Origin of the sequence: Nonomuraea sp. NPDC050404, assembly GCF_040655495.1 — a bacterium.
In the GTDB taxonomy this organism is placed as follows: domain Bacteria; phylum Actinomycetota; class Actinomycetes; order Streptosporangiales; family Streptosporangiaceae; genus Nonomuraea.
In genome coordinates this window covers 1-57,671 of record NZ_JBFAKB010000049.1, presented here as the reverse complement: position 1 = coordinate 57,671, position 57,671 = coordinate 1, and the positions used below count along the sequence as shown (strand labels likewise).

General features: G+C 69.0%; 48 protein-coding genes and 2 pseudogenes. 24 read left to right on the top strand and 26 right to left on the bottom strand.

What is annotated here, in order from left to right:
* Positions 1-124: 124 nt before the first annotated feature.
* Both AB0I81_RS60960 and AB0I81_RS60955 read right to left on the bottom strand, forming a co-directional pair.
* A complete protein-coding gene (locus tag AB0I81_RS60960; protein WP_360679096.1) occupies positions 125-895 on the bottom strand; it encodes a hypothetical protein in 771 nt (256 codons plus the stop codon).
* 616 nt (positions 896-1,511) lie between these two features.
* Positions 1,512-2,639 carry a hypothetical protein gene (locus tag AB0I81_RS60955; protein ID WP_360679094.1) on the bottom strand — a complete coding sequence of 376 codons (1,128 nt, stop codon included), beginning with the start codon at positions 2,637-2,639 and terminating at the stop codon, positions 1,512-1,514.
* 286 nt (positions 2,640-2,925) lie between these two features.
* Between AB0I81_RS60955 and AB0I81_RS60950 the strand changes: the two genes are divergently transcribed.
* A complete protein-coding gene (locus AB0I81_RS60950; protein ID WP_360679092.1) occupies positions 2,926-3,480 on the top strand; it encodes a transglutaminase family protein in 555 nt (184 codons plus the stop codon).
* Positions 3,473-4,144: a 3'-5' exonuclease gene (locus tag AB0I81_RS60945; RefSeq protein ID WP_360679089.1), complete on the top strand. Its 672-nt coding sequence runs from the start codon at positions 3,473-3,475 to the stop codon at positions 4,142-4,144. Before AB0I81_RS60950 ends, AB0I81_RS60945 begins: the two co-directional genes overlap by 8 nt.
* Positions 4,145-4,363: 219 nt before the next feature.
* On the opposite strand, the gene AB0I81_RS60940 is transcribed toward AB0I81_RS60945, so the two are convergent.
* From AB0I81_RS60940 to AB0I81_RS60875, 14 genes and pseudogenes are all read right to left on the bottom strand, one after another.
* Positions 4,364-5,221: an aminoglycoside phosphotransferase family protein gene (locus tag AB0I81_RS60940; protein ID WP_360679086.1), complete on the bottom strand. Its 858-nt coding sequence runs from the start codon at positions 5,219-5,221 to the stop codon at positions 4,364-4,366.
* Positions 5,208-5,768 (bottom strand): AAA family ATPase, encoded by a 561-nt coding sequence (locus AB0I81_RS60935; protein ID WP_360679085.1) that lies wholly within the window; start codon positions 5,766-5,768, stop codon positions 5,208-5,210. The genes AB0I81_RS60940 and AB0I81_RS60935 overlap by 14 nt, the downstream gene beginning before the upstream one ends.
* Positions 5,769-5,796: 28 nt before the next feature.
* Positions 5,797-7,440 (bottom strand): hypothetical protein, encoded by a 1,644-nt coding sequence (locus tag AB0I81_RS60930; RefSeq protein ID WP_360679082.1) that lies wholly within the window; start codon positions 7,438-7,440, stop codon positions 5,797-5,799.
* 188 nt (positions 7,441-7,628) lie between these two features.
* Positions 7,629-9,800, bottom strand: a complete 2,172-nt coding sequence (locus AB0I81_RS60925) for an HAD-IA family hydrolase (RefSeq protein ID WP_360679080.1) — start codon at positions 9,798-9,800, stop codon at positions 7,629-7,631.
* Positions 9,797-10,054, bottom strand: coding sequence for an acyl carrier protein (locus AB0I81_RS60920; RefSeq protein WP_360679124.1), 258 nt, complete (start codon positions 10,052-10,054; stop codon positions 9,797-9,799). Before AB0I81_RS60920 ends, AB0I81_RS60925 begins: the two co-directional genes overlap by 4 nt.
* A 27-nt stretch (positions 10,055-10,081) precedes the next feature.
* Positions 10,082-10,270 (bottom strand): annotated as a pseudogene (locus tag AB0I81_RS60915) (hypothetical protein); the annotation flags it as partial.
* The gene (locus tag AB0I81_RS60910) at positions 10,204-11,490 is read right to left on the bottom strand and encodes an AMP-binding protein (protein WP_360679077.1); all 1,287 of its coding nucleotides are present in this window, start codon (positions 11,488-11,490) and stop codon (positions 10,204-10,206) included. The gene AB0I81_RS60910 and the pseudogene AB0I81_RS60915, both read right to left, overlap by 67 nt.
* The gene (locus tag AB0I81_RS60905; RefSeq protein ID WP_360679074.1) at positions 11,487-12,803 is read right to left on the bottom strand and encodes an aminotransferase class I/II-fold pyridoxal phosphate-dependent enzyme; all 1,317 of its coding nucleotides are present in this window, start codon (positions 12,801-12,803) and stop codon (positions 11,487-11,489) included. The genes AB0I81_RS60910 and AB0I81_RS60905 overlap by 4 nt, the downstream gene beginning before the upstream one ends.
* Positions 12,800-14,116: a thymidine phosphorylase gene (locus AB0I81_RS60900; RefSeq protein WP_360679072.1), complete on the bottom strand. Its 1,317-nt coding sequence runs from the start codon at positions 14,114-14,116 to the stop codon at positions 12,800-12,802. The genes AB0I81_RS60905 and AB0I81_RS60900 overlap by 4 nt, the downstream gene beginning before the upstream one ends.
* The gene (locus AB0I81_RS60895) at positions 14,113-15,432 is read right to left on the bottom strand and encodes a hypothetical protein (RefSeq protein ID WP_360679069.1); all 1,320 of its coding nucleotides are present in this window, start codon (positions 15,430-15,432) and stop codon (positions 14,113-14,115) included. Before AB0I81_RS60895 ends, AB0I81_RS60900 begins: the two co-directional genes overlap by 4 nt.
* Positions 15,429-16,307 (bottom strand): TauD/TfdA family dioxygenase, encoded by an 879-nt coding sequence (locus tag AB0I81_RS60890; protein WP_360679066.1) that lies wholly within the window; start codon positions 16,305-16,307, stop codon positions 15,429-15,431. The genes AB0I81_RS60895 and AB0I81_RS60890 overlap by 4 nt, the downstream gene beginning before the upstream one ends.
* Before the next feature lie 31 nt (positions 16,308-16,338).
* On the bottom strand, positions 16,339-17,589 hold the full coding sequence (locus AB0I81_RS60885; protein ID WP_360679063.1) for a hypothetical protein: 1,251 nt from the start codon (positions 17,587-17,589) through the stop codon (positions 16,339-16,341).
* Complete coding sequence (locus AB0I81_RS60880) at positions 17,580-18,299, bottom strand: hypothetical protein (RefSeq protein ID WP_360679060.1); 720 nt, start codon at positions 18,297-18,299, stop codon at positions 17,580-17,582. The genes AB0I81_RS60885 and AB0I81_RS60880 overlap by 10 nt, the downstream gene beginning before the upstream one ends.
* Positions 18,296-19,585 carry an aspartate aminotransferase family protein gene (locus tag AB0I81_RS60875; protein ID WP_360679057.1) on the bottom strand — a complete coding sequence of 430 codons (1,290 nt, stop codon included), beginning with the start codon at positions 19,583-19,585 and terminating at the stop codon, positions 18,296-18,298. Before AB0I81_RS60875 ends, AB0I81_RS60880 begins: the two co-directional genes overlap by 4 nt.
* Before the next feature lie 101 nt (positions 19,586-19,686).
* Between AB0I81_RS60875 and AB0I81_RS60870 the strand changes: the two genes are divergently transcribed.
* A complete protein-coding gene (locus AB0I81_RS60870; RefSeq protein WP_360679055.1) occupies positions 19,687-21,231 on the top strand; it encodes a peptide deformylase in 1,545 nt (514 codons plus the stop codon).
* Positions 21,232-21,375: 144 nt separating this feature from the next.
* Here AB0I81_RS60870 and AB0I81_RS60865 read toward each other — a convergent pair whose 3' ends face one another.
* From AB0I81_RS60865 to AB0I81_RS60845, 5 genes are all read right to left on the bottom strand, one after another.
* Positions 21,376-22,167 carry a hypothetical protein gene (locus AB0I81_RS60865; RefSeq protein ID WP_360679052.1) on the bottom strand — a complete coding sequence of 264 codons (792 nt, stop codon included), beginning with the start codon at positions 22,165-22,167 and terminating at the stop codon, positions 21,376-21,378.
* Positions 22,168-22,312: 145 nt separating this feature from the next.
* Positions 22,313-27,781 carry a LamG-like jellyroll fold domain-containing protein gene (locus AB0I81_RS60860; RefSeq protein WP_360679121.1) on the bottom strand — a complete coding sequence of 1,823 codons (5,469 nt, stop codon included), beginning with the start codon at positions 27,779-27,781 and terminating at the stop codon, positions 22,313-22,315.
* A gap of 1,066 nt (positions 27,782-28,847) precedes the next feature.
* Positions 28,848-29,285, bottom strand: a complete 438-nt coding sequence (locus AB0I81_RS60855; RefSeq protein ID WP_360679050.1) for an MFS transporter — start codon at positions 29,283-29,285, stop codon at positions 28,848-28,850.
* A gap of 45 nt (positions 29,286-29,330) precedes the next feature.
* The gene (locus AB0I81_RS60850; RefSeq protein WP_360679048.1) at positions 29,331-29,495 is read right to left on the bottom strand and encodes a hypothetical protein; all 165 of its coding nucleotides are present in this window, start codon (positions 29,493-29,495) and stop codon (positions 29,331-29,333) included.
* Between the two features lie 11 nt (positions 29,496-29,506).
* Positions 29,507-30,244: an MFS transporter gene (locus AB0I81_RS60845; protein WP_360679046.1), complete on the bottom strand. Its 738-nt coding sequence runs from the start codon at positions 30,242-30,244 to the stop codon at positions 29,507-29,509.
* A 164-nt stretch (positions 30,245-30,408) separates the two neighbouring features.
* Here AB0I81_RS60845 and AB0I81_RS60840 point away from each other — a divergent pair, with 164 nt between their 5' ends.
* The 7 genes and pseudogenes from AB0I81_RS60840 to AB0I81_RS60810 form a co-directional block, all read left to right on the top strand.
* Positions 30,409-30,936 (top strand): helix-turn-helix transcriptional regulator, encoded by a 528-nt coding sequence (locus tag AB0I81_RS60840; protein WP_360679043.1) that lies wholly within the window; start codon positions 30,409-30,411, stop codon positions 30,934-30,936.
* 46 nt (positions 30,937-30,982) lie between these two features.
* Positions 30,983-31,312, top strand: a complete 330-nt coding sequence (locus tag AB0I81_RS60835) for a hypothetical protein (protein ID WP_360679041.1) — start codon at positions 30,983-30,985, stop codon at positions 31,310-31,312.
* A gap of 454 nt (positions 31,313-31,766) precedes the next feature.
* A complete protein-coding gene (locus AB0I81_RS60830) occupies positions 31,767-32,219 on the top strand; it encodes a (2Fe-2S)-binding protein (protein ID WP_360679118.1) in 453 nt (150 codons plus the stop codon).
* Positions 32,220-32,225: 6 nt separating this feature from the next.
* Positions 32,226-33,206, top strand: a complete 981-nt coding sequence (locus AB0I81_RS60825) for a xanthine dehydrogenase family protein subunit M (protein WP_360679038.1) — start codon at positions 32,226-32,228, stop codon at positions 33,204-33,206.
* Positions 33,203-35,410 carry a xanthine dehydrogenase family protein molybdopterin-binding subunit gene (locus AB0I81_RS60820; protein WP_360679036.1) on the top strand — a complete coding sequence of 736 codons (2,208 nt, stop codon included), beginning with the start codon at positions 33,203-33,205 and terminating at the stop codon, positions 35,408-35,410. Before AB0I81_RS60825 ends, AB0I81_RS60820 begins: the two co-directional genes overlap by 4 nt.
* A 68-nt stretch (positions 35,411-35,478) precedes the next feature.
* On the top strand, positions 35,479-36,417 hold the full coding sequence (locus AB0I81_RS60815; RefSeq protein ID WP_360679033.1) for an NADP-dependent oxidoreductase: 939 nt from the start codon (positions 35,479-35,481) through the stop codon (positions 36,415-36,417).
* Between the two features lie 184 nt (positions 36,418-36,601).
* Positions 36,602-38,041 (top strand): annotated as a pseudogene (locus AB0I81_RS60810) (GMC family oxidoreductase N-terminal domain-containing protein); the annotation flags it as partial.
* Here AB0I81_RS60810 and AB0I81_RS60805 read toward each other — a convergent pair.
* Positions 37,951-38,625, bottom strand: coding sequence for a hypothetical protein (locus AB0I81_RS60805; RefSeq protein ID WP_360679031.1), 675 nt, complete (start codon positions 38,623-38,625; stop codon positions 37,951-37,953). The pseudogene AB0I81_RS60810 and the gene AB0I81_RS60805 overlap by 91 nt on opposite strands.
* 167 nt (positions 38,626-38,792) lie before the next feature.
* Here AB0I81_RS60805 and AB0I81_RS60800 point away from each other — a divergent pair, with 167 nt between their 5' ends.
* The 6 genes from AB0I81_RS60800 to AB0I81_RS60775 all read left to right on the top strand — a co-directional run bounded on the left by AB0I81_RS60800 (position 38,793) and on the right by AB0I81_RS60775 (position 44,364).
* Entirely contained in the window at positions 38,793-39,326 is a 534-nt protein-coding gene (locus tag AB0I81_RS60800; RefSeq protein ID WP_360679029.1) for a 2,4'-dihydroxyacetophenone dioxygenase family protein, read from the top strand.
* A gap of 36 nt (positions 39,327-39,362) precedes the next feature.
* Positions 39,363-40,595 (top strand): MFS transporter, encoded by a 1,233-nt coding sequence (locus AB0I81_RS60795; protein WP_360679026.1) that lies wholly within the window; start codon positions 39,363-39,365, stop codon positions 40,593-40,595.
* Entirely contained in the window at positions 40,592-41,629 is a 1,038-nt protein-coding gene (locus AB0I81_RS60790) for a 2,3-butanediol dehydrogenase (protein ID WP_360679024.1), read from the top strand. The genes AB0I81_RS60795 and AB0I81_RS60790 overlap by 4 nt, the downstream gene beginning before the upstream one ends.
* Positions 41,626-42,345 carry an SDR family NAD(P)-dependent oxidoreductase gene (locus AB0I81_RS60785; RefSeq protein WP_360679022.1) on the top strand — a complete coding sequence of 240 codons (720 nt, stop codon included), beginning with the start codon at positions 41,626-41,628 and terminating at the stop codon, positions 42,343-42,345. Before AB0I81_RS60790 ends, AB0I81_RS60785 begins: the two co-directional genes overlap by 4 nt.
* Before the next feature lie 52 nt (positions 42,346-42,397).
* Positions 42,398-43,369, top strand: coding sequence for a helix-turn-helix domain-containing protein (locus tag AB0I81_RS60780; RefSeq protein WP_360679019.1), 972 nt, complete (start codon positions 42,398-42,400; stop codon positions 43,367-43,369).
* Positions 43,370-43,998: 629 nt separating this feature from the next.
* The gene (locus AB0I81_RS60775; protein ID WP_360679016.1) at positions 43,999-44,364 is read left to right on the top strand and encodes an aldo/keto reductase; all 366 of its coding nucleotides are present in this window, start codon (positions 43,999-44,001) and stop codon (positions 44,362-44,364) included.
* Here AB0I81_RS60775 and AB0I81_RS60770 read toward each other — a convergent pair.
* The 3 genes from AB0I81_RS60770 to AB0I81_RS60760 are packed head-to-tail and all read right to left on the bottom strand — an operon-like array spanning position 44,306 to position 48,045.
* On the bottom strand, positions 44,306-45,328 hold the full coding sequence (locus AB0I81_RS60770; RefSeq protein WP_360679116.1) for a substrate-binding domain-containing protein: 1,023 nt from the start codon (positions 45,326-45,328) through the stop codon (positions 44,306-44,308). The genes AB0I81_RS60775 and AB0I81_RS60770 overlap by 59 nt on opposite strands.
* A gap of 27 nt (positions 45,329-45,355) precedes the next feature.
* On the bottom strand, positions 45,356-46,768 hold the full coding sequence (locus AB0I81_RS60765) for an amidase (RefSeq protein WP_360679013.1): 1,413 nt from the start codon (positions 46,766-46,768) through the stop codon (positions 45,356-45,358).
* The gene (locus tag AB0I81_RS60760) at positions 46,765-48,045 is read right to left on the bottom strand and encodes an MFS transporter (protein ID WP_360679011.1); all 1,281 of its coding nucleotides are present in this window, start codon (positions 48,043-48,045) and stop codon (positions 46,765-46,767) included. The genes AB0I81_RS60765 and AB0I81_RS60760 overlap by 4 nt, the downstream gene beginning before the upstream one ends.
* A gap of 384 nt (positions 48,046-48,429) precedes the next feature.
* Here AB0I81_RS60760 and AB0I81_RS60755 point away from each other — a divergent pair, with 384 nt between their 5' ends.
* Genes AB0I81_RS60755 through AB0I81_RS60720 form a run of 8 tightly spaced genes read left to right on the top strand, consistent with a single transcriptional unit; the run spans position 48,430 to position 57,156 of the window.
* Positions 48,430-49,188 carry an FCD domain-containing protein gene (locus AB0I81_RS60755; protein ID WP_360679008.1) on the top strand — a complete coding sequence of 253 codons (759 nt, stop codon included), beginning with the start codon at positions 48,430-48,432 and terminating at the stop codon, positions 49,186-49,188.
* Positions 49,185-50,648, top strand: a complete 1,464-nt coding sequence (locus tag AB0I81_RS60750) for an aldehyde dehydrogenase (RefSeq protein ID WP_360679005.1) — start codon at positions 49,185-49,187, stop codon at positions 50,646-50,648. The genes AB0I81_RS60755 and AB0I81_RS60750 overlap by 4 nt, the downstream gene beginning before the upstream one ends.
* Positions 50,649-50,699: 51 nt before the next feature.
* Entirely contained in the window at positions 50,700-52,010 is a 1,311-nt protein-coding gene (locus AB0I81_RS60745; protein WP_360679002.1) for an MFS transporter, read from the top strand.
* A 32-nt stretch (positions 52,011-52,042) separates the two neighbouring features.
* A complete protein-coding gene (tcuA, locus tag AB0I81_RS60740; RefSeq protein ID WP_360678999.1) occupies positions 52,043-53,542 on the top strand; it encodes an FAD-dependent tricarballylate dehydrogenase TcuA in 1,500 nt (499 codons plus the stop codon).
* Positions 53,539-54,402 carry an isocitrate lyase/PEP mutase family protein gene (locus AB0I81_RS60735; protein ID WP_360678996.1) on the top strand — a complete coding sequence of 288 codons (864 nt, stop codon included), beginning with the start codon at positions 53,539-53,541 and terminating at the stop codon, positions 54,400-54,402. Before tcuA ends, AB0I81_RS60735 begins: the two co-directional genes overlap by 4 nt.
* Positions 54,399-55,283 (top strand): NAD(P)-dependent oxidoreductase, encoded by an 885-nt coding sequence (locus tag AB0I81_RS60730; protein ID WP_360678994.1) that lies wholly within the window; start codon positions 54,399-54,401, stop codon positions 55,281-55,283. Before AB0I81_RS60735 ends, AB0I81_RS60730 begins: the two co-directional genes overlap by 4 nt.
* Positions 55,276-56,052 carry an N-acyl homoserine lactonase family protein gene (locus AB0I81_RS60725; protein ID WP_360679113.1) on the top strand — a complete coding sequence of 259 codons (777 nt, stop codon included), beginning with the start codon at positions 55,276-55,278 and terminating at the stop codon, positions 56,050-56,052. Before AB0I81_RS60730 ends, AB0I81_RS60725 begins: the two co-directional genes overlap by 8 nt.
* A 12-nt stretch (positions 56,053-56,064) precedes the next feature.
* A complete protein-coding gene (locus AB0I81_RS60720) occupies positions 56,065-57,156 on the top strand; it encodes a PrpF domain-containing protein (RefSeq protein ID WP_360678992.1) in 1,092 nt (363 codons plus the stop codon).
* A gap of 137 nt (positions 57,157-57,293) precedes the next feature.
* Here the strand turns inward: AB0I81_RS60720 and AB0I81_RS60715 are convergent, their stop codons facing one another.
* Complete coding sequence (locus AB0I81_RS60715) at positions 57,294-57,668, bottom strand: TetR-like C-terminal domain-containing protein (RefSeq protein WP_360679111.1); 375 nt, start codon at positions 57,666-57,668, stop codon at positions 57,294-57,296.
* Positions 57,669-57,671 lie beyond the last annotated feature (3 nt).

Genomic DNA, 57,671 nt, shown 5'->3' with positions numbered 1-57,671 from the left:
CTGTAAACGCCGCGGCAAGATAAGACTTGCGGCCTGCCTTACGCTCACAGGTGACGAGCTACCGCCGTGCCGAGACGCTCGTTCTCCCCGTCCGGGGTGATCGTCCGTGAAGCTGCGTGCTCGATCAACCAGAATCCTCGGGTCGAGAATCCTCCAGCGTGTACATGATATTGCCGAATTCATCATCGTCGTACTCGGCCGGTGCCAACTCTGGAGTCGGCCGATAGGTCTTAGAATCGAAGGGCTCGCTTACGGATAGCAGGCCCGTCAGGAATTCATAGGCTTCCCGAACCAGGACGCGATCTGTAGATAAAACGCCGAATTCTAGATGACCCCGGGAAGAGGCATCGGTCCAATTGGCACTGCCGAGCCACACCGACTGTGGCAAGAAGACGTCGCCTGTAAACTCCTCATCATCGTCCCAAAGAATCCCTAAGATGAGTATCTTGGCGTGAAGTAGCGGCCCCCGTCTGCGATGTCCTCTGTACCCGGCAAGTCGTACCGGGCCCACCATCACGCTCATGCTGTTGTAGGGACCGATAAGAGAGGGATGACCGTCTACCAGGGGCATGAGATCGCCAAGAGGGCTGAGGGCGCTGGTGGACAGGCTATCCCCGCGTGCCTGCAACTCCTGAATCGCCGTACTGAAGGACTCGTCAGGACCTGGCTTGTCCACTACTATGCAGCATGGCATCTCGGCCAGAAGTTCCGCGATGGCGGCGTTGTCGAACCAAGGCACACATCCTAGGGCCGCCGGGATCCTACGCCCGCCGTTGGCGTTGTAGTGCCTCTGTAATTCCTCCGCGAGGCCCTGCACCACACCGCGCCCGAACCAGGCTCGATCGATGGCGCTTGGTCCCCAGCGTTTAGCTTTTTGAATATTACAGGAATCCATAGAACCTCAATTCTTGATGTGCAACATTTTTACTTGGGAGTCAATTCCTGGTCGCTGGGTAGTTCAACTGGCGCATTGCGATCGGGCGCGCACAGAGCTCTCCGAAAGCATCCGCGACTAGAGGCTAACTGATGAACTTGTACGACCGAGAGCAAACCTCCATGTAATAGGTAGGGCAAATTGCCCACCCACTAAGATGCTAGTGCAGCGTGGTTGACCCCCTGCATGGCGTAGACCGCCAGTTGTCGATGCACGAGTCGGATTAGGGTCACCGCGGCATCCAGGCCCGCAAGCCCGCCGAGGGCTCCCTTCCATGAGGCCAGCGTTGCGTAATGCAGACATCGGAGTCGCCCACGAGTCGGATCGTCGGCTACTTTGGGCGGGAAGTCTTCGAGCCCCACACCTCAATTATCGCTAGGCGTATCACGGTGAGAGGCTGAAGGCCAGATGAAAGCTACCGGTGATGGTCTCACCCGGACCCTCGCGCATGTGCTCGACTTGAATGACTCTGGCTTGTAGGCCGCGTCTGCTGCCGAGGCTGTGACGTCTATCGGGCGCAGCGGAGATGAAGCGCCCACCTGGGCCAACTCTCTGGTGGCATTGCGGGTACGCATCGCTACAGCAGGCGCTCGCAATCGGCAGCCGCCGCTTCCCGGACTTCTGCGAAGAACGCCGCTGTCCGGCGCTTGTGCCATTCCTCATCATCGAGGTCTTCAGCTTCGTCGAACTCGGTCGCGTCTTCGGCGTACAGCAGCCAGCAGGCCCGGATGCCGCTGAGCAGGTCCTCTAGAAGATCGAGGGCCGGGCGGGCGGGGTCCAGCGGCGTGATCCGCAGGCCGAGCGCGTCCAGGTTCAGCTCGGACTGGTCCTCGCGCTGCTTGTCGAGCAGTTGCTGGGAGGTGGCGATGTGCTGCTGGAGTGCCGTGAGGTTGGGGATTTCGCCTTCTGCGACCCGGAGGGCGTCGCGGATCAGGGGCATCACCGCCTGGCGAGGTGAGGTGCCGTCGGCCATGAGTTCCAGGATGAGGGTGGGGGTTTCGTGGGGGAGTGCCTCGATGTGGTCGGCTTCGACCACGATCTGGGTGGCGGGGAGTCCGGCGGATTCGGCGGTGATGGTGGCGGCGGCGTCCAGCCAGTGTGCGGCGGCGATGGCGGCTGCGGCGGGGTCGATGTCGGTGAAGAGTGCTTCGGGGCCGAAGGGGTGGTCGTGCAGCAGGTTGTGGGCTTGGGCGACTTGGAGCGGGGAGGCGTCTTCGCGGGTGAGGGTGACGGCCTGTCGGGCGCGTTCGGTGAGGTTGCCCAGATCGGCTTGTTCGATGGCGGCCAGTTCGGCGCCGACGTCGATGGTGACGCGGGTGGTCAGTTCGGCGGCGTTGAGGGCGTGCAGGGCGCGGCCGACCTGATGTGCGGCTTCTTCGACCTGGATGTAGGACTGGATCATGTAGCCGTCGGAGGGCAGGTTGGGGTTCGTCAAGGCGGTGAGGACATTGGTGAAGGCGTCGCGTTCTTCCTGGCGGCGTTCGCCTTCGGAGTTGGGCTCGTGGCTGTCGGCGGCGCTGGCCGGGTGGGTGTAGCACCGCCAGCAAATCTCGGAGAGTTGGGTCAGGGCCTTGGCGAGATTGAGGGCATCGTGGCTGGGGATCCCGGCAGGAAGATCGGCGACGTCCACCGCGGTGTCGCCTGCCCCGATGCTCCAGGAGGCGATGAGGGCGTTGCGACGGTGATCGACGGCGTACCGGGTCAAGAGGGCTCCTCACAGATGAGCGACAACGATGCTGGGACACGCCCAGCATGAAGCATCGGGGTCGTGCGAGTACCGAACTCAAGGGCGAGTCCCTTCTTTGCTCGTCTCTGTCACTCGGTCAGTAAAGGGTGATGCGACGCGGGCGTGGATGGGATCGCCGTGTTCGGGCCCGACGCTCGGCTACAGCCCGGCGTCACGTAGCCCTCGATCCTGCCTTCGAACTAGCGTGACCTGCTGACATCAGTGCAGAGGTGCGTACGGGGGAGCCCCGGGATACCGTCGGCACGTGGATGAGCGCGCTGAGCGGATCGCCTTGTTCCTCGCCGTGCGGAACGTGCCGTATGCGACGGACGGCGCCCATGATGCCGACACGTTGATGACGCTCGGGCGGGGCGACTGCCTGGCCAAGTCCGCCTATCTGATCGAGGGCTTCCGGGCGCTCGGTTACCAGGCCCGGCGGGTCCGGTGGCTGTATCACCTGCCTGACCGGCCGGCCGAAGTACGGCTGCTGCCGTCACGGGAGGACGTTCATTCGGCTGTCGAGGTGCTGATCGAAGGCCGGTGGACACTGGTGGACGCCACCCATGATCCGCCCCTGGCCGCCGCCGGACTGACGGTCGCCGAATGGGACGGTATCACCGACACCATCCCGGCGTACGAGCCGCGCGGGCCGCTGTGGCGACCGGGGGACGGACCCGAACCGGTGCCGAACGCCGGCGTCGACGAAAACGCCGTTGTCGACCGCGGCAACCGCTATCAGAAGGCGTTCAATCGGTGGCTGCGCGAGGTTCGCGGTGAAGCCGCAACGAACGCACCGCGGCATGGGGCGGCTGATGTCTGACGCCTCGCCGCTCTATGGCGATGCCGCTTTTGCCCGTCACACCTACCTGGTCATCGATTTCGAGGCGCTTACCCCCGCCGGGCGGCCCGCCGTTCCGGTGGAGGTGGCGGTCCTCGCCCTCACCGTCGCCGGCGACAGGCTGTCGCAGCAGTGGAGCTTTGAATCGCTGGTCGCACCGCCCGCCGAGGTGCCCGTCACCGCCTTCGACGTGCGCATGACGGGCCTCACCGCGGCGATGTTGGCCACGGCTGCCGGCCCTGAGCGGGTCATGGTCGAGCTCGACCGTCGGCTCACGGCGCCGCCGTACCGGCTGGTTGCCCACCACGCGCCTACCGAGGTGGGGCTCATCGCCCACCAACGGTCGCACTGTCCCGTTCTGGCGGCTGTCCCGCTGCTGGACACCGTGCGACTGGCCCGCGCGCTGTACCCGGAACTGCCGTCGCACCGGCTGGACGATCTGGTGCGGTATCTGCGTATTGAGCCGCCTGCGCGTCGTCATCGGGCGATGCCGGACGTGCAGGCTACGGCGCGCATCTTCGAGCATCTGGTGGCTGAGGGCGGACGGGCGGGTCGCTGGCGCACGCTTTTCGATCTTGACCGGGTGGGTGGGCTGGCGCCCAAGCGGCTGCCATCATCAGCCGGAGTTCAGGCTGGCCTGTTCTGAGGCCACGAGGCTTGCGAGGGCGACCCTACACGGTATTGGCCAGAAGCGTTCATATCGTCGATGTCGATCTCTGACCAGGCTCACTGCTGCCAATGCCCAGCATGCTCGCTCGTGAGGAGCCACTGACGGAGCCTGCAGCAACGGCAGCATCACGTGGCCCAGCGAGCGGCGAGTGGGAGATCCTTGGGCGACCGGCTGGCGGACCTGGGACGAGGCTGCTCAGATGGCTTGTGACGGCGGTTCTTCGCGCATGAGACGTTGTAAGGCGGCATAGCCTTCGGCGGCGAAGCGGTCTTGGCCGTTGGCGGTGGCGGTCACGGCGATGGCTGCGGCGTCGACGGTGCCGCACAGGTGCATCAACTTCTGCTCGGTGTGTGTTGGTTGGCGTCCGTAGCCGGTGTAGAAGGCGTCGCGGAGGTCGGGGCGTGCGTGGAGGGTCCGCATGGTGATCCGGAGGAAGTCGCGGCCGGCGGCCTCGTAGCGGCTGGTTTCGAAGTCGATGACCGCTACGGCTCCGGCGTTGAGGAGGAGGTTGCGGCTGGTGAAGTCCAGATGGGAGGGCACGGCCGGCTGAGGCGGCAGATCCTCCAGGAGGGTCAGGCAGGTGTGGGCGAAGGCCAGCTCCTCTGCTGTGAGAGGGGTGGTGTTGCCGCTGAGCTGGGCGCGGATGTAGGCGGCCCGCCGTGGGCCGAAGTCGGGCAGGACCTGGGGAGGGGCGGCCTTGTGCAAGCGGCGCATCAGTCGGCCAGCCTGATGATAAGCGTGCTCTTCGGTGGCGGGGTCGAGGTGTTGGTCGCAGAGTGGTGTGCCGGGCAGGGCAGTCATGAGCAGCAGGCGCTGCTCGGTGTCGGCGGAGATGAGGCGGGGAGCGTGGGGCGCCAGGGCGGGGGCCCAGTGCTGCAGGGCGTGGTGTTCACGGGCGAACATGGCCGGCGTGGTGTTGTGCTTGGCAATGAGCTGCTCGCCGTTGGGCAGGCGAAGCCGCTGGATGCGGGTGGTGGCGTCGCCCCAGGAGTGATCCACGACGGCGGTGACCGGCGTGCCGAGCAGCTTGGTAGCCCGGTCAGCGAGGTCCATCAGTGCTCACGCTGGTGACGATCGTCGCGGCGCGGTCGGCGGCCTGGGCGGGGGCGAGGGTGGTCGTGTCGATGACGTGGGCCTCGGTGGACAGCCAGTCGGTGTAGGCCTGCTCGTAGCGCGGGAGGTTGCGGAGCCGGAAGTCGATCACTTTCTGGGAGCGGGCTGGATCGTCGGGGAACATCTGATGGCCGGTGATGCGCTCGCGTACGGTCGCGGGGTCGGCGTGGAGCAGGATGTGGTGGACGGTGATGCCGCGCTTGTCCAGGACCGAGAAGATCTCCGTTGCGTAGTCGCGGCGGAGCAGGCTCATGGGCGCGATCAGCGGGCCACCGGTGTAGGCGAGGACCTCGGCGGCGGTTGCGGCGACCAAAGGGCGCCATGGGGGCAGGTCCTGGAAGTCCTTCTCGCGGCCGGGGAGGATCGCCCGCACCATGAAACCGACTTCTTCGGGGTCGAACAGCAGACTGTCGGGGATACGGGTGAGGAGGTCTTGGGCGACAGAGGTCTTGCCGCCGCCGAACGGACCGTTCAGGAATATGATCATGTGCTTCCTCGGGTGATGGGGCCGGGTTTCAGGCCAGCATGTCAACGGCGGGCAGGGCAGGTATGCGATTTTGGGCCAGCGCCAGGTCGAAATGATGGGCCGCGACGGCCCATACGCGGTGCAACTCGGGCTCCACGTCGACTGGAGGCTGCAGGACCTGCCCGGCGGTGTGTCCGGGCGTCACCTTCATGGTGGTCGCGGCGTAGCTGCCCCGTGTGGTGGAACGGTTGCGCAGCTGCAGCGCCACCAGCACCGGATGTGACGTGGTGGCAGTGACCGTGACGTGCACGGTGATCGCTTGGCCGGGAACGAAGTGGCTGGGCGACTTCAAGGTCAGGCTGAGCCGGCTGCTGCCGACAGCGGAGGGGCCGCATCGGGGGCACGTGAGGGCGAAGTGCCCGTTCTTGCTGATCTCGGTGCGCGGGCATGCGCAGTAGGGGCAGGCGCTGGCCGGCTGAGGGGGTTGTGGCAGCAGAGGGGCGGACAGCGCGGTGAATAGGCGGCCGAAGGAGCCGCTGCGCGTGCGATGGAGGATGTCGAGCGCGGCCCGCGCCCATGCCTGCTCGTCCCGCGACGCGGAAGCTGACGCGCTGCTGAGTTGTCGTGCGGCGGCTCGGGCTCTTTGCATCTCGTCCAGGCACGCCTTGAGTTCTCGGTCGGGTCGCTGTTCGCACATGCTCCGGAGCGCCCTCTCCCACGTCGCGGACGTCTCCAGAAGGGGAGCGGGAGAAGGCGGCAGCGTAGCCGAGGTACGGGTCATGCAGTTGCGCGCGTTGTGCTGTCCGGTGTTCGCGGTCGGGCTGTTGGAGCCGGACATGCCTTGGTCGGGATCACCGAGGAGCAGGATCGAGGGATCGGTGCCGCGTCGCGCCACCAGCTGGTTGACGTGAAGGGCGATGTCTCCCAAGGGCAGATGTGCTCGAAGAAGCCGCGCCGCGTGGGCTGGCTCGGCGGAGCCGGTTGCCGCGTCGCCACGCAGCAGCCCGATCACCGCCGACGGGTAGCCCTCGCAGGCGTCCAGAGCGAGTGCGACGTCGGAGGGGTACTGCTCGGCTGGGGCCAGCGTGATGGCGTTGCACACGAAAAGCCCGAGCACGCTGGCGCGCAACTCGTGGGGCCGTAGCAGCTTCAGGGGCGCGTCGCGGGCGATCTTGCAGCGGGTACGCGTACAGCCTCCCGGTATGGGGCGGCCGTCGATTGTCCGCTCGGTGTCACCGGTGAGCCCGCACACCAGGTACGGGTCGAGGTGGGCGTGGGCGGCTGAGCCGTGAGCGTCGATCAGCAGGTGCCGGGCGCCCTGCTCGATGGCCTCGCTGAGGGGGATCGGCGTGTCGTCGGGCAAGGTGCGTGCGCAGCCGGTGGGGCCGTGCAGGAGGAGATCGGCTGAGCGCGCGGTGCCGGTAGGCGCGGCCAGGATCTTGGCCAGGCCGAACACCTGCGCGGCGTGATCGCGACCGGTCAGCAGACCGACGCGGACACCGCCTTGGGCGCGGGCGCGGAGGAGGGGGAACAGCCCCGCGAGTGTGCAATCCGCCGCGTCCGCCACAACCAGGAGGCTGGTGTCGCCGGCGGTCGCGGTGACCGCGGAGAGCGTGGCGGCGCTGGTGTGTGGGCGCCGCAACGCCTCGGCGGCGAGTTTCCCGATCGGTGCCGCCCCGGCGATGGACACCACCCGAGCCCCTGCGACAGGGACTCGCGTGGGTACGCCGGTGGGGGCGTACCAGGCCATCACTTCGGCCCAGCGTCGGGTGCGAGCGGGATCGGTCGGCCTGAGCAGCGGGATTCGGCCGGCGCGAAGGTGTCTGCCCGCCTCCTGTAGGTTGCTGCTCCACCAGCAAGAGGGAGGCAGGACGGCAGCCGTCACGATGAAGCTCCCTGAATGGTCGTGGCCAGGGCGTATAGCCGTAGGCGCCGGGTCAGTGGCGTGGCGAGCCGCGTTGCCACTCGTTTGGCGGCCTGGAGGCCACGCTGGTGCCGGACGTCGTCGATGAGGCGCGTGTAGGGCCACGCGCGATCTTCCAGGGCGGCCAGAGCACATTCGGCGGTCGGCATTTCGTCCCAGATCGCCAGGTCATGGTCATCGGTTGGATGGCCCCGGTCCGCCAGGTGCCGGGTGACGCGCTCGTCGGTGCCCTTGCCTACATAGAGCGGCGCCGGTACATCGGCGAAGGCCGCTCGCTGGTAGGCGCGCTCTATTGCGCTGACCGGGTCCGGGCCGAGGGGGTGGACCAGCAACCGGAGCAAAGTCCCGCCGGGCCGCAGTACTCGCAGCGTCTCATCCACGGCGCACAGGGGGTCGGGAGTGAACATCAGCGCCTCATGCTCCACGACGGCGTCGAGACTCTGGTCGGCTGCGGGGAGGCTGAGGGCATCACCTACCTGGACGTTCACATGCTCCGGAGAACGGGCCCGCAAGAGCTCGGCCATGGCGGGGGAGTACTCGAGGGCGAGGTAGGAACAGGAACCCGGAGCGAGGTGGCTGGTAATCCGGCCGGTTCCCGCCCCAATCTCCAGGACATCGACTTCCTTGAGCCACGTACGGGCGCACACGGCCAGGCCAGAGGCCATATCAGCAGGTACCGGCCGGTGGTGGTCGTAGACCTCGGCCAGTGCGGCATCGTAGAGCGCATCCCCTCGGAGCGGACAGGGACTCAGGTCGACGGTGCCGAGCACGGTGTTCAGGTGGGTGGCCAGGTGCTGCCAATCCCAGCTCAGCGGTGCCTTGAGGAGGTGGAGGTTTGCGTAGCGGGCGTGGCGGAGGACGGGGAGCAGCGCCCTGACAGCAGACGCCAGTCCGTGGGAGGTGAGGGCCTCGCAGCTCAGAGAGGTCGATAGGGCTTGGCGTGTGGCGGCTCCCAGGTAGCGGGAGAGGCATAGCCCCGGAACGGGGGCTGCTTGGTGGCGGGCCAGCACGGTGGCCAGGTCCGTAGCGGCGATGCGGGCGCGGTCCAGCGCGAGCGCGGCAGCGAGGGCGTCGCCGCGGTCGTGAGCGAGAGCGGTCTGGGTGAGAGCCCAGGCCATCTGGGAGCCGGCCGTCTGAACGGCTCGTGAGGCGGCGGTTCGGATGCTTGGCGTCCAGGGCGGGAGATGTTCCACCTCGCCGGTCGAAGACGTGGTCCAGGTTCGTGGATCGCCGGCGGATAGGCGGGCGTCAACGTCGGGAGGCAGAACCCGGACCTCCATGGCCGTGCCGTCGCGCATCTGCATGCCGATCGAGGCAGGGCCTTTCGTGATTCCGGAGATCTCGGGATGCTCAGCGAGTGCATGAGTGACCAGGGTCTCCGCCTTCGGCGACGTGGATAGATAGATGACCTGGTAGGTGTCAGTCTCGGCTTCTGCGCTACGGGGTGCGGGGAGTGCCACCGTGCCGTAGGTCTTCAGGACATCCGTGATCGTCCTGCTCTCGGGGGGACGCGGATCAAGGGGGTAGCCACAGTCGGCGAGGGCTTGGGCCAGGGTGAGGGCGTTGGTGAAGGTGACGGCGTGCATGCCGCACGAGCGCGCAGCTCGTACGTTCGCGGGGTTGTCGTCGGTGAAGAAGACCTCTGACGGGCGGAGTTCCATCAGGGCGGCTGCGGCCAAGTAGGCGGCGGGCGCCGGCTTGGTTGCGCCGATGTCCGCGGAGTTGACCACCACGTCGAACAGGTGGGTGATGCCGTGATGCTGCAGGTCGGCGGGGACGGCGTCGGTGTTGTTGGTCAAGGTGGCGATCTTCAGCCCGGCAGCCCGTGCTCGACCAAGGAGATCGACCATGTCGGGATCGACTTCACCTCGATCGCCGGACCAGATGTCGGCCGCGCCCCCGGCGTGGGGGCCGAACTCGGCGATCAGCCGGGTACGGACCTGCTCAACCCAGGCATTGTGCGTGAGTAGCCCGTGATGGGCCGTGTCGAAGTCGTCTCCGTAGGCCAGGCGGCGGATCGTGCCGTCGGGCAACCCGTGGACGGCTTCGGCACGGCGGCGGCCGTGCCCGCGCCACAGCCGTACGACTCCGTCGAGGTCGACCAGCAGCCCGCGCAGAGGCGTGGTCATCGAGCCTCCTCCCTAACCGTGGCGATGGCGCGCGCCAGGTGTGCCGGAGTCGGATCGGCGGTGAAGTCGGCGATGGTGATCCGGGTGCCGTGGTTCTCGTTGACGCCGTGGATCAGCGCGGGCACCGCGATGGAGTCGCCACCGTCGGCGAAGAAGTCAGTGCTGCTCGGTGGCGTCCCGGTCAGGCGCTGCCAGAGAAGGACGACATCGTCAGGCAGCGCGGCCGCCTGACGCTCCGGCGGGGGCTTGTCCAACGCTGCTCGGTCTATCTTTCCGCTGGCTGTACGGGGTAGCTCAGGGACCACGTGGATGCGCGACGGGACCGCGCTGGCGGGCAGGCAGGAGGCCAAGTGCCGGCGCAGTTGCGCGACCGTCACCCACTCGGACGCCGCCGCGTACAAGCTCAAGCCGGACCGCTCCGAGTCGGTGCGAGGCACACCGCGGCCCCATGAACGCCGGGCAACCGGCATGCGACCGCTTCGACCTCGCCTGGTTCCAGCCGTACGCCGCCTAGGTTCAGCTGCTGGTCGATGCGGCCGGCAAAGGCGAGCTGGCCGTCGTCGAGGACGCGGACGAGATCACCGGTCCGGTAGTAGCGACGTGGCCCGGCGCCGTCCGCGTTCAGGTGCACGAGTCGGGAGGCGGTCTCCCGGCTCATCCCCAGGTAGCCCTCGGCCAGGCCCGCTCCGGCCAGATACAGCTCACCGACTTCTCCTGAGCACGTGGCGCGGCCGTCCTCGGTGCGGACGTGCGCGATAACACCGGGCAGCGGTCGGCCGATGGGGACCGGATCCATGCCGGGGGTGATGGGAAAGGCCATCAAGGCTTCGACGGTGGCCTCGGTGGGGCCGTAGGCGTTGGCAACCTGATAGCGGCTCAGCCACCGGGCGAGCGGCGCGGTGTGAACTGTCTCGCCGCCCAGGACGATCAACCGCACGCTATCGAGCTCGGCGAAGGGCATGGCCGCGAGTGTCGTCGGCGTGCAGGTGAAGGCGGTGACGCGATGACTGTCCAGCCAAGTCACCAGCTCGGAACCCACCGCCCGCTGCCGGGGCCCGGGAATGAGGAGGTGTGCGCCCGCGGTGAGCGTGGGAAGCAGTTCCCAGAGCACGGCGTCGAAGGCCGGTGAGGTCAGCTGCGCGACCCGGTCGGCCGCGGAGAAAGCGTACAGCGTGCGAAGGGCTTCCGCCCGCGCCGCGAGGGCGTCCTCACCGATGAGGACCGGCTTCGGGATCCCCGTGCTGCCGGAGGTATGGAAGATGCACCCCGCTTGCCGTCCGGCGCCGGGTCCGTGGCGCACGGCGCTCGACCTCATGGTCGGCGCCACACTGATCCGATCCGGTGCCCAAAGCGGAGGACCTCCATCGGGTGTGATGGCCACCTCGGCCGAGCAGGCGTCCGCGACAGCGGCGAGCCGACCAGGGGGATGGTTCATGTCGAGGAACACGGCTCGGGCGCCCGCCTGCCAGATTCCCAGAACGGCAGCGCACCACTCCACGCTGGGCGGCAACGCCAGCAGCACCGGCGCCTCGGCCACGTCGAACGGGCGCAGCACATCGGCGATGCCGGCGGAGGCATCGCGGAGTTCGGCGTAGGAGAGAGTTCGGCCGAGGTGGGTGTCGGTGACGGCCGGAGCGTCGGGCTGCGTCGCCGCCTGGGCGGCGAAGGTCTCCAACAGCGGGCTTTTCATCGGGAACCTCGCTTACTGACCTCGGCGTGGGCGTAGCGCAGGAGTTTCAACGACGCGGTCAGATCCGCGTGCGGGACCGAGAGGTTCACCCGCAGGCGCGCTTGCCCTGGATACAGGCTCTCCCAGGCCGATACATCACCTCCGAACAGGAGCATCGGGTTGAGCTTGAGGTGATGGCGGCGACCGATGTCGTTGACCCAGGCAATGACCTTCTCCGCGTCACCCAGCGGCGCCAGCACACGAGGCAACAGCGAATAGCCGGCCATGGGGCGCAGAGTGTCGCCGGTTTCCAGCAGGGAGTTGGTGTGCTCGTTCAACAGGGTGAACGAGTGGGCGAAGTGCGTTGCCATCTCACTGAGGTGGCCGACGATCTCGAAACAGGTCTCCCACGTGGGCACGGGAACGACCTCGTGCTCCACGAAGCGATCACGGATCCAGGCATACGCCTGTTCGACGGCATGCATACCCCCGGCTCGCTCAGCGTCGGCCAGCAGCAGCACTGCCAGATACAACAGGACGACCTGACCGATCATGGGGTTGATGGAGGCGGTACGGTCGAACTGCTCTTCCCTGGCCGCCGCGATGAGAGGCGGGTATCCGCTGATCAGGATGCCGGTGCGCAGGCCCGGTACGCACATGTCCTTGGCCGGGGTCATCATGATCGCCGTGGTATCGAGGCCGCCGGCGACGAGATCCCGCGCCTGGTTCACCACCTTCGCGGCGGCTTGAGCCGAGCCGCCTGCTTGGAAGACGATATCGAGGACTTTGAAGTCCACATCGAGTTCGGGACGGGTGAACACGGTGCCGGTGACACCGTTGGGCAAGATCTCGACCAGCGCCCGGCGCTCGGTATCGACGCCCGTCGTCGCCAGGGCGCCGTCGTAGCGGTAACGGGCCGCAACCTCACCGCCAAGTCGCCGGGTCGTCTGTTCGAAGGCGTAGTAGCACGGCATGGGCAGGACCAAGCTCGTGTCGCAGCCGGCCAGGAAGCCGGTGACGATGTTGATGGCCTCGGTCGAGCCATGGGTGAACACCACCTGCTCGCCGCTCACCTGCACGCCGAGATAGGCGCCGGCCAGGCTGGCGGCGAGCTCGCGGTCGCCCGCGTCGGCGTGGGTGCCGTACTCGGCGATCCGGCCGGTCTGGACACAGGCGCGCAGGACGACGTCCAGGTGGTCGGTGACCGCTCTGGCGGGCGGGTAGAGGTTATAGCCGTAGCCGATCTGGGAGCTGGACCTCGGTACTCCGTCGCGTAGGCGGCGATAGACCGCCACACAGGCCGCGTCGGAGGGAATCGTGGGTGCCCCGATCACGTCGATTCTCCTGTGATGGCCTGGTGAATAAGAGGTGGCTCGGCGATGGGATAGCTGCCGAGGGTGAAGGCCGTGAGCGCGGTTGTGGAGAGCTGGCCGACGTCTGCACCGGAGGTGTGAAGCTCGGCGAGGCGAGTACCGGCCTCGACCTCATCTCCGACGCACACGTGCAGAAGAATGCCCGCAGCAGGATCGACGGCCGCGCCGGCCCGGACACGGGCCGCCCCCAGCCGGCCCGCCAAGCGGCCCAGAGCAGCGGCATCAATGGCTTGAACTACTCCGGCGACGGGCGCGACAACGCTGACCACGCGACCTGCCTGCGGCAGTTGCGCGAGATCCCCGCCATGCATGTCCACCCACGTACGGAAGATCTTCAGGGCCGATCCGTCAGCCAACGCCTTGCCCAGGCGCTCGCAGATCGTCTCGTCGGGAACGGAGGGCCACGCGGAAGCGGCTGCTTGGCCGGCCAGAGCCAGCACCAGGTCGTTCAGACGCGGCACATAGCCGCCCGCGAGGACATGCAGGGCTTCGATGACCTCCAGACTGTTGCCGATGGCCCGTCCCAAGGGCTGTTCCATGTCGCTGATCAGGGCGCGCGTGGGAATGCCGTTCCGGTAGCCGATGGCGACCATGAGCTCCGCCAGGGCGCGGGCGTCCTCCAAGCGGCGCATCATCGCTCCGCCACCGGTCTTGACGTCGAGCACGACCACGCTCGCGCCTGTGGCGAGTTTCTTGCTCATGACCGATGCCGCGATCAACGGCAGGGAGTCGACGGTGGCGGTGACGTCCCGCAACCGGTACAGCGCCGCGTCTCCCGGCGCGAACACCGGCGACTGCGTGGCAATCGCCATGCCCGTCGCCTCCAGGCTGGCCTTCATCTGATCAGGGGTGGTCGGAAGGACGAGTCCGGGAATCGCCTCGAGCTTGTCGACGGTGCCGCCGTGATACCCGAGGGCACGGCCGCTCATCTTGGCCACCGGAATGCCGACGGCTGCCAGCAGCGGCGCCAGAATCAGAGTGACGTTGTCTCCGACGCCCCCGGTGGAGTGCTTGTCGGCGACGAACGCCTCTCGTCCTACCTCCAGGTGCTGCCCGGTGTCGGCGAGGACCTGCGCGAGCTGGACGGTTTCGGTACGGGACAGGCCGCAGCAGGTGACAGCCATGAGCCAGGCGCTGATCTGGTAGTCGGGGATGCGTCCGGCGAGGTGGCCGTCGATGAGAGCAGCGATGTGGGCTGGGGTGAGCCGGGTGCCGGAGCGGGTCCGTTCGATCAGCTCCGGCACCGGTGGACACGGGGGAGAGGTGTCGTTCATGCGGCGTACTCCTGAGCGCTGAGCTGACGGAGCGCGGCGGCGATCTGCGGCTGGTCGGCCAGCCGCCAGCGCGGTACGCGCGCGGCTCGTAGCGCGGCCACATGCTCGGCGATCAGATCCGCCGGCCGGCGGGAGAACACGGCGGCGGTCAGTAGCTCGGCGACCAGCGGCATGTCGTCGGCGGTCAAGCCGACCGACAGCGGCTCGGCCACGCCCAGGCGCAGCGCCGGCCGTCCCTGCATGCCGGGCAGGTCGGTCAGGACGTTGACGCTGATGCCGGCTTCATCCAGCCGCCTGCCGGCGGTGACGGCATCTACGCCCACGATCGAGCTGTCCACCCACAGCTGGTGGCCGCCGCTGTAGCCGCGCTCTGCTGCCGCAGGCGGAAGGCCGCGCTCGGCAAGATGGCCACCCAGCAGCCGGGCGCTCGCGATGACCTGCTGGGCGTATTCCTGGGGGTCGGCGGCGAGGAACTCGGCCGCGGCCAGACCGAGCGCACAGGTGGCCGCGAGATGATGGTTGGAGATCATCTCCTGCTGGGCCAGCCCGATCTCAGCGGCGGCATGTGCATCGCGGGTGGCTATCAGGGCATGCTGCGGACCAGGGAACGTCTTGTGTGTGGACCCGCCCATGGAGTCGGCTCCCGCGTCCAGCGGGTGCGGGATGGCGCCGCCCAGGACGAGTCCCATCCAGTGTGAGATGTCGACGTGTACGAGCGTCGGGGTTCTGGCAGCGCGTACGGCCGTCACGACCGCCTCGGTGTCCAGCGGGAACAGGGCGTGTGATAGGTCCAGGTAGACCAGGCAAGGGCGATGCCGCGCCACGAGCGTGGTCAACGCATCAAGGTCCAGCGTGTGGGGGTCCGGACCGCGTGCGAGGACCGGTACCAGCCCCAGACGGCGGGCGAGGCCGGCGGTGGCGTAGTGCCCGCCCTGGTCAGTGTGGATGCTGATCACTGGTGTGCCGGGTCCGCCTCCCAAGGCGGAAAGCACCAGGGCCATGGCCTGCAGGCCGCTCAACGGCCGGACGTTGACATGGTCGGCGCGAGCCAGGTGGCGCAGCAGTGGCAGGGTCAGGTCGGTTTCTACCTGGGAAGCTTCGCGTGCTGCCGGGAAGTTCCACGAGTTCGGGTCGTTGCCGGTGTTGAAGAAGTACCGGTGCCCGCTGTCGAGCCCCAGCGCGATGCGGGCCAAGGGGGAGCTGTGGTTCTCGCTGGGGATCATGTTGAGCCGGCGCTGCGCCTCGCGCTCCTGCCGGGTGAGCGCGTGCAGGGCGGTCGTCACGCTGCTGATCAGGTCGTCGGTGAAGGTGCTCACGAGGCGTCCCGCAGGAAGAGGCCGCGCAGCATCGCGCGAGGCCGGTCGGGCACGTCCCGGTAGGGCGTACGGCCGTGGCAGATGCGGGAGTTGGCCATCAGCAAGCCCTGCCCGGCCTGCAAGGTGAACCGCAGCGCGTACGGAGAGCCGGGCTCGGCCAGCTCCGCAAGTGTTGCGAGCGCTCGTCCAAGGGCTCCCTCGTGACCGTGTTCTGGATCCCAGAGGTCGTTGCCGTCCCGGCTGTAGCGCGTGACGAGCGTGCCGTCGACGACGGCGAACGCGGGGCCCCAGGAGACGTCGGGCGAGCCGTTCACGGTGGCGCGACGTCCCAGGACACGGTCGGAGAGCAGGGTGGCGGCGGCGTCCGGGTCGGTCCTGGCCAGCTGCCGGAACGCTCCCACCGCGTTGAAGAGCGTGCTCTGCCCGCCTTCGGCAGCCGGGCGGACGCAGAGCAGGATCGAGGTGACCACCGTGCCGATCGGCTGGAGCAGACCATCGACGTGCAGTCCCTGGCCGGAGGCGGATACGGCCGGATGCGGCACGTGCGCCGCCGACGCGGTCAGCGTCGAGATCCCGCTCGCCGCCACCCCGACCGCGCCGGGGCGACGGTAGAGCGGGGGCACGAACGGCTCACCGAGATCCAACGCTTCCGCCAGCGCGATCAGCCCATCGTGGGTCGGGGGTTGGGAGCAGGAGGTGACGGCGAAGCCCGCGTAGCGGAGTTGCTCGATCACTGCGGCGAGGTCCTTGGCCTGCGGGGAGTCGTAGGAGGCCACCGGGATCGGGCTTACCGTTGCGGGGAAGGCTGGTAGCTGGTTCTCTTCGGTGGTCGCGATGACGTGGTGCAGACGTTGGGCCAGCACAAGAGCAGCCATGGGGGTACGCCTTTCAGGCTTGGGGCGTCGTTCAGATGAGATGGATCGGATCGGCGGCGGCGGGAACCTCGGCGAGGAGCCGCTCGACGGCAGCCTTCTGACGAGGCCCGCCCGCGTCAGGAGCGCGCCGGGCTTGGTGCAGGAAGTTCAGGAGCGGGGTCAGCGCGGGGTCGATCCGGTACGCGGGACGCACCTTGTCGATCGCTGCCACGCACGTCGCATAGAGCTCGGGGTCGTGGACGAGCGCGTCCAGCGCGGCGGCGACCTCGGCGACGTCGGTCGTATCGACGGCCAGGCCGACACCGTGGCGAGCGACCCACGAGCCGGAGGCGCCGTGGCTGTCGATGACGATCGGCATCCGATACAGCAGCACGTCGCGCAGCCGTAGGCGGTGACAGGTTTCGTTCTCCGCGCCGGGCCGTCCCAGGCAGACCAGCGCCCGGGATGCCGTCAGCACGCCGTCCCGGCCGCTGTGGGGGAGCGGGCCATCGTGCTGGACGACGTGTGCACCGAGGCCGAGTTCCGCCGTGAGGCGGCGGAGCCGATCCGCTTCCGCGATGCGCTGCCCGGCAGGAGGCGGGTAGCAGAACCGCACGTTCACCGCGCGCCCGCTGTTGCGCAGCGCGGCCAGTGCCTGGCACAGGACGCCCGCGTCAGTGAAGTCCCACACCCCGCCGGACCAGGCATAGTCGGCCGGAGGAACCGTGGGATCAGCGTGCGCAGCCGCGGCTTCCCGACTGAAGCCGATGGGCACCAGCGACACCAGATGGTGCAAGGTTCGCTCCGCGGCGTGCAGGCGTGGCGTCAACCGGCCGAGCGCGACGAGCGTCGCGTACATCCCGGCTCGCTCGACTTCCGAACGCGCCAGGAAATGGTCGCTCACCCAGGTCTGCAGCCGGAAGTGGGCCACGATCTGCTCGTAGAAGCGATCGGCGTTCGCCGAGTCGCGCAACTGGTCGTAGTCCAGGTGCTCGATCGGCGGCGCGTTCTCGCTGATGATGAGCCGACCGAGCCGGTGAGCGTGCAGTAGCACGCGTGGATCGGGCAGATCGGTGGTGACCACCGCCTGGGCGGCCTCCACCTCGGCCCGCCAGCCGTCCTCGGCGAACTCCGTCACCTCCAGCCCGTCCCGAGACCAGGAGATGTCACTGCCTGGCGCGGTGATCAAGCGGATGCGATGTCCGGCTGCGCGCAGCCCCAGAGCGATCTCCCACATGCGCAGGCCGATCCCGCCCATGCGTTCTCCCACCGGGTAGGGGCCGGTGAACAGGCTCACGCGCATGGCAGGTCCTTCCAGTACCTGAGCAGCGAGGGCCACGTCCCCAGGTCGGTGAACGGCGGTACCTCGATCACCGGGGCGCCTCCCAGCGGAGGCTCGGTGGCTTCGGCCAGTTGGTCGATCACTTGCTGGGCGGCTTCGCGGCGGAAGGCCAGCCCGAACCACACCGCGTTGAACCGGCCCTGCTCGGCGGCGTCCGTGCCGGGCTTGTCGACCAGGTGGCACACTCGCTGGCCGCGCATTGTGTCATCGACACACAGGGCCCCGTCCATGGCGATGCGCGCCGGATCGTCCTCATGAGCAGCGAGAACACAGGCCGGGGCCCGCTCCAGCGCTGCCAGGACGTCGTCGAGCAGGAAGTTGGGCGGGGGAGCCGACAGCACCTGATCGGGAAGCAGTACCAGGATTCGTTCGTTCGCCCACTCCAGCGCCGATTCCAGTGCGCCGGCCAGTTCGGGCGACTCCGCCCGCTGGCGTACGGCCGCAACGGGAACATCGCGATGACGGTGATGCACGTGCGCCAACGTCGCTACGCGGTGGTCATCCACGACGAGGACCACTCGCGTCGGCGTACGAGCGGCTCGGACCAGATCGAACACGCCGTCGATCGCCACGCGTCCTGCTCCGATGGGCAGCAGTTCCTTGGGCATCGGGAGGCCCAGGCGCGTACCTGCTCCGGCGCACGGCACGATCACCGTCAACGGGTTACTCATCGCGCCACCGCCTGCGGACGGAGGCTGCAGGACATGGCCTCACAAATCCGGTCGGCCAGCACCTCCGTACAGACCAACGGGGGAGCGAACGACACCACCGCCCCTTGCAATCGCGCCAGTACCCGGTGGGTCTCGCGCAGGCGAAGTGCCACCGCCGCGGCCCGCTCAGCGGTATCGAACTCCACCGCCACCAGCAGCCCACGCCCGCGTACCTGCCGAACGCCCTGTTCACCAATCAGAGTGCGCAGACCGGACAGCAGCCGTACCCCCACCCGAGCGGCGTTCTCCACCAAGCCCTCGGTCTCGATGGCATCCAGTACGGCGCACGCAGCCGCGCATGCTGTCGCGTGACCACCCGTCGTGAACCCGTGCCGCAGGCCGCCCAGAACGGGATCACGCGCGAAGACCTCATAGATGTGCTGGCGGCACGTCATCGTCGCCAGCGGCGCATATCCGGCGGTCAGCCCTTTGGAGGTGACCACGATGTCCGGCAGCACGAGCGGCTCGTGCTGATAGCCGAACCACCTGCCGGTCCGGCCGTACCCGGTCAGAACCTCGTCGACCACCATCAACGCGCCGATGCCATCACACAGGCGCCGCACCGCGGTCAGGTAGCCGAGCGGCAGCGGCCGTATCCCGCCCACCCCCAGCACCGGCTCGACCACCACAGCGGCCACCTGATCGGCCCCGGCACCGAGAGCACAGGCGGCCACCGCACTGGGATCCATGGCGGCTCGATCGCCTGGTACGAGCACGAACCCCTCAGGAAGCGGCCCCATCAGGGCACGAACCGCCAGCATGCCGGTCATCGCCGCGGTGGCCAACGTGCTGCCGTGGTAGCCCGGCGCCAAGGAGACGATCAACCGCCGATGTTCCGCCCCGGACAGGACGTGGAACATCCGCGCGACCTTGATCGCGCTCTCGATCGCCTCCGAACCCGAGTTACAGAAGAACGTGCGCGACAGCGGCTCACCGAACAACCCCGCCAACCGCGTAGCCAGCTCTGCCACAGGCGGGGTGATCGCCTCCTGCAGCGTGTACGTCATCAAGGTGACCGCCTGTGCGGCCATGACCGCCGCCACGTCCTGCCGCCCATAGCCGAGGGCGGCGTTGAACACTCCGGCTCGTGCGTCCAGGAACCGTCGCCCGTCTGCGGACACCACTTCACACCCCTGGCCTTCGACCAGAAGCAGGGCATCTGAGCCGGCATGAATCGATGTCCATGGACGCCACACATGGTCGGCCGCGTTCTTGAGGACCGCCTTGGTAGTGGAGAGCCTGTCCATGTGCTCCTCTTTCCGCTGGGCTGAGACGCCCCGAGCACACCGCAACGGCGGATGATGACGCTACGCTGAGAAGCGATCACTCACGGTTCATTCACGGCTTCATGTCGATTCCTGGGAAGGATTCAGGTGTGAACCCCACCGCAGGAACGCAGCCGCAAAGCGGGCCCGCATCAGGAGCCTCAGCACCGGGGCGGTCGTTCGCGGCCGAGCTCACGTACTGGCGCAGACGACGAGACCTGAGCAAGAAACAGCTCGCCATCACGATGGGCTTCGACCCCTCGTACGTCAGTCACGTCGAAGCCAGCCGCCATGCCGCCAGCGAAGACTTCGCCCGAAAGGCGGAGAGCGCACTCAACGCAGCCGGTGCGCTGTGGCAGGCGTGGCGGACCACCGCCCCTGCTCGCCCGCCCGCGACTACGGAGCACGAGGGCGAAGGCGTGATCGTGGAAGACGATTACGCACAACTGCACTACGACGGCTCCACCTACCAGGCCAGGCAGCGGCGACGCCTGTTCAACGGCGGTGCCGAGCCGGTCACCCGCTATCTGATGCGCATCAGCGTGGACCGCTACCCCGGCCAGCCCGAGCGGTCGAACGCCCTCTACCGCGCACGCCCGCTCACCTGGGATGAGCTCAACCTGACCGCTACCTGCGACGGCGAACCGATGACGTGGCGCTCCAAGCACGACCGTGACGCGTTCAAGGAAGCCTGGCTCTGCCTGGAGAACGATCGCGCCCGCTTCCCGCTCTATCCCGGCCAGCACGCGGTACTCGACTACGCCTACCAAGTGGACGACGGCCGCTGGGGCCCCTGGTTCCAGCGCGCCGTACGGCTCCCCACCAGGCATCTGTCGGTCGAGCTCGTCTTCCCCGCTGCTTTGGACCCGGTGGTCTGGGGCACCGAAACCTCTACCACCGCCGAAGCAGTCCCGCTCAGAACACCCGTCACCCGGACTGATCGCCGCACTGGGGACGTTGAGGAGACGGTGTTCTCCTGGGCCATCGAAGCGCCGCCCATGGGAGCCCGCTACCGGCTGGAATGGCGATTCCGCGCCCGCGACGACGCAATGGCCCCGCAGCCCACGCTGCGTACCGCCAGCGATCGAATGAGGTCGGTGGGAATCGTCCAGCGCGGCGCACCCATCTTGGCCCGTGCCGCGCGTCCCTTCGACCTGCCCGCCGACGCCGACGAGGCGTCCGACGTCATCGATCAGCTGTTCACCGCCGTGCAGCGCGTCCGTGAGCAGCATGTCTTCGGCAAAGGCATGGGCCTGGCCGCTCCCCAGATCGACATCGACCGGTCCGCCGCGGTCATCGTCTCGCCCGATCCCGACGCCGAGCCGCTCATCCTGCTCAACCCTCGCCTGGTCAGCGAATCTACCGAGGTTGACGAGCAATACGAGGGCTGTCTCAGTTTCTTCGACGTACGCGGGCTGGTGCCGCGTCCGCTCCGCCTGGAGATCGAACACACCCGCCTCGACGGTCGGCGCGTCATCGCCGCGCTGGACACCGCACTGGCCCGCCTCGCCGGGCACGAGATCGATCACCTGTACGGACGTCTTTACACCGCCCGCATGCGGTCCGGTGTTACTCCCATTCCCGTGGAGGAATACCGCGGCACCGGCCAAGCATGGAACTACCGGTGAGGTCAGCCCTCCTGCGGTTAGTGGTAGCCGCGATTGAGCAGTCATCCCGGTCTCGGCCGAGGAGGTGGAGCGGGGATGCTGTTGGTCGGCCATTGGCGGACCAACAGCGGCCGCGCATGCGCGGGACTTCCTTCCGGACGCGCGTTACGATCCCACGCTCGCTGTCTCAACGACCTTGATGGTTCGCACTTCAGGCTTTTCTATCAACTCGGCGAGCGACTCTCTTGAGTATCCGTAGGTGAGCAGCCCATAGATTTTGCCCTGCTGCGCGGCCTGGCGCAGCACATCGAGGTCGAGGCCGAGGGATCTCAGATTCAGCGTGTCGGTCCAGTCCAGCTCGTCCGTCCAGCGTCGGAAAAGCTCAATTGGTGACGTACTCTCGCACTCCCTTTGATAGACCGCACACGATCTCCAGTAGACGGGCTTTCCGGCTAATCCTGGCGATTCGGAGACGAACAGATAAAGCGCGTCCGAGCGGATGTCTCGCACTTTCAGTGCGGCGATGAGCTCGTCTTCCGTCAGGGGATTGGCCAGTTCTACTATGGCGGCGGAAAAGGAATCATCGGGTAGCGCGGCTATCACCTCGCGGGCTTGGGCTTTCGCTGGCTCGGCCACCCCTTTGCCGCCCTCGAATGAGCGCACCAGCAGACTCATCTTCGTCTCGGGCAGGTCAGGGGCCGAAACTAGGCCCAGCAAGTTCGCCGAAACCGCGCCATCCACGCGACGGCCCTCAAAACGCGGGTACAGTTCGTAAGCCGCTACTGGTGTGCTCGCCGACACGGGGCTAACGCTCACCGTCGAGTCCACCAGGACGCGATATTCGGGATGTGCTATCTGAAAGGCGCCACCATATACCTCACGCAAACGTTCAGAGCGGCCGCCGAAAAAATGGAAGCCTTCTAGTACACATACCAGAACGAGCAGTGGCGCGATCACGTACGCAGTTCTTGGAAAATATCTTTTACGACTCATGTTTCGCGGGTCGACCCTTCTATATGACCGGCTTCCAACGGGCTGTGGAGATCGAAGGGGTTGCCCTTCGATCTCCACAGTCAAGCGAAGTCAGGCTATGCGCTGCCTCTTAAAGACTACTGAAGGGCCATATGGTGAGTGCCCATTGGCGGGATGTTGGAAGCATAGGGATGGTCTTCGGGCTGGAGGTGCAGTGTTTGGCCTCGGTCGCGTTGGCTTTGCAATGTGCCAGAATCGACAAGTATCCTGAGGCGCTGTGCTTGAGCCCTGTGAAGCCGAGACACAACAGGTCTTCGCATTGCGCGGCGAATTTGACCGTTTCCGGTACCAGTTGCGTGACGCCTTCTGGTGCTTCCCAGGAGAGGGTCGCACCTTGGCCGCCCTGCACCGGAGAGGCGCCAGGCGGCCAGGATATGGAGGGAGACACTGCCAGAGAGGTGAAGGCCAGCGAGGTGTCCAGCTTCAGCTTGAGCGTTTTGGCGATCAGTTTGTCGATCTTACTGTTGCCGAAGGAACACGTGATTCGCACACTCGCATAAGCGCCCCACCCATCGGCTATGAGGGGGCCCTTATCAGTGACGTACTTCCACCTCAGGTCACTGCCCGCCTCGAACTCCACACCCTTCGTCACGGTGTTCCAGCCGTACAGAGCGGAATGGCACCCACCGCCATAGCAATGACGCTGCAGCGACCACCCTTCGGCCGACTTGAACGAGTTGGGCGGCTTGCAGTTCTGTGTCGCTGCCAGGGGCGCCATGGAGCCGTCGATCATTCCGCACGAGTCGCCGAAGTCGGTGAAGTCCTCGTACGCGGGGTTCGGCGCCTGGATCTCCGTCATGTTGCCACAGCGGTCGAACACGTGGATGGAGATGGTGGATACTTCCGGATCCACCTCACCCATCGTCTCGGCGCGGGCCTTCTTTCCACTCGCGGCGGATGCGGCCGGAGTCTTCCAGCTCCGCGTGACCTTGGCCGTCACATGGGTCGTCCCTCGTGGGCCGGGCTGAACAACGGTGTCCGAGACCGTGACCGCCGAGTCGGTGCGAGGTTCGTTGCCGACCTGCAGGGCTTCGTGGTGTTGCTGCAACGCGGCGTTCAGCAACGACAGTTTGGCCGTGCTCGGTGCGCTCGGAGTAACGCCGGGAGCCTCCCAGATCGTGTCGGCGCGACCTTCCAGGACGGCATCCTGCGCCCGATAGTAGGCCAACACTCGATCGGTGTACTCCTGGCTGCCTGATGCGCTGCTCGCATTACGGGTCTTGGCGTCAGGCGGTGTGTCCAAGAATGGGATGCAGGGCTCGGAGCCGGCCGAAGGCGGTGGCGCAACAGCCTTGGGAGTGACCGACACGGTCTCCCACTCACCGGCGCCGAACGCGGTCTTGGCGCGTACCTTCAGACTGTAGGGCTCGTCGTTGACCAGGCCGGTGACCATGGCGAAGGGCTCGGCGACCTCCACTGTCTTGGCCACCTGGCCGGCGGAGTCGGTGACTTCGACGTCATATCCGTCCAGCAGGGCGACACTGCCGTTGGTCTCCGGCACTCCCCAACTTGCGAGCGCGCTGGCGTCGCCTGCCTGACCTTTCAGGTTGAGAACCTTGCTCGGCGGTCCGGGAATCAGATAGGTGAGCACGAGCGATGGCTGCGCCGTGGCCCCTGATGCGGCGAACGTGATGAGCTCGTCCTTGTTGGAGGTGAGCATGAGCCATTGGTATTCGCTGCCCGCGATATCAGCCTGAGGGCTGCCCAGCGGCAAAGAATACGGTTTGGTGTTGGTGTCGACGTCGCCCGTGAGGTCAGACCCCTTGGTCGCACTCGTCACTGAAGACTTCAAAGGTGTCGCCGTGATCGTTGTTTCTGCAGGACAGGCATTATTCGGGCAACTGGGTGAGCCGAGTTTGAGTATGCCTTCCAGCACGGCGGCGCCGTCCGGCAGCTCGGCGAAATTGAAGCCGACGACGCTGACCACCTTGTCCACGCCGGTGCCGCCGATCGGCATCGTGGTGGAGTCGGTTACCGTGCAGGGAGCCCCGTCACAAGCGGTGGGGTCGGTCCTGGCGGTCTTAACGACGAAACTGTCTTTACCCAATGTCAGGTTCCGGATGTCCTCCTCCGGGTCCGGAGCAGGGGTGCCCGGGACTGTGAAGTCAACGGAAGCGGTCTTGGACGTGCACACTTCGCCCCCGGACGCGTCCGACGCTGTAACTGCGGCGCTTGGCCGAGCCGTGCTGGCGGAGGCCGCCGTGCCGCCGAGGGGTGCGTTCATGTCGGTGGAGATCTCAGCGGCTGTTTGCGCGCGGTTGTAGATGCGGACGTCGTCGATGGCACCCTCGAAGTATTCACCGCCGTAGGCGGTGCTGCCCCCGATACGGAGCGCGCCGCCGTCGGTCAGGAGGGAGCCGCTGATGCTGCTCTGCCCGATCTGGGTGCCGTCGCGGTAGAGGGTGGCGGTGCTGCCGTCGTAGGTGATGGCCAGGTGCGTCCAGGTGTTGGCGCTCAGCGCCTTGCTCGCGGTGAGGGTGTGGGAGTCGTCCTCGGTGATGAGCCATCCGGCGGGTCCGCCGTCGGCGGCCGCGTAGAGCATGTAGGACAGGTCGAGGAAGGATTCGTATCCCTTGCCGACGATGGGTCGCCAGCCGTCGACCGCGCTGGGGTTGACCCAGGCGGACAGGGTCATTCCGGTGCTCAGCCGGAGCGAGGGGTTGCTCGGAATGTTGACCCAGCTGCTGGTGCCGTTGAACGACAGTGCCTGGCCGTGCTTGCCGGCCACCCAGGTCGCGGCTTTGGCGGTGCCGTTGTTGACGCCGGTGCTGTCGGCGACGGCGGTTCCGGTGCCCTCGTTCATGCCGTAGGCGGCGACCAGCCCCTGCGGCGTCGGATCCGGGTCGGGGTCAGGATCTGGATCGGGATCCGGGCCGGGATCGGTGCCGCCGTCGTCTTGCGGAGCGGTGACGCAGGCAGTCATCTGCCACCTGTAGGTGCGGCCCGCCTGCACAGTGTCGGCCGGGATCAGGAAGGAGGCGCGTTCACCACCGTTGACGGTGCGGCTGCCGAGTGGCGCGGAGCCGACGGGCAGGCCCTTGTCGTCGTAGAGGTAGTACTTGGCGGTCACCTGCCCGCTGGAGGGGCGGTTGACCATGCCGGACAGGATCGGCTGGGCCGGGTCGGCCATGCCGGTCTCGGTGTTGGTCGGCAGCGTCGGCGCGTCGCTGGTGATGCGGTAGGCCGGGCTTTCGTTGCAGGCCGGCGGGGTGACACCGGTGCGGCAGGCCTTGACGACGAATTTGAAGCTGGCCGGGTTGTCCAGCGTGAACACCTTGTCCAGCGGCTGGCCGGAGGGGATGTTGTTGTGGGTGGTGGTGGTTGGCACGCCGACCATGGTGCGGATGTCGGCCGCGCTCAGCACCCGCTGGTAGACGCGGATGTCGTCGATGGCCCCGTCAAGGTTGTCGTTGCCGGGGGTTTCGGTCAGGGTGAGGCCTTCGCCGATCTGGAACGGTCCGCGGGCGTTCCAGCCGACGGTGTGGTCGGTCTCGCCGGCCAGTTCGCCGTCGACGTAGAGGCGGATCTTGCCCGCGTCGGCGTCGTACTGGGTGGTCAGGTGGGTCCATTGGCCGATCTTGGCCAGGTTCTTGGACTGGATGGGTCGCGTATTGATCCGCTCGGGGTCGTCCGTGGTGACGAACGATAGGATCCAGCGCTGGTCGAATTCGGCGGCGCCGCTGGTGGTGTAGTACAGGGTGAAGCCGGGCTGGTTGACGCCCATCTGGGACCAGACGGCCTGGTCGGTGGTGCTGCTGTCGAGGCGGACCCAGCCGGCCACGGTCCAGCTCTTGTTGGTGTTGAGCACCGGGCCGCTGGTGGCGGCATGAGAGGCGCCGCCGGCGAGCTTGACGGCCTGGCCGAACTGGCCGGGCTCGCGGCTGTAGGTGCCGGTCAGGGTGGCGGCGTGGTTGTTGCCGGAGGCGTCGGCGGCGGTGGCGCCGGAGGCTTCGTCGAGCTTCCAGTGCGCGGCCTCGCCGGTCGGCAATTGTGGAGCGGGGGGCGCCATGGTGGAGTCGTTGACACTCACGGTGTAGTCCAGCGGCCTGGCCTCGGGCACGCTGGACTTGTAGGTGACCTTGACGTTCGTGCTGCGCGCGATGGCGTCGTTACCGCTCATCGAGTCGATCGACTCAGCCGTCACGGTGGGGATCTCGGGCGGCAACACCCAGTCCACGCTCAGCTTCGGCACGTTCTGGCCGAACAGTTGCGGCCAGAACCGGTACTCCTCGCTGAAGTTGGTCGGCACGGGGAACTCTTCCGTCAGGCTGAGCGTCAGCCCGTGATTGTCGGTGCCGGAGGCCCACGCGGCGGTCATCGCGGTGAGATTCCAGCTCCACACCGAGCCCGCGGACTGCGGCAGCCCGCACGGGTTGACCAGGGCGCGGCCCTCTCCCGTGGTTTCGGGCTGGGTGTCCCACCAGGTCTCGTCGGCGACCCAGGCGGAGGTGTTGCGCTGCGCGGCGATGCCCTGGAATTCCTCGCACAGGATGTCGTCGCGCAGGGTCATCTGCATGGTGGCCTTGACCACCTGACGGCCGGCGATCGGCGCGGTGTCGAAGGCCATCAGGGTGCGGGTGGCCCGGCCTTCGCCGCCCCGGTCGGCGTAGCGGCCGACCGAGCCGGCTGTCGTCTGGCCGTCGGGCGAGCTGACGCCCACTTCCTGGGTGATGCCGAGGGTGGTGGTGGGGTCCACCGTCACCGGGTACTGGGTGGCCGGGTCGGCCAGCCACGTGGGGTCGGGCTTGAGCACCAGCACGGTGCCGCCGTCTTCGGTCGTCACCTCGGTGTTGACCGGGGCCTCACGGCCGGGCTTCTTGGCGTCGGCCTGGTCGGCGGCCGCGTCCCACATGCGCGGGGCGGGCGCGGAGGCCACTTTCTTGCCCTTCGCGCCGGACAGCGTGAGCCCGCCGGATTTGGAACGTTTCAGCTTGAGATCAGGAGCATGCACCGGCAGCCGGAACTCCACCGGCCCGGCCGGCCGCTCGCGCAGCACCACGTCGTGCCGGAAGCCGGTCGGCAGCGCGGTCACCACCAGGTCCGCCGACGGGCCCGCCGCGCCGGCGTAGGTGGCCACGTTGCCCTTGATCTGCGGCTTGGGCAGTTCGGTGGGCCAGGACAGGCCGAAGCTGTCGTCGCGTCCCAGTCGCATGGTGGCGAACGGGCCGGTGCCGCCGGCCGACACGCGCAGGCCGGCCTTGGCCAGTTTGGGCTTCAGCACGCCGTTCTCTTCGACCAGGGTGGTGTCGATCCACGCCCAGGAGCCGTCGGCCTGCTGCAGCTGGGCCGGGCCGGTGTAGGACTGGGTGGACAGATGCCCGTCCGGGTAGGCCCAGGTGCGCGAGGTCTCGGTGTAGGCGGCCTCGACCGCCACCGGCTGATTCTGCTTCTTCGCCGCCGCGACCGCCGCGCGCAACGGCGCGTCCGGGTCGTCCGGGCGGGGGAAGGTCGTGATGGACGGCCCCGCGGGGGCCGCGGTCGGTTCGGGATCTGCCTGTGCGGTGCTGGGAAAGCCCGCTACCAGCAATGACGCCGCCATCGTGAGCACGGTGGGTAACACAACGTCCTGGAAGACTGACTGTTGGCCACGCGGGGACGAGCTGACTAACTTGTTCACTGACTTCCTCGATCTGCTGTGTGTAGGCAACAGCAAACAAGCTTTACCTTTCAGCAAGATCACGTCGCAACATGACATGTATCACACCAAACAGCATTAATCGGCTGGAATGTCTCTCTTACGACGATGCGTTATTTATGCTACGAAAGTAATGTATGTAGATGAAATATAGACATTGCGGTCATAATGCATGAGGTTGCGACAATCTTTGCCTAAGCTGGACCGCAGTGCCGGGGCCCCAGGTGATGTGCAAACCTGCCCAGGTCGCCGCCGAGAACCTTGCGCGGCGCGAGAGGATCATGTTGCCGTTGGCGTACCTGCTGGGCTGGTGCGGGCCGCGCCCGCTGTCCTGGACGTCTGTCCGGTAGTGTCATGTCCGTTCCGCAGATATGGGCTCTTGCTGTAGGGGGCAGCTCCCTACAGCGCACGTCGCGACGGTTGAAGCTCGTCCGCTGCCCACTTCTGTCAGTGAGCTACTGCCGTCGCAGGGCCGACCGGGACGGCAAGCGCAGTTGGTCAGCTGAAGAGACGATGGCATGCGACGTTGCGCAGCCGAGCGTCACGTCGGTGGGGTGGGAACAACTCGTCGCACCTCATGGTGATCAGCGAGGGGTACTCGTCGGTTCCGGAGATGCCCGGTGAGGAGGGGCGCAGGTCTCTCGGTGCGCGCTTGACCTTGGGGTTCGATCGGAATGGGTGACGGTCGGTCGCGGGGCCGGCCAGCGGCCGGGGGCGCGCGCTTCCGTGGCGGCCGTGCGGCTCCTTGACGGATGCGCGGTTGCTGGCCGCGCTCACCTGCTGGGCGCCGTCCCTACCCACGCCTGGTTCTTTGGTCCTGCCGTGGGCGAGGGCCAGTACCACCGGTGTGAGGGAAGCGGGGTTCGAATTGTGGCGCAGGATGTGCTTCATCGGTTTTCTCCATTCCTGGCAGTGGATCATCGTGCGGTACAGAACGCGGATCTCAGCTGATATTGCTCTTTGTAATATTTCATGCGCTCTGAGTAGGGTTAAGGAGCAGGGTGGCCAGAACGGTCGCCGCCACGGCCGCAGCGGCGATCAGCAGGCTGGCATGCAGGCCAGATACGAACCCGGCCGAGCCTGCGACCAGAGCGCCGAAGGCCGCGACAGCCAGGGCGCCCCCGATCTGGCGGGAGGTGTTCAGCACGCTGCTCGCGATGCCGGCGCGCTCGGCGGGCACGCTGTCCAGCAGCAGCGCCGTCAGAGCCGTCACGGCCAGCGCGCCGCCGGCGCCGATCGGGATCATCAGCGTCATCACCCACCAGGTGGGCACCGAAGAGGGGACGGCGCTCATCGCGAGCAGGCCCGTGGTCATCAGGAGCTGCCCGATGATCATCGGCACCCGGGCGCCGAAGCGCGTGCCCAGTCGGGCGGCCATCGGTCCTGCCGCGGTGGTGAGCAAGGCCATGGGCAAGAAGGCCATCCCGGCAACCAGCGGGCTCAGCCCTCGTGTCTACTGCAGGAAGAGACCGATCAGGAAGATCATCCCGTAGAAGCCGACGTTCAGGGCGAAGCCGATGACGGCCGACAGTGACATCGTGCGCATGCGCAACAGCGGCAGTGGTGTCATCGGGTGCCGTCCGCGGGCCTGCGCGATGAGGTACACGACAGCTGCCATCACGGCAACGGTCAGGGCAGCAGCACGTTCACGCCATCGAGGTCGTCGTCGCCGGCCTCGATGGCCGCATACGTCAGGGCGCCCATGCCACTCACCGCGGCCACTTGCCCGACCCAGTCGAAGGGGACCGGCCGCCTCGGCGAGCGGCCGACGCGCAGCAGCAGGAGCAACGCCACCGCACCAACAGGAAGATTGACGAAGAAGATCATCCGCCAGTCGATCTGGGTCAGCAGCCCGCCGGCCACGGGCCCGGCGGCCGAGCCGACCGAACCGCTCACCCCCCACAAAGCGATCGCCCGGGCTCGTGGTGCGGAGTCGGGGAACGCCTCCCGCAACAGGGCCAGCGAGGACGGAAGGATCATGGCAGCGCCGGCCCCCTGCGCCAATCGTGCTGCGACCAGGACGCCGAGATCGGGGGCCAGTCCGCAGGCGGCGGAGGCAAGCAGAAACAGCGCCAGGCCGCCGCCAAAGGCCTGGCGAGCGCCGATGCGATCGCTGATGGCGCCGGCCGACAGCAGGAAGGCGGCGAAGGCAAGGGTGTAACCGTCGACAACCCACTGCAGCCCGTGCATCCCGCCGCCGAATCCGCGCCCGATCGATGGCAAGGCCACATTGACGATCAGCGCGTCCAGCATGATCGTGAAGAAGCCGAGCAGCACGGCGGTGAGCGCCGGACGGGATCCGGTCGCGTGCTGCGCTGACAGTTCACCGGCGGCACCACGCGATGACACGTGGGAGGTGCCAGACAAAGGAGCTCCTGCAAAGGGGACATAAAGGTCGTTACCGGTATCCACCTTTGCGTCTTCCCAGCTCCGCTGCCAGGGCGGGTCGTGCCGGGGTGTGACGTTCGGGGGTAATGACACGGCCCCCCACCTGGCTGTTGAGCATGTCGGCGCGGTGTGAGACTGAAGATATGGCACCTCAGCGCACCACCAGCAGCAGCGAGACGGAGCTGGGCCGGTTCCTGCGTGCCCGCCGTACCCAGACCAGCCCCGAGCAGGTGGGCCTCACGATCGGCGCGGGTCTGCGCCGGACGCCGGGGCTGCGCCGGGAAGAGCTGGCCACCCTGGCCGGGATCAGCATCGACTACTACGTACGCCTGGAGCGCGGCAAGGAGACCCGGCCCAGTCCTTCGGTGATCGATGCCCTCGCGCGCGCCCTCCGGCTCGACGACGAGGAGCACCAGCACCTGCGGGAACTGGCCGCACGGGCGGCTCGCTACGCCGCCGAACCGCCGCCTCCGCCCAGCCGCACCGTACGTCCCCATCTGAAGTTGCTGCTGGAGACGCTGCGCCCCAGTCCCGCCTACATCGTCAGCCGCAGCATGGACGTCCTGGCCTGGAACCCCGGGGGGCTCGCTCTGTACGCGGGCCTGGACGACTGGCCGCTCAAGCAGCGCAACCTCGCCCGTTACCTGTTCCTGCACCCCTGCCTCCCGTGATCTGTTCCCTGACTGGGACAACCAGATCCGCGGCTGTGTCGCCCGGTTGCGCGCCCAGGCCGGCACCGCGCCGGACGCGCCCGACCTGACCAGCCTGGTCGGTGAACTGCTGTTGAAGAGTCCCGACTTCGCCAGGCTCTGGGAGCGTTATGACGTGACCGGTCGCAAGCCCATCCGCAAGACCTTCCACCATCCGCATGTGGGCACCATCAGCCTCAGCGCCCAGTCCATGACGCTGGAAGGCACCCCCGGTCAGCGGCTCGGGGTCTATGTCGCCGAGCCAGGAAGCCCGGACTACGATGCGATGCTGCTGCTCGACCTGACCGCACCCGAGGCCGCCGCGCATCAAGCGAGGGACGAGGCGCAGCGTCCCTGACCCGCCTGTGCGAGGCGACAAGCGTGAGGGGTTGCGCCATTCCCCTGAACGCCGTTCCCCGGCACAGCACGCCCTGCCACGAGGCTCACCGAACCGCGAGTCTGACGGTGTGGCCGGGCACCGTTCCGATCACGGTGTCAAGCCCGCGCTTGCACACCCCTACGCGCCATGCCTGCATCAACGATGAGAGACACCGGCCGAACCCACCGGCACCATGCGCACGACCACTGATCCCCTCCACCGCACTGAGAGAGTGGCCATGTCTACCGACCTACCCGAGCCGGCCGTCGCCCCCGCGGCGGGATCCGCGACCGCCCCATCCCGGCGCACGTTCATCGCGACCTCCACCGCCGTCGGTGGTGTCGCCGCGACCGCGAGCCTGACCACGGCGCCGTCCCGGGCCGCCGCGGCGGGCTCCGCAGAGAGGGCCGCCGAGGCGCCGCCCGCCAGCCGGGTGACGCTGTCGGTCAACGGCGACCGGCACACTGTCCAGGTCGACAACCGCACGTCGCTGCTGGACCTGCTGCGCGAGCACCTCGGCCTGCCCGGCACGAAGAAGGGCTGCGACGCCGGCGCCTGCGGGGCGTGCACCGTGCTGGTCGACGGGCGGCGGGTCAACTCCTGCCTCACTCTGGCCGTACGGCTGGACGGGGCGAAGGTCACCACCATCGAGGGCCTGGCCGACGGCGACCGGCTGCATCCGCTGCAGCAGGCCTTCATCGACCAGGACGCCTTCCAGTGTGGCTACTGCACCCCCGGCCAGATCGTGTCCGGCGTCGGCTGCATCAAGGAGGGCCGCACCGGCTCGGATGCGGAGATCCGGGAGTGGATGAGCGGCAACATCTGCCGCTGCGGCTGCTACACCAAGATCGTGCGCGCGGTCCAGCAGGCCGCGGGCCGGAAGTGAGCGGCCATGTACCCCTTCACCTTCACCAAGGCCGCCACCGCCCGTGAGGCGATCGACGCCGGCCGGCGCGGCGGACGCTACATCGCCGGCGGCACCACGCTCGTCGACCTGATGCGCGAGACCGTCGAACGCCCCGAAGCCCTGGTCGACATCGCCGCCCTGCCCCTGGACGAGATCACCGTCACCGGACGCGGGGCGCTGCGCATCGGCGCCCTGGCCCGGATGGCTGAGACCGCCGCCCACCCCCAGGTCCGCACCCGCTACCCGGTCATCTCCCAGGCCCTGGAGCTGAGCGCGTCCGCCCAGTTGCGCAACATGGCCACGATCGGCGGCAACATCATGCAGCGCACCCGCTGCACCTACTTCCGCGACGTGAGCGCCGCCTGCAACAAGCGCCGGCCGGGCTCAGGCTGCGCCGCCCTGCAGGGCATCAACCGCAGCCACGCCATCCTCGGCACCTCCGACCAGTGCGTGGCCACCCACCCCTCCGACGTCGCCGTCGCCTTCGCGGCCCTGGAGGCCACCGTGCACCTGCTCGGCCCGGACGGCGAGCGCACCGTGGCCTTCGCCGACTTCCTGCTCCAGCCCGGCAGCACACCGGACCGCGAACACAACCTGCGCCCCGGCGAGCTGATCACCGCCGTGGAGATCCCCGTCCACCCGCGCCCGCTGAAGTCCGGCTACCTGAAGGTCCGCGACCGGCAGTCGTACGAATTCGCGCTCACCTCCGCGGCTGTGGCCCTGCACCTGCGCGGCGGTGTGATCCGCGAGGCGAAGATCGCCGCCGGCGGCGTGGGCACCGTGCCGTGGAAGCTGCCCGCCGTCGAACGGCACCTCATCGGCCAGCGCCCCTCCGACGCGCTGTGGGCCTCGGCCGCCGCGCTCGCCGCCGACGGTGCCCGCCCCCTGGCGCACAACCGGTTCAAGGTCGAACTGCTCAAACGCACCGTCGAACGCCAGCTTCGCATCGTGGGAGGAACCGCATGAGCCCGCAGCCGCAAGACGCCGTCGGCGCGCCGCTGTCGCGCGTGGACGGCCGGCTGAAGGTGACCGGCCAGGCGGCCTACGCCGCCGACCACGGCACCGCGCACGGCATCGACGGCATCGTGCACGCCGTCGTCGTCACCAGCAGCGTCGGGCGCGGCCGTATCACCGCCATCGACGCCAGCGCCGCCGAGGCCCAGAGCGGTGTGCTGAAGGTGCTCAGCCACCGCAACGCTCCCACGCTGCCGTACCGGCCCAACCCCGGCTCGCTCAACCTCCCGGGCGAACGCCTGCACGTCTTCCAGGACGATGAGGTCCGCTTCCACGGCCAGCCGGTGGCCGCCGTGATCGCCACCACGCTGGAGGCCGCCCAGCACGCCGCCGGCCTGGTGAGAGTCGACTACGACGCCGAGCAGCCCGTGACCGACCTGGTCGGCGCCCCGGCGAACGAGCCGCCCGCCGCCTACGCCCGCGGCGACGCCGAGGCGGCATTCAACGCCGCACCCGTCCGTCTGGAGATGACCTACCGGCTGTCGCGCACCCACCACAACGCGATGGAACTGCACGCCACCGTCGCCCGCTGGAGCGGCGCCCGGGTCACCGTGTGGGAGAAGACCCAGTGGGTGCAGAGCACCCGCGACGAACTCGCCGCCGTGTTCGGCATCCCCGCCACCGACGTGCGCGTCATCTCGCCGTTCGTCGGCGGCGCGTTCGGCAACGCCGCCCGCTGCTGGCCGCACACCGTGATCGCCGCCCTGGCCGCCCGCGAGGTGGGCCGCCCGGTCAAGCTCGTGCTGACCCGCAGGCAACTCTACTCCGGGGCCGGGTTCCGGCCCGCCTACGAGTACAAGGTGCGCCTGGGCAGCGACCGCGAGGGCCGGTTGGCCGCGATGACCCACGACCTGCGCGCCGAGACCTCGCGATACGAGAGGTTCAGCGAACGCGGCGTCCTGTCGCCGGGCCAGATGCTTTACACCACCCCCAACGTCAGCCAGGCCTACCGCACGGTGCCGCTGGACGTGAACACGCCCACCCCGATGCGCGGCCCCGGCTACTCCACTGCCGCCTTCCCCATCGAAAGCGCGCTCGACGAACTCGCCCACGAACTCGGCATCGACCCCGTCCAGCTGCGCCTGCGCAACGAACCCGAAAGCGACCAGGCCAGCGGCCTGCCGTTCTCCACCCGCCGCCTGCGCGAATGCCTGAACACCGGCGCCCGCGAGTTCGGCTGGAACCGCCGCGATCCCAAGCCCGGCCGGACCCGCGACGGCGACTGGCTGCTCGGCACCGGGGTGGCGACCGCGGTCTACGACACCCTCCGCGCCCCCGCCCAGGCCCGCGCGCGGCTCAACGCGGACGGCACCGCCCTGGTCGAGTCGGCCACCAGCGACATGGGCCCCGGCACCTACACCTCCATGACCCAGATCGCCGCCGACGCCCTCGGCCTGCCCGTACGGCAGGTGACCTTCCGCCTCGGCGACACCATCATGCCGCCCGCGCCCGTCCACGGTGGCTCTCTCACGATGGCCAGCATCGGATCCACCGTCCAGGACGGCTGCGACAAGCTGCGCCTGCAGGCGATCCAGCTCGCCGTCGACGACGAGAAGTCCCCGCTGCACGGCGCCGCGCCCGAGGACGTCGTCGTCCGTGACGGCCGGCTCCACCTCAAGGACGACTCCGGACGCGGCGAGACCTACCGGCAGCTCCTGACCCGCAACAACCGCACCCACCTCGAGGCGGACGGCGCCTACACCCCCGCACGACCGCAGGCCTCCATGTACGCCTACGGCGCGGTGTTCGCCGAGGTCGCCGTCGACCGGCGGCTGGGCCTGGTCCGGGTCCGGCGCATGCTCGCCGTCTACGACGCCGGCCGCATCATCAGCCCCAAGCTCGCCGACAGCCAGGCCATCGGCGGCATGGTCGGTGGCATCAGCGCCGCCCTGCTGGAACACACGCTCACCGACCCCCGCGACGGCCGGATCGCCAACGCCAACCTGGCCGACTACCTTGTCCCGGTCAACGCCGACGTCCCCCAGCTCAAGGCCATCTATCTGGACGGCCGCGACGAGGTCGCCGACCCCATCGGCGTCAAGGGCCTCGGCGAGGTTGTCCTGGTCGGCGTGGCGCCCGCCATCGCCAACGCCGTCTTCCACGCCACCGGCCGCCGCGTCCGTGAGCTCCCCATCACCATCGACGCCCTGCTCTGAAGGGTGCGGCCGTCGGCCGCACGCCACCCACACGGAACGTTCGAATGTGATCACATATTGTCACCCTTATGAGGGCGGTAGGGGCACAACGGTTCGGCGGTCCGCAGGTGCTGGAAGTCCTGGACCTGCCCGTGCCCGACGCGGGCCCGGGGCAGGTACGGATCCGCGTCCGCGCGGCGGCGGTGAACCCGACCGACACGATGCTGCGCGGCGGCGCGGCCATCTCCGCCTGGCGGCAGAAGGAGCCGCCGTACGTACCGGGCATGGACGCGGCCGGCGTCGTGGCCCAGATCGGCGCGGGCACACAGACCGACCTGCGGGTGGGGGACCGGGTCATGGCCGTGGTGGTGCCGGTCGGCCGTCACGGCGCCTACGCCGAGCAGATCGTGCTGCCCGCCGACTCCCTCGCGCGATCCCCCGTGAACGCGACCGATGTGGAGGCGGCGACGCTGCCGATGAACGGCCTCACCGCCCGGCTCGCGCTGGACGTCCTCGTCCTGCGCCCCGGCCACACGGTGGCCGTCACCGGCGCCGCAGGAGCCGTAGGTGGGTACACGATCGAGCTGGCCAAGGCCGCAGGTCTGCACGTGATCGCCGACGCCGCGCCGATGGACGAGGCGCTGGTGCGTGAGCTGGGCGCGGACGTGGTGCTGCCCCGCGGAGACGACTTCCCCCGCCGCGTCCGGGCGCAGGTGCCGGAGGGCGTGGACGGCGTGGTGGACGCTGCGCTGCTGGAGCGCACGGTGCTCCCCGCCGTTCGGGACGGTGGCCGTATCGCCACCTTGCGCCGCTTCGAGGACGCAGGCGAGCGGGGCGTCACCTTCCATCCAGTGGTCGTCTCCGAACACGCCAGGGAGGCGGACAAGCTGGAGCGGCTGCGTCAGCAGGCCGAGGCGGGCGTGCTGACGCTGCGTGTGGCGCACGTACTGCCCATGGAAGAGGCGGCGGAGGCGCACCGCATGCTGGAGGCGGGTGGAATCCGCGGCCGCATCGTGTTGACGTTCTGAGGCGCGCGGGCCCCGGTCGCACGTGTACACCCGTGGACAACACCTGTGCCTTGCAGAACAAGCTTCCGCCAGGTCTGGTCGGTGACAGTGTTCACATAGCCCGCGCCCACTCGGTGCGTGTTCCGACAGGTGTGGGTGGCCGGGGAGGAGCGGCGCATGCCGCGGTGGAGCGCCCAGGAGCGTGATGACCTTGAACGCCCAAGACCCGACGGACGCCCTGGAGGCCGAGTACGACCACATCGTGGTCGGTGCGGGTTCGGCCGGGTCCGTGCTGGCCCGCCGGCTGGTCGACGCCGGACGCAGTGTCCTGCTGGTCGAGGCGGGTGGCAGGGACACGAAGCCGGAGATCCACGATCCCACCAATCTGTGGGCGCTGTGGGAGAGCGAGGTCGACTACGCCTACCTGACCGAGCCGCAGGAGCACGCCGACGGTACCGTCGTGTTCTGGCCGCGTGGCAAGGTACTCGGAGGCTCGGGCGCCCTCAATGGAATGATCTACGTCCGGGGCCATCGGAGCGACTATGACAACTGGGCCTACCACGGCGCGCACGGCTGGTCCTACGAGGAGGTCCTGCCCTACTTCAAACGCTCGGAGGACCACGAGGACGGCGAGTCCCGCTACCACGGCGCCAGGGGCCCGCTGCCTGTGCGGCACAACCGCGATCCTGACCCGGTCTCCACGGCGTTCCTGAACGCAGCGGTGGAGTACGGCATCCCCCTCAACCCTGACTGCAACGGCGAGGACGTTCTCGGTGCCGGCTACACGCAGCTCAACATCGTTGACGGGAGGCGAGTCAGCGCCTGAACCTCCTTCATCCAGCCGATTCTCGGCGACCCTCTGCTCGCCGTGGAGACCGATGCGCAGGTCCGCGCGCTGACGTTCACGGGAGACAGATGCACCGGAATCGAGGCGGTGCGCGACGGGCGCACCCACAGCGCCCGGTCCCGGCATGACGTCATCGTGTCGGCGGGAACCATCGGGTCGGCGCAGTTGCTCCTGCTGTCGGGAATCGGCCCGGCCGACGAGCTGCGCGCGCTCGGCCTGCCGGTCCGCGCGGACCTGCCCGGCGTGGGGCGCAACCTGCACGACCACCTGCTTGTCCCGGTGGTCTGGGAGTCGGCGCGACCGCTGGCGCAGCCGCGCGCCAACCGGCTGGAAGTACAGTTCTTCGCCAAGAGTGACCCGGCGATGGCCGTCCCCGACCTGCAGCCGCTGATGGCCTCGATGCCGCTCCCGGTGCCCGGCTATGACGTCCCTGCCCAGGCGTACGGCGTCCTGGCCGGACTGATTCGCCCGCTCAGCCGGGGCCGCCTGTGGCTGCGTTCGGCCGACCCCCGGCAGGCGCCCGTCCTTGACCCGCAGATCTTCGCCGAGCCCCAGGACCTGACCGCCATGCAGGCGTCGGTGGAGATGTGCCGCGACATCGGCGAAGGCAAGGCGCTGGCCGACTGGCGGGTGCGTGAGGTGGCTCCCGGCCCGCAGGTCAAGACCGCCGACCGGCTTCGTGCCTACATCCGCCGCACGGTGATCAGCTACCACCACCGGGTCGGCACCTGCCGGATGGGCGTCGACAGCCAGGCCGTGGTGGATCCGGCCCTGCGGGTGCACGGGCTGGCGAATCTGCGGATCGCCGACGCCTCGGTGATGCCCAGCGTGCCCTCTGGCAACACCAACGCGCCCACCAGGTAGCGCAGGGAGATGTGGTGCGCCTGAGCGATCATGGATGGAGACAGCTCCGTGTCGCACAGTCGCTGTTCGACGAAGGCGTGGATCTTCAGTAGCAGGGCTCGTCGGTGTGTTGCCGCGGGCAGCTCGGCCAGGCATTCGAGCTGCCCGGCGAACGCGGCGGCCAGCAGGTCCAGCAGGGCTTCCTCCAGCGGCGCCGACACCTGTGCGCTGGGCTGACGGAGGCGGTCGGCCAGGTCGGTCAGGAACCGGGAGACCAGCGCGCCCATACCGTGACTCCCTGATACCCGCCAGGCGGTCAGTCTCGCGACGTCCTGCGGGCGGACTCGCAGCCGGTGGCGGGGGAACATCAGCACCAGCATCGCGAACCGGTCGTCGAAGGCCAGTTCGTAGGGCCGGGTCGTGTCGTAGATCGCCAGATCACCCGGTGCGAGCGCGCTTTGCCGGCCGTCCTGGGCCAGCTTCGAACCACCACGCAGCTGCACCCCGACCTTGAAGTACTCGGGATCACCCCGGCGCACAAGGGCCGGTCCCCGTTCTCGTCGACGCGCAGCAGACCCTCGGGTCCTCGCCCTCGCCGCCGACGGATGTCCGAAATCTGCAAGCGACCAGGTCTTCCACGGGAAAGACGGCACCGGCCCCTCCAGGGTTCACTTCCGGGAAACACGCCACGAAAGGGGCCGTTCACATGCCCGACATGCCCACCGGAGAGTTCTGGAAGGACCTCAAGCCGATCGAGAACTCCTTCCGCCCCGATGCCTTGCCCGAGGTCTACCTGTCGCAGGTGGCCACGGACGACGACCGCTACTACGTGCCGTTCACCGAGACAGTCGGCTCCCGGCCGCTGTGGATCAACGTCAAGGACAACAGCTGGGCCGACATTCTGCGGGCCAAGGAGGCAGGGCTGGTCAATCGGCACTACCACCCGCACGAGGTTTTCGCGTACACGATCTCCGGCAAGTGGGGCTACCTGGAGCGGCCCTGGACCGCGACCGCGGGGGACTTCGTCTACGAGGCCCCGGGGGAGGGCCACACGCTGGTCGCCTACGACAGCGGCGAGCCGATGAAGACGTTCTTCATCGTCAAGGGCCCGCTCATCTGGCTGGACGAGAACGGCGAGCCCGACGGCTTCTTCGACGTCCACGACTACATCAAGATGTGCCGCGAGCACTACGAGAGGGTCGGGATCGGCGCCGACTACGTCAACTCCCTGTTTCGCTGAGCTCCGGCGCACCCCCCTTCTCGAAGTGAGATCGTCATGACCGACACCCCCTCCACCGCCGCGCCGGACGCCCGCACGGCCGACCGGTACGAGATCCGCCTGCTCGTCATCCTCTTCCTGTCATTCGGGTTCGTCTTCTTCGACCGCCAGGCGCTGTCGTTCCTCGCCCCGTACATGGACAAGGACTTCGGCCTGTCCAACGCCGAGCTCGGCACTCTTTCCGGCGTGCTCGCCCTCACCTGGGCGCTGGCCGGCATGTTCGCCGGGCGCCTGTCGGACGCGCTCGGCCGGCGCAAGCCGATCCTCATCGTGGCCGTGGTGCTGTTCTCGCTGTTCTCCGCCTCGTCCGGGCTGATGGGCGGGTTCGCCGGGCTGCTCGTGGCGCGGGCGCTGATGGGCACGGCCGAGGGTGCGGTGCTGCCGATGGCGCAGTCGCTGATGGTCGAGGCCTCCCGGGAGAGCCGCCGGGGCCTCAACATGGGCCTGTTGCAGGGCTCGTCGGCGGGGCTGCTCGGCGGCATCCTGGCACCGCTGGTCGTGGTCTGGATCGCGGAGACCTACGACTGGCGCGTCGCGTTCTACGTCACGATCGTCCCGGGGCTGATCATGGCCGTGCTCATCTGGAAATTCGTGCGCGAGCGGTCGCCCCGCGCGCAGCATACGCGGGAGGGGGAGAGCGCGGTCAAGGTGCCGCTGGGCGAGGTGCTCAGGCTGCGCAACATCGTCGTCTGCATGCTCATCGCCTGCTGCTACCTGACCTGGTTCGTCACCATCATCACCTTCACCCCGACCTTCACGCCCGGCACGATGAGCGGCGTCATGACCTGCCTTGGCGCGGCGTGGGTGCTGTGGGGATTCGTCACCCCGGCCATCTCCGACCGGATCGGGCGCAAGCCGGCGCTGATCGGGTTCACCGCACTGGCGGTGTGCTGCCCGCTCGCGGTGGTCTATGTCGGGAACCCCGTGCTGCTCGGCGCGATCATGGTGGTCACCTACACCGGGCTCGGCTGCTTCACCCTGTTCATGGCCACGATCCCGGCCGAGACCGTGCCGCGGGCAGCACTCGCCACCGCGCTCGGCGTGATCATGGGCGTGGGCGAGCTGGCCGGAGGGTTCCTCGGGCCGATGATCGCGGGCTGGGCGTCCGACCAGTGGGGGTTGCAGGCCGCGATGTTCATCGCCGCGGGCGGCGCGGTGGTCGTGGTGGCACTCTGCTTCGCGCTGAAGGAGACGGCTCCCGCCGTGCTGCGCCGCCGGGCGGTCGCATGAGGGCGGCGGTCTGGTACGGGGCCAAGGACATCCGGGTCGAGGACGTGCCGGTGGCACCGCCCGGGCCCGGCGAGGTGACGATCGAGGTGGCCTACTGCGGCATCTGCGGCAGCGACCTGCACGAGTACGCCGACGGGCCGCATGCGATCCCCGTGGACGAGCCGCACCCGGAGTCCGGTGTGGCCGCGCCGCTCGTCCTGGGGCACGAGTTCTGCGGCACCGTGAGCGACGTCGGCGCCGGCGTCACCGCTCTCGTGCCGGGCGACCGGGTCGCGGTGGAGCCGCACTACCGGTGCGGCGCCTGCTCCCGGTGCCGGGCGGGGGAGTACAACATCTGCCGGCACTTCGGGTTCGCCGGACTCATGGGGCACGGCGGGCTGGCCGAGCGGGCCACCGTGCCCGCGTACATGCTGCACCGGCTGCCCGAGCAGGTCTCGCTGGAGCAGGCGGCGGTGTTCGAGCCGGCCGCCGTCGCGCTGCACGCGGTACGGCGGGCCGGGATCCGTCCCGGTGAGAGCGTTGCCGTCCTCGGGCTGGGCCCGATCGGGCTGCTCGTGGTTCAGTTCGCGGCCCGGTACGGCGCCGGGCGCGTCGTTGCCGCCGACCTGTCTGCGGCCCGCCGCGAGCTGGCCCTCCGCCTGGGAGCGGCCGAGGCCGGCGCCGACCTGGCCGGCGTGACCGGCGGCGAAGGAACCGACGTCACGTTCGAGGCGATCGGTGCACAGGACACCCTGCGCGCCTGCCTGGCCGCCACCCGGCGCGGCGGGCGGGTGATGCTCCTCGGCCTGGCCGGCACGGTCGCCGTGGACGCCTTCGCCCTGGTGAACAACGAGCAGACCATCATGACCAGCGTGGGCTACCGCGACACCTATCCCGAGCTGATTCGCATGGTCGCGGAGGAGGGGGCCGACCTGGCGCGCATCGTCACCGCCACCGTCCCCCTGGAGCACGTCGTACGCGACGGATTCGAGGCGCTGCTGCGCGGACAGGAACAGGTCAAGGTGCTGGTGCGACCCGGGGAGCGACGTCGATGAACGAGGAGTTCGCTGGACGGCGGGCGTTCGTGACCGGCGGCACCTCCGGGATCGGCGCGGCCACGGCCGTGCTCCTCGCCGAGCTGGGCGCCGAGGTGACCGCGCTCGGCCTGCCGCCCACCGACTCCGCCGACCTGCCGGACCACCCTCGCGTCCGCGTCGTGGTGCACGACGTGCTGGACCGCCCCGGCCTGACCGGCCTGCTGTCGGCGGGCGAGCCGCTGGACGTCCTGGTGAACTGCGCGGGCATCAGCCACGACCGAGAGGAGTACGACCTGACCCGCTGGCAGCGGGTCATCGAGATCAACCTCACCGCGACGATGGTCGCCTGCCAGGCCGCCCGCCCCGCCCTGGCCGAGCACGGCGGCGCGGTGGTGAATGTCTCGTCCATGTTCGCCTACTCCGGCAGCAGGGACCGGCCCGCCTACAGCGCCAGCAAGGGCGGCGTCTCCCAGCTCACCAAGTCGCTGGCGGCCGAGTACGCTCCCGACGGCATCAGGGTCAACGCGGTCGCACCCGGCTTCGTGCTCACCCCACTGGCCAGAGGCGTGCTCGACGACCCCGAGGCGGCGGCCCAGGTGCTGGCCCGCATCCCGGCAGGGCGGCTGGGGCGGCCGCGCGAGGTCGCCTCGGTGGTGGCCTTCCTGTGCTCGGCGGCGGCCTCGTACGTCACCGGCGCGGTCGTCCCTGTGGACGGAGGCTATCTGGCCGTGTGACCCGTCACCTAAGCTGAGTCCCCCTGACATGCACGAGCATCAGGAGGTCGACTTGCCCGCCCTCTCCGTGATCTCCCAGGCCACCACCGAGCACGTCGAACCCGCCGACCGCATCCACTACTGGGAGGACTACAACCGCAAGGCGCTCGTCGGCCTGTCCTGCACCTCCTACTCCGAGCAAGGCCTGCTGGCCAGGCAGACCAACCTCGAGCTGGGCGGGCTGCGGCTGGCCGAGATCGCCGGCAACGCCCACGTCATCGAGCGCAGCCCCCTGACGGTCCGGTCCACGCCCAAGGACTCGGTGTTCGCGACGCTGTTGCTCAAGGGGGAGGCGGTGTTCCTGCACGAGAACGGCTGCCTCGCCGCCACGGCAGGCGAGTTGGTCGTCTACGACACGCGCCGGCCGTACCTGTTCGGCTTCTCCTCCTCGATGCGCCAGATCCTGGTGGACGTGCCCCGCGAACTGTTCACCCAGGAGTGCGTGGGCGGCGGACTGTCCGGGCCGATGCTGTTCGGGCGTGGCACGGCGCACGAGGGAGCGCTGGTGGCCGCGCTGGGCTCGCTGCTGGGCGGGCTGGCGGCGCCCCACGGCGGGCACGATCCCGCCGACGCCGAGCGTGCCGTGCTCGACCTGCTGCGGCAACTCGCCGAGGAGCGTACGGGCGGGCGGCCGGGGCCCGGCGCCTATCGGTCCCAGCTCATCGTGGCCGAGGACTACATCGACCGGCATCTGCACGACCCCTGCCTCGGCGCCGCGCAGGTGGCCGGGATCATGGGCATCTCCGTGCGGCACCTGGCGCGCATCTTCGAATCCACTGGCACGACCCCGGCACGACACATCACGGAACGCCGCCTGATCAGGGCGCACGAGGAGCTCACCGGACCCCGGGCGCGAGCGACGACGATCGCCGATGTCGCGCACCGGTGGGGATTCTCCAGCCAGGCTCACTTCGCTCGCCTCTTCCGCGCCAAGTTCGGCCTCACGCCGAGCGAGGCCCGTGTGCAGCGGAAGCCGGCCTTCTGATCCCACGCACACGGCGCTTCAGCACTCCGACCGTCTTGGGGTAGGGAAGATCCTCGTTCGGTCCGGACGCCTGGGACGAGCTGAACGTCATCGCTCCGGGCGCGAACTACGGCCGGCCCACCGTCGAAGGTGTCGCCCGCGATGATCTCTGCACCGACCCGTTCAGCAGTGGAGCCCACAGGAGGCGAGCCTGAGCGGCATGACCGCCCACGACGGGCGTCTCTACATCGCCAACCTCCGCGGCCGATCAGTCCGGACGGTCGGCATCGATGACCTCACCACCTCGACGACTCACTAGGCGCGCCAGTTCGGGCGCCTTCGCGATGCGGTCATCGCGCCCGGCGGCGCGATCTGGGCCGTCACCGGCAACACCGGCGGGCGAGAGACGTGAGCGGGACTGCAGAAGCGAGGTGAAGAGGGGTGATGTTTCTGGGGTCACCGGTGTCGCTGCGGGGGCATGCCCGCAGAGTGCCGTGGCGGCCGTACCGATGCTGCCTGATAGGGAAGAGGATCCACATGGAGTACAAGCATCTGGGCCGCAGCGGTCTGTGGGTTAGCCGGCTCGCCTTGGGCACGATGAACTTCGGCATGACCACTGATAAGCCCCATTTCCCACGCCATCATGGGCGATGGAAGCGGGGATCAACTTCTTCGACACCGCCGACGTCTACGGCGGCCCGCAGTCCCCGGACATGGCCAAGGGCTACGGCGTCTCCGAGGACATCATCGGCCGCTGGCTCGCCCAGGACCCCGGCCGTCATGACCGGATCGTCCTGGCGACCAAGGCCTACCTGCCGATGGAGACCGGCCCCAACGACCGGCGCCAACGACCGGCGCCAACGACCGGCGCCTGTCGGCCTACCACATCCGCCGCGCCTGCGGTCCCGGTGTACATCTGCTCGCTCGCATCCCCGGGTGTCCGTGTCGTCACACCTATCAAGGGCGAGCGCTCGACGCACGCACGACCAGTTCGGGGACAAGCCGTTCGGACGTGACCTGTTCCCCTTTCAGCAGTCGCACCAGCAGGTCGATCCCGCGGTGCCCCATTTCGCGCATGGGGGAGCGGACGGAGGTGAGGGGTACCGGCAACTCGACGGCGAGTGGCGTGTCGTTGAACCCGGCGACGGCCACATCCGCCGCCACGCGCAGGCCGTGGTCGCGGATGGACCCCAGAGCACCGATGGCGGCGAAGTCGTTGACGGCGAAGACGGCCGAGGGCAGGTCGGGTCCGTTGAACAGGTGGTCGGCGGCAGTGTGGCCGCCGCGGGCGTCGAAGGTCGAGTGCACGATCCGGTGCTCGGGAATCGGGATGCCGGCCTCGCGGAAGCGGTCAGCGAAGCCCGCCGTCCGGTCGATTCCCGTGCTGGCGTGCGGCTCTCCCGCGATGACCGCGACGCGGGTGTGTCCGAGGTCGAGGAAGTGCTCAGCGACGAGGCGCCCGCCGAGATAGTCGTCGCACGTGACTGCGGGATGTTCGCCTGCCCGCCGGTTGACCAGGACGAACGGCACACCGCCGGCGGCGAGGCCGTCGAGGAAGACGGCGTCGACGTGCGCGTCGCCGAAGATCATGCCGTCGACGCGGCGGGCGAGCACCATGTCGGTGCGTGCCCGCCGCGTGTCAGGGTTGTCCCGGGTGTTGGCGACGAAGGTCGACAGGCCGTGTTCGGCGGCGGCTTCCTCGATGCCCTCGTAGATCGTGGCGAGCACGAGGTCGGACAGCCGTGGCACCAGGACGCCGATGAGGTTGCTGCGACTGGTCCGCAGGCTGGTGGCGTGGGGGTTGGGCCGGTACCCGAGCTCGTCGGCGAGCCGGCGGACTCGTTCTATCGTGCCGCGGGATGCCACGCGCCCGCCCTGGCCCGGTTTGGCGTGGAGGATGCGCGACACCGTCGAGACGTGAAGTCCCAGCCGGTCAGCGATGGCCTGTAGCGTGACCGGTCGAGTTCCGTTCGCGCCCACGATCTCCTCGGCGTCCGGTGACAATGTTCACCGGATCGTAACATGCATCCCGTCAGGTCCCTGCCTGCTCGGCTCCGTCCACCCCTGGGTGTGCAGCGCCTCAACCGCGGAGGCCGCGTCGAGCAGCCGGTTCTCATGGCCGGGTTTGGCGATCAGTTGCACGGATTGCGGCAGCAGCCGGCCCTGCGGCCGCACCGGAACGCTGATCGCGGGAAAGCCGAGCAGGCTCCACGGTGAGGTGAGCGCGAGGAGCGCGTCGCGCGGGTGGTCCCAGCCGGGCACCAGCCGGTCGCCGAGGCGAGGCGCCTGAATCGGGACCGTGGGCATGATGAGCACGTCGATGCGTGCGAGCCGTTCGCCGATCTCGGTGCGCAGGCGTTCGCGTAGCCGCAGGGCGGTCACGTACTCCCAGCCCTTGATGCCCGCGGCGCTGCGCAGGCGTTCCAGCACTTCAGGATCGAACAGCTCGGGGGCGTTGTCGATGCGTTCGTGGTGAATCGCGTAGGCTTCGGCGCCCTGAACGGCAGCGTAGGCGGCCGCGCTCACGCTCATCTCGGGCACGGGAACGTCGGCGGCGTCGGGCAGGCCGCGGAGCACCTCCTCCAGCGCGTGCCGCTGCTCGCTGGCGACACGGTCGTCGAGTTCGCTGCGCATTCTGGCCAGACGCAGATCTTCGATGCGGCCCGGGTCCGGCGTGTACACGGGCTTGCCGGCCACGACCGACCAGAGCAGGGCCGTGTCCGTGACGCCGGCGGCGATCGGGCCCACAGTGTCCAGCGTCGGCGCCAAGGGGAAGACACCGTCGGACGGAACCGTCCCCGACGTGGGGCGCAGGCCCACCGTCCCGCACAGGGCGGCGGGGATGCGGACGGAGCCGCCCGTGTCGGTGCCCAGCGCGACCGGGACGAGCCCGGCGGCGACGGCGGCGGCCGAGCCGCCGCTGGAACCGCCGGCCATCAGCGACAGGTCGTGCGGGTTGCGGACCGGCCCGGTATGGGCCCGGTCTCCGGTGGGTCCGTAGGCGAATTCGTGCGTGTGGGTCTTGGCCGCCACCACGGCGCCGGCCTGTCGCAGGGCGGCCACGGCAGCGGCGTCGGTGGCCGGCACGTGGCCGGCGAAGTGCCGTGATCCCATCGTGGTACGCAGGCCGGCCGTGAAGATGAGGTCCTTCACGGCGACGGGAATGCCCTGCAGGGGGCCGCGGTCCAGGCCGGCGGCGAGCTCGCGGTCGGCCTGGACCGCGGCGCGCATCGCTCCGCCCTCATCGACGGTCACGAAGCAGCCGAGAGCGGGACCGTGCTCGGCAGCGGCGGTGAGGAAGGCACGGACGAGGTCGGTGGCGCTGACCTCCCTGCGGCGCAGCCGCGCGGACAGATCGGCGACCGAGGCTCCGGCGAAGGGCCCGACTCCTGCCAAGGAGACGGTGGCTCGCCCCGTCATGCGCCAGTTCCTGCCGTGGCAGCGCGCACACCCGGCCGGACCAGCAGCATCACCACGGTGCCGATCCCCGTCACCACGGCGGTGGCCACGAACATCGAGCCGTAGCCGTGAGCCGCGACCAGGAAGCCCGTCAGGGTCGGGGCGACGATGGTGGCGGTGTTGGTGATGAAGTGGCTGATGCCGCCGAAGGTGCCGGCTCGGGTGGGGGCGGTGTCAATGATGACGGTCCAGTACACGGAGTTGGGCAGGAAGTTCAGCGCGTTGCCCACGGCCATCATGGCCAGAACCGCCCACACGCTGGGCAGAGCCGGGATCGTGCTGAAGCAGAGCATGGCGAGGAAGAGGGATACGGCGGCGAAGCCGCTGCGCGCCACCCAGAGGCTTCCGGTACGCCTGCGCAGCCAGTCCGAGATCTTGCCCCCGGCCAGGACGGTGAAGCAGGCGCCGATCCACGGAATCATGCCGAGGTACCACAGGGAGCCAAGCTGGAACCCGAACTGGTCCTGAAGGTATTTGGGCGTCCAGGTGAGGATCATGAAGTTGACGTACTGGAAGGCGAAGTAGCCCAGGGCGTTACAGACCAGGGTGCGGCTGCGGAAGAAGGTCCACCACGGGACTTTGCCGACCTCAGTGGCCACGCTGCGCTCTTCGGCCAGCATCGCGTCAGTGCTGCGGATCAGCGCGAGTTCCTCGCGCGAGACGCGGGGATTGTCCTCGGGCAGGTCGGTGAAGATCCGCCGCCAGACGATGATCCATGCAAAGCCCAGCAGCCCGAGGATCACGAACAGCCATCGCCAGCTGTCGGTCAGTGCGAGGATGCCGACCGCGACCGGCGCGGTGAGCAGCGCGCCGAGCGGGCTGCCGAGCAGGCCCACGGAGGCGGCGAAGCCGCGCTCGCGGACGGTGGCCCAGTTCGCCATCGTCCGGTTGATGGTGGAGAAGGCCGGGCCTTCGGCGGCGCCGAACAGCACCCTGAACACCGCGAACCCGGCGAGCGCGGAACCGCCGAAGAGCAGCATGCCGATGTTGCCCGCGAACGCCATGCAGACTTCGAAGACCGACCAGGTGGCGCACGACCACACCCAGACCCAGCGCGGCCCCTTGCGGTCGGCGAGGACTCCGCCGAGCAGGGCGCCGACCATGTAGCCGTAGCCGAAGTAGCCGAGCACCTGGCCCCAGGCCACCTGGTCGAGACCGAACTCCTCGATGATGGGATTGGCCGCGTAAGAGATCGCACCACGATCCACGTAATTGATGATCGTGATGACCACGATCATCGCAAAGATCGTAAACCTGAAATTCCTTCCTGGGCGTGCCGCCTGACTTTGCTGTGTGGCCGCCTGGTTCTGCGTCATCCGAGTGTCCGCTCTCGCTGGGGGGACCGCTGCCCAAACGTTTGGGCCAAACGTTTGGGCAGAGCGTAGGAGCGAGGCGCAAAAGGTGTCAAGGTCAGCTTCCGGACGTATCGGTTGGGAAGGTCGACGGCGGCGTCAATCGGTTGCCTCCGACGAAGAAAACCGGGCGAGACAAGACCTTGGGTCTGCATGGCGCCGGGACAGAGCCGTGAAGGAAGGGCCTCATTGTTCCCTGTTGGCTCTTGTGCGGAGCAATATTCGGTCCTACGGTGTCGTCTGTCGACAGACGACAGATTGGCAGGTTCGATGTCCCCCGCACGTGACCGCAAAGGACTGCCGGATGGCTTCGACAGTTCGGTGTTCCAGGCTCGTCGCTTCGCCGACGAGGTCGCCACGATCATCCGGCAGCTCATCCTGTCGGGTCAGTTCGAGCCGGGAGAGCGGCTGAACGAGCTCAACCTGGCGGAGACGCTGTCGATCAGCAGATCGCCGATCCGCGAAGCGCTGCAGGCGCTGGCCGCCGAGGGGCTGGTGCGGGCGGTGCCCGGGCGCGGCATGTTCGTGGCCTCTTTCGACGCCGACACTTTCGACCAGCTCGTCGAGGTGCGGCAGGCGCTGGAGTGCAAGGCGGCCGCACTGGCGGCGGAGCGGGCGGACGACGACCTGATCGAGGCGCTGGGGCGGCTGCTGGCCAGCACGGAGGAGGCGCTGGCAGACCCGAGCCAGCCCTATCCCCGCGACCTGGACTTCCACCAGCAGGTGCTCGACATGAGCGGCAACCTCAAGCTGGTGGAGACGGCCAGGAGCGTGGGGTTGCAGTTCCAGCTCGCCAGGGCGCGCTCGGGTGAGGAGCCGGCCCGTGCCCAGGCCGCGTACGAGGAGCACTTCCGCATCTTCGAGGCGATCCGCGCGCGGGATCCAGAGGCGGCCGGTGCGGCCATGCACACCCACCTGGATGCCTCCCGCCGCAGCGTCAGGCAACTGCTGGAGGGCACCGGCGGCGACCGCAAGCGGGGAGCCGGCCGTGGCCTGGGCCTCGGCCGGCCAGAAGGAGAGCGGCCGTGAAGCAGGCCCGCATGGTCATCGACGGCCGTCCGGCGGACGGGCGCGACCGGTTCGAGTCGATCAACCCGTACACCGGCCAAGCCTGGGCGACCGTGCCCGCGGCGACGGCCCGCGACGTCGACCGCGCCGTCGAGGCCGCCCGGCGAGCCTTCCGCGACACGTGGCGGAGCACGCCCGGCCTGCAGCGCGCCCGGCTGATGACGGCGCTGGCCGACCTGCTCGAATCCCGCGCCGAGAGCATGGCCAGGATGGAGAGCCGCGACAACGGCAAGGTCATCCGCGAGACGAGCAACCAGATGGTCTTCGCCGCGCGCAACCTGCGCTTCTTCGCGGGTTACGCCGACAAGATCTACGGCAGGACCGTTCCACTCGACCATCCCGGCGTGTTCGACTTCACCCGCCGCCGCCCGTACGGCGTGGCCGAGCTCGTCACCGCCTGGAACTCGCCCATCGCGCTGCTGGCCAACAAGCTGCCCGCCGCGCTGGCGGCAGGCAACACCGTGGTGGTCAAGCCGTCAGAGCACGCGTCGGTGACCACCTGCGAGCTCGGCCTGATGGCCGTCGAGGCCGGCTTCCCGCCGGGCGTCGTCAACGTCGTCACCGGCGACGGCGCGGTCGGAGACCTGCTGACCGCGCATCCGGGCATCGACAAGATCAGCTTCACGGGTGGCAGCGCGACGGGCACCCGCATCGCCGAGACGGCCGCCCGCCGCCTGATCCCGCTCACCCTGGAGCTGGGCGGCAAGTCACCCAACATCGTCTTCGACGACGCCGACCTCGACCGCGCGGTCGGTGGCGCCGTCGCGGGCATCTTCGGGGCGGCGGGGCAGACGTGTGTGGCCGGCTCGCGCCTGCTGGTGCACCGGCGCGTGTACGAGCAGGTGAGCGAGGCCGTCGTGCGGCGGGCGGCCGCGATCCGGCTGGGTGACCCGCTCGACCCGGGCACCGAGATGGGCCCGGTGGCCAACCGCCCCCAGTTCGACCGGATTCTCGGCCTCATCGACGCGGCCGGGGGCGAGGGTGCGACCCTGCTCACCGGTGGGGGGCCCGCTGAAGGCCACGGCAAGGGCCTGTTCGTCCAGCCGACCGTCTTCGGCGACGTCTCACCCGGGATGTGCGTCGCCACCGAGGAGATCTTCGGCCCCGTCCTGTCGATCATCCCGTTCGACGACGAGGACGAGGCCGTCAGCATCGCCAACGACACCGACTACGGCCTGGCCGCGGGGGTCTGGACCCGTGACCTCGACCGGGCCCACCGCGTCATCGACCGCCTGGAAGCCGGCGCGGTCTGGGTCAACACCTACCGCAGCACCGCCGCCCAGGCCCCCTTCGGCGGCATCAAGCGCAGCGGCTACGGCCGCGAGCGGGGCGAGGAAGCACTCGCCGAGTACACGTTCGTGCAGAACGTCATGATCGACTACTCGGGCGCGGCGCGCGATCCGTTCTCCATCCGCACCTGACCTCGCGCCAAGCCTCCTCACCCCCACAGCACCCCTTCATGGAGGTGACCCATGTCCGGACAGAGCCGACGCGTCGCGCTCGCGACCCTGATCGGTACCACAGTCGAGTGGTACGACTTCTTCATCTACGGCACCTCGGCCGCCCTCGTTCTGAACAAGCTCTTCTTCCCCGAGTTCTCACCCACCGCGGGCACCCTGCTGGCCTTCGCCACGTTCGCCACCGGCTGGCTCGCCCGCCCCATCGGCGGTGTGCTCGCCGGGCACTTCGGCGACCGGCTCAGCAGGAAGACCATGCTCGTGGTCACCGTCATCGTCATGGGCGTGGCCACCATGCTGATCGGCCTGCTGCCCACCTACGCGAGCATCGGCGTGGCCGCGCCCGCCCTGCTGGTCACCCTTCGCGTGGTGCAGGGGCTGGCGGTCGGCGGCGAGTACGGCGGCGCCGTCGTCATGGCCGTCGAGCACGCCCGTGACGGCCGGCGCGGTCTGGCGGCGAGCTGGCCGCAGATGGGCGTGACCGCCGGGCTCGTGCTCGGCACCGCCGTCTTCTACGCCTTCTTCACCGGCATGTCCGAGGATGCCTTCCAGTCCTGGGGCTGGCGCGTGCCGTTCCTGCTCAGCTTCGTGCTGGTCCTGGTCGGGCTGGTGATCAGGATGCGGATCGTGGAGAGCCCCGCCTTCCGGGACGCCAAGCAGGCGCACACGGTCGTGCGCATGCCGCTGGCCGAGGTGCTCAGGCGCCACCCCGGCAGGGTCGTGCTGCTGATCGCCGCCCACATCGCGCCCAACACCTACTTCTACACCTTCGCCACCTTCATCCTGACCTACGCCACGACCACGCTCGGCTACTCCACCAGCACCGTGCTGGTCGCGGTCAGCGTCGCCGCGCTGATCGAGACCGGCACGCTGCCGGCCTTCGCCCACCTGTCCGATCGCCTCGGCAGAAGACCCGTCTACATCGGCGGCCTGATCTTCCTCGCGGTGTGCACGTTCCCCTTCTTCTGGCTCATCGACGGCGGCTCGACCCCGCTGCTGTTCGCCGGCATCGCCGTCTGCATGGCCGTCGGGCACTCCGCCGTGTACGGCACCCAGGCCAGTTTCTTCTCCGAGCTGTTCCCGACCTCGGTCCGCTACACCGGCCTGTCGCTCGGCTACCAGGTGGCCGGCGCGCTGTTCGGCGGGCCGCTGCCCATCATCGCCACAGCGCTCGTCACCTCCGGCGACGGACGGCCGTGGTACTTCGCCGGGTACATGGTGCTCACCGCGGTGATCAGCGCGGTGGCCGTGTACCTGGCGCCCGAGACCTCCCGGCTGCGCTTCACCGACCCGCAGCGGGTCGCCGACGCGGCGCCGAGCCGATGACCTTCACCCATCCCGACCGAAAGGAAGAACCCTTGTCCAAGACGGAGACCGACGTCGTCATTGTCGGCGCGGGCAACGCGGGCCTGGTGGCCGCGCTCGCCGCGCATGAGGCCGGCGCCCGCGTGATCGTGCTCGAGGCGGCGAGCCGGGAGGAACGCGGCGGCAACAGCCGCTTCTCCGGCGGCATCTTCCGCGCCGCCCACGACGGCCTGGACTCGATCCGCCCCTTGCTCACCGCTTCGGACGACGAGGTGCTGCCGCGCGTGTCCGTCGCGCCGTACACCAAGCAGCGCTACACCGACGACTGGCTGACCACCTCCATGGGCCGCCCGCCGCGCGAGCTGGTCGACACCGTGGTCGGCGACTCCTTCGCGACGCTCCAATGGATGCAGGCCCAAGGCGTGGAATGGGAGCTGACCGCCAACAAGCTCTTCGACCTCGACAAGCTCGACCGCGTCAACGCGATCCCGCCCGGCGGCGCGATCCGCGCCAAGGGCGAGGGAGTCGGCCTGATCGAGCGGCTGTTCGCCGCCGTCGAACGGGCCGGCATCGAGGTCCGGTACGACGCGCCCGCCGCCGGCCTGATCACCAGGGGCGCCACCGTCGACGGTGTGCTGGTGCGCCGTGAGGAGGGCTTCGACGAGGTACGTGGCGCGGTCGTGCTGGCCAGCGGCGGCTTCGAGGCCAACCCGGAAATGCGGCTGCGCTACCTCGGCCCCGGCTGGGACCTGGTCAGGGTACGCGGCACCCGGTTCAACACCGGCACCATGCTCACCCAGGCGCTGCTGGCCGGGGCGCTGCCGGCGGGGCACTGGGGCGGCTGTCACGCCAGTCCGCAGGACGCCGCCCACCCGCCCGTCGGTGACCTGCGCATGACCGACAAGCTGAGCCGCTACTCCTACCCGTACGCGCTCCTGGTCAACGCCGAGGGGCGGCGCTTCGTCGACGAGGGCGAGACCGAGGTCTGGCTCACCTACGCCAAGACCGGCAGCGCGATCATGCGGCAGACCGGGGGAGTGGCGTACCAGATCTTCGACCAGAAGACCGCCCACCTGCTGGAGCCGCGCTACCGCACCGGCACGCCCGTCCAGGCCGACACGCTGGAGGAACTCGCCGAGCGGCTCGGACTGCCCGCGGACGCGCTAACCGGGACCGCCTCGGCCTTCAACGAGGCCGTCGCCGGCGACGCCGCCACCCGGTTCGACCCGATGCGGCTCGACGGGCTCGCCGCCCGTCCACCCGGCCAGCCGCCCAAGTCGAACTGGGCCCAGGCCCTGGACAAGCCGCCGTACGTGGCGTACGCGGTCACCTGCGGCATCACCTTCACCTACGGCGGCCTGAAGATCGACCCGCGGGCACGCGTCGTGGACACCACGGGACGGCCGATGCCCGGCCTGTACGCCACCGGCGAGATCGCCGGCGACTTCTTCTACCACAACTACGCCGCCGGAGCGGGCCTCGTCCGCGGCGCGGTGTTCGGCAGGATCGCCGGACGGAACGCGGCGGCGCGAGCCGCGGGTGATGCCGGGTGAGCACTCTGCGCACGCTGATCGGCTCGGGCCGGCTGCTGGTCGTGCCCGGCGCCGCCAACGCCCTGACCGCGCGGGTGATCGAGGACTGCGGCTTCGAGAGCGTCTACGTCACCGGCGCGGGCCTGGCCAATACCCACCTCGGGGTGCCGGACATCGGGCTGCTGACCTTCAGCGAGCTGGTCGCGCACGTGGCGGCCATTCGCGAGGCGGTGAGCGTGCCGCTCATCGTGGACGCCGACACCGGGTTCGGCAACCCGATCAACGTCCGCCGTACCGTACGTGACCTGGAACGAGCCGGCGCCGGCGCGATCCAGATCGAAGACCAGACCTTTCCCAAGCGGTGCGGCCACTTCGCGGGCAAGACGGTCATCCCCACCGAGGAGATGATCACCAAGATCCGCGCCGCCGTTGACGCCCGGCGCGACGACGACACCCTGATCGTGGCCCGCACCGACGCGCGCGCCGTCGCCGGCCTCGGCGAGGCGTGCGCGCGGGCCAACGCCTACCGCGACGCCGGTGCCGACGTGGTGTTCCTGGAGGCGCCTCGAACGGAGGCCGAGATCGAGACCGTCGCGGCCGAGGTGCGCGGCCCCCAGATCATCAACCTGGTGCACGGCGGCGTCACCCCCATGCTGCCCGAGCGGCGGCTGAGCGAGCTGGGTTTCGCCATCGCCCTGCACGCCAACCTGCCGCTGCTGGCCGGCATCAAGGGCATCCAGGACGCCCTGAACACCCTGCGCGCGGGCACCGCGCCGGGCGAGGCCCAGCTCGCGAGCTGGGCCGAACGCCAGCGGCTGGTCAGGCGGGCGGAGTTCGAGGAGTTGGAGGCGCGCTACACCACTCAGGAAGGAACCTCATGAGCATCAGACTCGGCTTCATCGGCCTCGGCGTCATGGGCGGGCCGATGTGCCGCAACCTCGTGCGCCGCTCCGGCGTCCCGGTGACGGCGTTCGACCTGAACGCCGACGCCCTGGACGCCTGCGAGGCCGGACGGGCCGGCTCGGCCGCCGAGGTGGCCCGCCGCAGCGACATCGTCTTCCTGTCGCTGCCCGCCGCCCCCCACGTGGAGTCCGTCGTCCTGAACGACGTGCTCCCGCACGCCCGCCCCGGGCAGACCGTGGTGGACCTGAGCACCTCGCCCGTCGAGTTGGCCCAGCGCCTGGCCGCCATGCTGGCCGGAGAGGGCCTCACCTTCGTCGACGCGCCCGTCGCCCGCACCAGGCAGGCGGCCATCGACGGCACGCTGAGCATCACCGCCGGCGCACCCGACGCCACCGCGTACGCGCGGGTCGAGCCGTACCTGCGCTGCATGGCCACCGAGGTGCGGCACTGCGGCCCGCCCGGCGCCGGCGCCCTGGTCAAGCTGCTCAACAACCTCGTCGTCTTCGAGACCGTCGTCGCCCTGGCCGAGGCGGTCACGCTGGCCCGGCGCACCGGGCTGGTCAGCGACGACACGCTCTTCGACGCGCTGGGGGCGGGCTCGGCGGCCAGCTTCGTGCTGGACAACCACGGCCGCAAGGCGTTGCTGCCCGACACCCACCCGCGCGGCGCCTTTCCCGCCGCGTACATGCGCAAGGACATCGGCTACGTCCTCGACCTGGCCGAGCAGGCCGGCGTGCGGCTGCCCGCCGGGCACCTCGCGCACGACCTGCTCGGCGCCGCCTGCGAGCAGGGCCACGCGGAGGAGTACCACACCGTGGTCGTCCGCCTGATCGAACAGGCCGGTGACGGCGATGCATGAGGTGTACGCCGTCAAGTTCGGCCAGCACCCCGGCGGCAGGCGAGGCCAGTACTTCTACGGCTCCGCCGCCGAGCCGATGGACGAACCCGCGCAGCTCGACTACTTCGTCTGGCTCATCCGGTCGCCCGGCCAGGACATCGTGTTCGACGCGGGCTTCACCGCCGAGATCGCGGCGCGCCGCCGCCGCGAGCACTGGTACGCGCCTTCGCGGGCGCTGGCAGACCTCGGCGTCGACCGAACGGCGGTGCCGTACGTGATCCTGTCCCACTTCCACTACGACCACGTCGGTGACGTCGAGGCGTTCACCGGCGCCCGGTTCGTCGTGCAGGCCAGGGAGATGGCGTTCTGGACGGGCCGGCACGCCGCCCGCCACGAGTTCCGCAGGCTCGTCGAACGCGAGGACATCGAACGGCTCGCCGGGTACGGGCTCGACGGACGGCTGCTGTACGCCGACGGCGAGCACGAGGTGGTACCCGGGGTGCGCGTGCACCACGTCGGCGGGCACACCGCCGGGCTGCAGATCGTCAGCGTCGCCACCACCCGCGGCACCGTCGTGCTGGCCGCCGACGCAGCCCACCTGTACGCCAACGTCGAGGACGACGCCCCCTTCGGTGTCCTCACCGACCTGCCCGCCATGTACGACACCTTCGACCTCATGCGCGCCCTGGCCACCTCACCCGACCTCATCGTGCCGGGACACGACCCCACCGTCCTGACCAGGTTCGACCCGGTCGACGGCCTCGACGGCCGCGCCGTCCGCATCGCCTGACGAGAGGAAGCCATGGACGCACCGATCCCCGCCGTGCTGATGCGCGGCGGCACCAGCAAGGGCCTGTTCCTGCACGCCCGCGACCTGCCGCCGCCCGGCCCCGCGCGCGACGCCCTCATCCTCGACCTCATGGGCAGCCCCGATCCCATGCAGATCGACGGCCTGGGCGGCACCCACTCCAGCACCAGCAAGGTCATCGTGGTCGAGCCGGGGCGCGACGGCGACGACGTGTGCTACTGGTTCGCCCAGGTCGGGATCGACCAGCCGATCGTGGACTGGTCAGGCAACTGCGGCAACCTCACCACCGCCGTCGGCCCCTTCGCCATCGACGAGGGGCTGGTGGCCGCCGTCGAGCCGGTGACACGCGTCCACCTGCGCAATGGCAACACCGGCGTACGCATCCTGGCCGAGGTGCCCGTACGTGACGGCCGGAGCCGCACGGAGGGCGAGCACCACATCCCCGGAGTCCGGCGGCCCGGCGCGCCGGTCGTCACCCGCTACCTCGATCCCGGCCCCGGTCTCCCCACCGGCTGTCCCTCGCAAGAGCTGGGCACCCAGCCGGTCGAAGTGACGATCCTCGACATCACTCATCCGTACGTCTTCGCCCGCGCCGAGGCCCTGGGCGTGGACCTGGCGCGCTCCAGCCCTGGCCGGCTCAACGAGGATGCCGCGCTCCTGGCCCGGCTGGAACAGGTGCGCGGCGAGGCAGCGGTGGCCATGGGACGGGCGGCGTCGCCGGACACGGCGTCACGCGAATCACCGATCGTGCCGCGCATCATGCTGGTGGGCGAACCCGCTGACCAGGGACACCACCTCAGGGCGCTCGGCGTGTCCATGGGCAGGATCCACCACACGCTGCCGATGACCGGCGCGTTGTGCCTGGCCGCCGCCGTCCGCCTGCCGGGCACCGTCCCGGCTGCGGTGGCGGCCGGCGTGACGGGGGAGGAGGTCCGCATCAAGCATCCGAAGGGCGTGGTCGGCGTTCTCGCCGACGTCGATCCCTCGGGCCGGCCACCTGTGCGCTCGGTGGGCGTGACCAGGACGGCCCGTCGGCTCATGTCAGGCATGGTTCACCCGGGGAGCGACATCGGGCAACGCCGTTAAGCGAGGCGTCACAATCGCGCTACCTGGGCTGCCAGGCCCGCCTGAACCGCGATCGGTTCCGGCCCACCCGACGGCAGCCGGCCGGTCAGCGAGCAGCCGGGCCTTGACAACGTGTTCACCACGTCGCTTCGGTCCATTTACGCGTGGTCGAGGTGGGCCAGTGTGGTGATCAGGCGCTGGGCGATGTCCGGCGGCCACGGGAAGGCGACGGTCCCCGCTCGCTGGTGAGCCAGGCCGTGCAGGCCCAGCCACAGCGCGACCGTATCGGCGGCAGGGTCGGTGCTGGTGGCCAGCCCGGCGGCGAGGCAGCCGTCCATCACCTCACGGAGTAGGTCCATGCATTCGCTGCCCAGCGCCGCCATGTCGGCGCCTCCGTCAGGGAGGTCTCCTCCAGCGCGGGCATCCACAGGCCGCCGAACATGGGACGCCGTGATGGCGGTCAACGCCCGCGGCTCGTTCTTCTTCGCCCGTGAGGCGTTCCGCGCGATGGGCGAACGTGGCGGAGGAGCCATCGT

Coding starts and splice junctions, on each gene's coding strand:
- AB0I81_RS60755 (WP_360679008.1), top strand. CDS start 48,430: ATGTCCCCCGCACGTGACCGCAAAGGACTGCCGGATGGCTTCGACAGT.
- AB0I81_RS60870 (WP_360679055.1), top strand. CDS start 19,687: ATGTCGATTCCTGGGAAGGATTCAGGTGTGAACCCCACCGCAGGAACG.
- AB0I81_RS60715 (WP_360679111.1), bottom strand. CDS start 57,668: ATGGCTCCTCCGCCACGTTCGCCCATCGCGCGGAACGCCTCACGGGCG.
- AB0I81_RS60745 (WP_360679002.1), top strand. CDS start 50,700: ATGTCCGGACAGAGCCGACGCGTCGCGCTCGCGACCCTGATCGGTACC.
- AB0I81_RS60725 (WP_360679113.1), top strand. CDS start 55,276: ATGCATGAGGTGTACGCCGTCAAGTTCGGCCAGCACCCCGGCGGCAGG.
- AB0I81_RS60795 (WP_360679026.1), top strand. CDS start 39,363: ATGACCGACACCCCCTCCACCGCCGCGCCGGACGCCCGCACGGCCGAC.
- AB0I81_RS60910 (WP_360679077.1), bottom strand. CDS start 11,490: ATGAAAAGCCCGCTGTTGGAGACCTTCGCCGCCCAGGCGGCGACGCAG.
- AB0I81_RS60820 (WP_360679036.1), top strand. CDS start 33,203: ATGAGCCCGCAGCCGCAAGACGCCGTCGGCGCGCCGCTGTCGCGCGTG.
- AB0I81_RS60825 (WP_360679038.1), top strand. CDS start 32,226: ATGTACCCCTTCACCTTCACCAAGGCCGCCACCGCCCGTGAGGCGATC.
- AB0I81_RS60815 (WP_360679033.1), top strand. CDS start 35,479: ATGAGGGCGGTAGGGGCACAACGGTTCGGCGGTCCGCAGGTGCTGGAA.
- AB0I81_RS60940 (WP_360679086.1), bottom strand. CDS start 5,221: ATGGACCTCGCTGACCGGGCTACCAAGCTGCTCGGCACGCCGGTCACC.
- AB0I81_RS60785 (WP_360679022.1), top strand. CDS start 41,626: ATGAACGAGGAGTTCGCTGGACGGCGGGCGTTCGTGACCGGCGGCACC.
- AB0I81_RS60880 (WP_360679060.1), bottom strand. CDS start 18,299: ATGAGTAACCCGTTGACGGTGATCGTGCCGTGCGCCGGAGCAGGTACG.
- AB0I81_RS60885 (WP_360679063.1), bottom strand. CDS start 17,589: ATGCGCGTGAGCCTGTTCACCGGCCCCTACCCGGTGGGAGAACGCATG.
- AB0I81_RS60790 (WP_360679024.1), top strand. CDS start 40,592: ATGAGGGCGGCGGTCTGGTACGGGGCCAAGGACATCCGGGTCGAGGAC.
- AB0I81_RS60775 (WP_360679016.1), top strand. CDS start 43,999: ATGGAAGCGGGGATCAACTTCTTCGACACCGCCGACGTCTACGGCGGC.
- AB0I81_RS60765 (WP_360679013.1), bottom strand. CDS start 46,768: ATGACGGGGCGAGCCACCGTCTCCTTGGCAGGAGTCGGGCCCTTCGCC.
- AB0I81_RS60850 (WP_360679048.1), bottom strand. CDS start 29,495: ATGGCAGCTGTCGTGTACCTCATCGCGCAGGCCCGCGGACGGCACCCG.
- AB0I81_RS60900 (WP_360679072.1), bottom strand. CDS start 14,116: ATGAACGACACCTCTCCCCCGTGTCCACCGGTGCCGGAGCTGATCGAA.
- AB0I81_RS60935 (WP_360679085.1), bottom strand. CDS start 5,768: ATGATCATATTCCTGAACGGTCCGTTCGGCGGCGGCAAGACCTCTGTC.
- AB0I81_RS60890 (WP_360679066.1), bottom strand. CDS start 16,307: ATGGCTGCTCTTGTGCTGGCCCAACGTCTGCACCACGTCATCGCGACC.
- AB0I81_RS60730 (WP_360678994.1), top strand. CDS start 54,399: ATGAGCATCAGACTCGGCTTCATCGGCCTCGGCGTCATGGGCGGGCCG.
- AB0I81_RS60875 (WP_360679057.1), bottom strand. CDS start 19,585: ATGGACAGGCTCTCCACTACCAAGGCGGTCCTCAAGAACGCGGCCGAC.
- AB0I81_RS60855 (WP_360679050.1), bottom strand. CDS start 29,285: ATGGCCTTGCTCACCACCGCGGCAGGACCGATGGCCGCCCGACTGGGC.
- AB0I81_RS60945 (WP_360679089.1), top strand. CDS start 3,473: ATGTCTGACGCCTCGCCGCTCTATGGCGATGCCGCTTTTGCCCGTCAC.
- AB0I81_RS60840 (WP_360679043.1), top strand. CDS start 30,409: ATGGCACCTCAGCGCACCACCAGCAGCAGCGAGACGGAGCTGGGCCGG.
- AB0I81_RS60720 (WP_360678992.1), top strand. CDS start 56,065: ATGGACGCACCGATCCCCGCCGTGCTGATGCGCGGCGGCACCAGCAAG.
- AB0I81_RS60860 (WP_360679121.1), bottom strand. CDS start 27,781: ATGGCGGCGTCATTGCTGGTAGCGGGCTTTCCCAGCACCGCACAGGCA.
- AB0I81_RS60800 (WP_360679029.1), top strand. CDS start 38,793: ATGCCCGACATGCCCACCGGAGAGTTCTGGAAGGACCTCAAGCCGATC.
- AB0I81_RS60925 (WP_360679080.1), bottom strand. CDS start 9,800: ATGACCACGCCTCTGCGCGGGCTGCTGGTCGACCTCGACGGAGTCGTA.
- AB0I81_RS60960 (WP_360679096.1), bottom strand. CDS start 895: ATGGATTCCTGTAATATTCAAAAAGCTAAACGCTGGGGACCAAGCGCC.
- AB0I81_RS60760 (WP_360679011.1), bottom strand. CDS start 48,045: ATGATCGTGGTCATCACGATCATCAATTACGTGGATCGTGGTGCGATC.